This window comes from Micromonospora rosaria (genome assembly GCF_001567585.1).
GTDB lineage: Bacteria > Actinomycetota > Actinomycetes > Mycobacteriales > Micromonosporaceae > Micromonospora > Micromonospora rosaria.
On the sequence record NZ_LRQV01000020.1, the window covers coordinates 1 to 56,625 of the forward strand.

Genomic DNA, 56,625 nt, shown 5'->3' on the forward strand with positions numbered 1-56,625 from the left:
GGGCGAGCGCAACGAGCGCGGTGACCGGGGCGAGCGGGCCGAGCGCGGCGACCGCAACGAGCGTGGCGACCGCGGCGAGCGGGCCGAGCGGGCCGAGCGCGGCGACCGCAACGAGCGGGGCGACCGTAACGACCGGGACCGGGACCGTAACGACCGGGACCGCAACGACCGCGACCGCAACGACCGTGGGCAGCGCGCCGAGCGCGCCGAGCGGGACAACGACGGCGACGACGACGGCGAGGGCGGCGGCCGGCGGGGCCGGCGCAGCCGTTTCCGCGACCGTCGGCGCGGCCGTGGCGACCGTGCCGAGGGCGTCGAGGGCGGCGGCGGCCGGGAGCCGCAGGTCAGCGAGGACGACGTGCTCGTCCCGGTGGCCGGCATCATCGACGTGCTGGACAACTACGCCTTCGTCCGGACCACCGGTTACCTGGCCGGCCCGAACGACGTGTACGTCTCGATGTCCCAGATCAAGAAGTACGGCCTGCGCCGGGGCGACGCGATCACCGGTGCGGTGCGCGCGGCCCGCGAGGGCGAGCAGCGGCGGGACAAGTACAACCCGCTGGTGCGGCTGGACACGGTCAACGGCATGGAGCCCGAGGAGGCCCGCCGCCGTCCCGAGTTCTACAAGCTCACCCCGCTGTACCCGCAGGAGCGGCTGCGGCTGGAGACCGAGCCGCACATCCTCACCACCCGGGTCATCGACCTGGTCACGCCGATCGGCAAGGGCCAGCGGGCGCTGATCATGTCGCCGCCCAAGGCCGGTAAGACCATGGTGTTGCAGGCGATCGCCAACGCGATCACCCACAACAACCCGGAGTGCCACCTGATGGTGGTCCTGATCGACGAGCGGCCCGAAGAGGTCACCGACATGCAGCGGTCGGTGAAGGGCGAGGTCGTGGCGGCCACGTTCGACCGCCCGCCGCAGGACCACACCACCGTCGCCGAGCTGGCGATCGAGCGGGCCAAGCGCCTGGTCGAGCTGGGCCACGACGTGGTCGTGCTGCTCGACTCGGTGACGCGGCTCGGTCGGTCGTACAACCTGGCGGCGCCGGCCAGCGGCCGGATCATGTCCGGTGGTATCGACTCGACGGCGCTCTACCCGCCGAAGCGGTTCCTCGGCGCGGCCCGCAACATCGAGAACGGCGGGTCGCTGACCATCCTCGCCACCGCCCTGGTGGAGACCGGTTCGGTGATGGACACGGTCATCTTCGAGGAGTTCAAGGGCACCGGTAACGCGGAGCTGAAGCTGGACCGGAAGATCGCCGACAAGCGGACCTTCCCGGCCATCGACATCCACACCTCCGGCACCCGTAAGGAGGAGATCCTGCTCGCGCCGGAGGAGTTGGCCATCACGCACAAGCTCCGCAAGGTCCTGCACTCGCTGGACTCGCAGGCGGCGCTGGATCTCCTGCTGGACCGGCTCAAGCAGACCCGGACCAACATCGAGTTCCTGATGCAGATCGCCAAGTCGGCGCCGGGCGAGTAGCCCGTCGCAGCACCCGAGAAAGGGGCACGGCCGTTCGCGGTCGGGCCCCTTTCCGGTGCTCAGGCCCGCAAGACCGGCAACCGGATTCGTCCCGTTCCGCCTGCATCCGGTCGATGCGGTCCCGGTGTCCGGGTCGGCTCCCTGGCCGGGACCTGCCCCCGGTGTCCCGTCCGGCCGCCGTCGGTTCCGGGCCGGCGTGGCGATGAGACGGGTCACCCCGGTCACGGTCATGGTCCGGGCCGGGCCGGGAATGCGGGTGGTCCGGAGCGTGTTGGGGGAGCTGTGCGGCCCGGTTGCCGGGTCGGCGCAAGCCCGTGGCACACTGGTCAATCGGCCACCGGTTCCGGTTCACGCCCGTCCCGACCACACCGTCGGGGGCACCTCACCCGGGCGACCCGGCGACCATCCACGAAAGGACCGAGGCGACATGAAGGCAAACATCCACCCGGAGTACGTGACGACCCAGGTCACCTGCTCCTGCGGCAACTCGTTCACGACCCGCAGCACCGCCAAGGGCGGCTCGATCCACGCCGAGACCTGCAGCGCGTGCCACCCGTTCTACACGGGCAAGCAGCGCGTGCTCGACACCGCGGGCCGGGTCGCGAAGTTCCAGCAGAAGTACGCCAAGGTTCAGGCCAAGAAGGCCAAGTAACACGCGCGTCAGGCGCCCGCGTCCGGTTTCCGCCGGGCGCGGGCGCTACTTTCATGTCTGCCGGTTCCACCCCGATTTCCATGTCTGCCCGGTTCCATCCTGATCGTGGTCGAAGGAGCATCCCCGCATGAGCAGCGAGCGCCTGGCCGCCCTCCTCGACGAGTACGCCGAGCTGGAGAAGCGGCTGGCCGACCCGGAGCTGCACACCGACCAGGGCACCGCCCGTCGGGTCGGCCGCCGGTACGCCGAACTGGTCCCGCTGCACAAGGCGGCCGGTGAGCTGGAGCAGGCGCGCGCCGACCTGGTCGCGGCGAGGGAACTGGCCGCCGAGGACCCCTCCTTCGCCGCCGAGGCCGAGTCCATCGCGGCGACCCTGCCGGCGCTGGAGGAGCGCCTCGCGGAGTTGCTGATCCCGCGCGACCCGCACGACGCCAAGGACGTGATCGTCGAAATCAAGGCCGGCGAGGGCGGCGAGGAGTCCGCCCTGTTCGCCGGGGACCTGCTGCGGATGTACACCCGGTACGCCGAGCGGCGCGGCTGGGTCACCGAGGTCATCGACGCGCAGGACTCCGACCTCGGCGGGGTCAAGGACGTCTCGCTGGCGATCAAGTCCAAGGGGGTGCCGGACGGCGGCAACGGCGTCTGGTCCCGGCTCAAGTGGGAGGGCGGGGTGCACCGGGTGCAGCGCGTCCCGGTCACCGAGTCGCAGGGCCGCATCCACACCAGCGCGGCCGGCGTCCTGGTGCTGCCCGAGGCCGAGGACGTGGACGTCACCATCGACCCGAACGACCTGCGGATCGACGTCTTCCGCTCGTCCGGGCCCGGCGGCCAGTCGGTGAACACCACCGACTCGGCGGTGCGGATCACCCACGTGCCCACCGGCATCGTCGTCTCCTGCCAGAACGAGAAGTCCCAGCTCCAGAACCGGGAGCAGGCGATGCGGATCCTGCGGGCCCGGCTGCTGGCCGTCGCCCAGGAGCAGGCCGACGCCGCCGCCTCCGACGCCCGCAAGGCCCAGGTCCGGACCGTGGACCGCTCGGAGCGCATCCGCACCTACAACTTCCCGCAGAACCGGATCACCGACCACCGGATCGGCTACACCGCGTACAACCTCGACCTGTCCCTCGGCGGTGACCTGGACGGCGTCCTGGACGCCCTCGCCGAGGCCGACCGCGCGGCCCGCCTCGCCGGCTCCCCCGACCTCGCCCGCCGCTAGGTGTAAGGAGGGGCCCCCTGTTAACACTTTCGGTAGAGGAAGGGCCCCTTGTTAACCACGCCGCCGGGGGCGCGGTGGCGAGCGGGCGCGGTGTGCCCGCTGCCCGGATCGGCGGCCGGCGGGCCGGCCCGCTACCCGGTCGGTCGGGCCCAGGCCACGAAGCGACGGTCGAGCAGCGCGGGCGGGACCGGCTGGCCCAGCCCGGTGAGGTGGCCGGCGGCTTCGTCGCGCAGCGCCGCCAGGTGGTCCAGCAGCCCGGCCCGGTCCTCGCGGTACTCGCCGAGGAGCCGGAGCTTCGCCGCCGAGCAGGGCCAGGCGATGCCGCAGCCCCGGCAGCGCCAGGTCGGACGGGTCGGCAGGTGACCCCGGCGGCGGCTGCCGTACCGGCGTTGGTTCACGTGGCGACTCACGGCTCGGCCCGCGCGGCGCGACGGCGGGTCGGCGTGTTCCCACCGGCGCGGCGGGGCACCTGCTGCGCGGTCGCGCGCCGGACGGCGACCCGGCCGGACGCCGCCGGCGGGTCGGTCTGCCGGACCATCCCGGCGGGCATGACGTACAGCTCGCGGCGGGCGACCGCGTCGCCCCGGGCGTCGAGCTGGTAGCAGTCGATCCAGGTCCAGCCGTGGTACGTGGGTCGGTCGGCGTGGTGGTGGATCACCCGGACGGTGATCGGGCGGGCGAACTGCACGCTCGCCGCCCTGGTCAGCAGGAACACGTCGCCGGGCCGGATGGACATCGTCGGGCTCCCTGATCCGGTGGTGGAGTGGAAGGGGGTGCCCGCCAACCCGGTGGGAAGCTGTCAGGGCTGGACAGAAGCCCTCTGCCGGTCGCGCCGCACGTACGGAACGTTGCCAGCGCGTCGCGGACGGTTGAACCGCCGGGATGGGATCATCGGGGGACGTTTTCGGGAGGTCCCCACGATGCCGAGAAACGAAGCCCTCCGGCAGGCGCTCGCCGTGGCCGGTATGACCGTCGGCGACCTGGCCGCGCGCTGCGACGTCGACCCGAAGACCGTCGAGCGGTGGGTCAGCCGGGGCCGGGTTCCGCACCCGCGCTCCCGGGTGCGGGCTGCCACCGTCCTGAGGAAAGATGTGGATGTGTTGTGGCCCGATGTCGTCCGGCGCGCGGTCAAGCTGGGAGCCGACCGCGAGATCGTCGGTGTCTATCCCCGTCGTTCCGACCTGCCGCGCTCGCTCTTCGGCGACCTGATCGGGCGGGCCGGGACGCGGCTGTGGTTCGGTGGGTACACGAGCTACTTCGTCTGGCTGGAAGTGGCCGGAGCTCCGGCCAGCCTGGGGGCCAAGGCCGGTGCCGGGGCGGACGTCCGGTTCCTGCTGGGTGATCCGGCCAGCGCCGTCACGGCCGAGCGCGAGCGGGTCGAGGCGACGCCGTTGACCCTCTCGACGCGCATCGCGATGAGCCGGGCCGAGATCGCGAAATCACCGTCGACCCTGCCGGTCCGGCTCTCCGACCGGCACATCGCCATGTCCGTCTGGATCTTCGACGACGAGGCGGTGGTGGCCACCCACATCGGTGCCGGGCTGGGCCAGGACTCGGTGACCCTGCACCTGCGCCGACGCGGCGAGGGCGGCCTCTTCGACCGGTACGCCGAGCACTTCGAGGCGCTGTGGGCGGACGCCGCACCCGCCGACCGGGGCGACCTCGTCACGTAGTCACGGCCGCCGCCGACGGCGGTGGGCCGGGTCAGGGGGTACGGGACTGGGTTTTGGTGCCCAGCATGGCGCGGTCGGCCTCCTCGAAGGCGGTGTGCAGGGCGCTGCGCAGTGACGGCCCGGAGCCGCTGACCTCGGCGAAGCCGACGCTGACCCCGACCGGGGTGCCGGGGACCAGGGACTCCCAGTCCTCGGTGCGCACCGCCGCGCCGATCCGGCGGCCCACCTCGGCGGCCTCGGTCATCCCCGCCCCGGCCAGCACCACCACGAACTCGTCCCCGCCGTAGCGGGCGACGAAGTCGCCGCGTCGCATCACCCGGTTGATCACCCCGGCGACCCGCTGGAGGACCAGGTCACCGGAGTGGTGGCCGTGTCGGGTGTTCACCGCCTTGAAGCCGTCGAGGTCGCAGACGCCGATCACCACCCGCTCGCCCCGGCTCACCGTCGCCGCGATGTACCGCTCCAGCCGACGCCGGTTGGGCAGCCCGGTCAGCGGGTCGGTGAGCGCCTCGCCCTCGTACCGGGCGGCCTCGCGGCGCATCTCCTCGTGGTCGATCCGGGCGGCGACGCCGTCGATGTAGACGTCGCGGAGCCGGTCGTTGCGGTGCGCGGCGAGCCGGAACGCCAACCGATCGGCCTGGTGGGCGGCGGCGTGGTCCCCGGCCCGGCCGAGCGCGATGCTGCGCAGCCGGGCCGGCTCGGCCGCGCCCAGCGTCTCGTTGGAGACCCGGGCCCGGTCCAGCCGGGTGACCGCCTCGATCGGGCGGCCGTCCGCGACCGCCAGGCAGGCCTGCCCGAGTTGGCGCATGTCCCGGGCGCGGGCGCTGTCCCCGCCGTACCCGAGGAGCCGGATCGGGTCGGCGTCCCCCCGGGTGGCCGGGTCGCCGAGGGCGGCCCGGCGGGCGGCGGCGTATCCGTACGCGGCCAGGCTGCTGGGCCGCAGCGAGTCGGCGCGGCCGGCGCCCAGGTACCGCTCCAGGTCGACGGCGATGTCGCGGAGCACCCGCAGGCAGCCGTCGCTGTCGCCGTTGTGGTCGAGGGCGAGCGCGTTGCGCAGCCGGATGCCGGGGGCGGCGAAGGTCTCCTCCGGGATGCCCACGCTCACCCCGAGTTGCCGGGCCCGCTCGATCGCGCCCAGCGCGTACCCGTGGAAGCCGAGGTACGAGTAGGCCATGGCGAGGTCGTGCCAGGCCCAGGCGGTGTCCCGGTCGACGTCCCCCACCGCGCCGAGCGCGCGGGCGGCCCGGACCAGGTGGGTGACGCAGCGGTCCAGCGCGCCCTGGTGCTGTGCGGCGAGCGCGGCCAGCGCGTCGAGGTGCCCGTGCAGGTAGGGCTCGGGGAGGTCCCGGACGGTGCCGGAGGCCTCCTCGATGGCTCGGGTGAATTCTGCCGTACGACCGAGATTGATCAGTGCCGACAGGCGTTGCACCAGCGCGTCCGCCCGCGCGTACGGGTCGGTGGTGGTGCGGATCACCTGGTCCAGGATCGTGTACGCCTCGGCCGAGCAACTTGCTTCCTGCAAAGACCGGGCCTGCGTGAGCGCATCAACCTGGTCGGTGACCCGGTCGAGCCAGCCCACCCGCACCCCTCTCGTCGGTGTGTGCCCGCGCCCGCCGATTCGCCGCGGACGCTCCGGACCCATCATGATTATCCCGTGACGGCCGGTCTAGGACACCCCCCGAGGGGTACGGAACCGCAGCGACCCTCGGCGGCGGTGGCCGCGGCGGCCCGGGAGTTGGCCGCGGCCGGCGTCGAACCGGCCCGGGTCGAGGCGGAGTTGCTCGTCGCCCACGTGCTCGACGTGCCCCGAGGGCGGTTGGCGCTGGCCGACCCGCTCGGTCCCGACCAGCTCGCCCGGCTGCGCGCGCTGGTCCACCGCCGGGCGGCCCGGGAGCCGTTGCAGCATCTCACCGGCCGGGCCGCGTTCCGACATCTGGAACTCGCGGTCGGTCCGGGGGTGTTCGTGCCCCGACCCGAGACGGAGCTGCTGGCCGGCTGGGGGATCGGCCGGGCCCGCGCCGCGACCGCCACCCGCCCGCCCGCCGGGACCGTCGGGGCTGGCGGGACAGTGACCGGCCCCCTGGTGGTGGACCTGTGCAGTGGTTCGGGGGCGATCGCCCTCGCGGTCGCCCAGGAGGTGCCGGCCGCCCGGGTGGTGGCGGTCGAGCGCTCGCCGGAGGCGCTGGTGTGGCTGCGGCGCAACGTGGCGGAGCGGGCCGCCGCCGGGGACCGGCCGGTGGAGGTGGTGGTCGGCGACGTCACCGACCCGGACCTGCTCGCCGGGCTCGCCGGCACCGTCGACGTGCTGCTCTGCAACCCGCCGTACGTGCCCCGGGCGGTGGCCGTACCCCCGGAGGTGGCCGGCCACGACCCGGACGAGGCGGTCTTCGCCGGCGCCGACGGCCTGGCGGTGATCCGGCCGCTGGTCGCGGTGGCGGCGCGGCTGCTGCGCCCCGGCGGAGGACTGGGGGTGGAGCACGACGACAGCCACGGTCGGGTCGTGCCGGACCTGTTCGCCGCCGACGGGCGGTTCACCGACGTCGGGGACCACGCGGACCTCGCCGGGCGGCCCCGGTACGCCACCGCGTCCCGCCGGTCGGACGCCAGCCACGGTGCCGGGGGCACGACGTGGCAGACTTTCTCCTCGTGATGCTCTACGACTGCCGGTCGCCCGCCGATCGGGACCGCGGCGTCGCCGCGGCCATCGAGGCGGTCAAGAACGGCGAGCTGGTCGTCCTGCCGACCGACACCGTCTACGGGATCGGCGCCGACGCCTTCGCCCCGTACGCGGTGAAGGCCCTGCTCGACGCCAAGGGGCGGGGCCGGCAGATGCCACCGCCGGTGCTGATCGGATCCCGGCACACCCTCGACGGGCTGGTCTTCACCCTGCCCCAGGCGGCCCGGGACCTGGTCGAGGCGTTCTGGCCGGGGCCGCTGACCATCGTGATCGAGCACTCGCCCAGCCTCCAGTGGGACCTCGGCGACAAGACCGGCACGGTGGCGGTCCGCATGCCGTTGCACCCGGTCGCGCTGGAGGTGCTGCGGGAGACCGGGCCGATGGCGGTCTCCTCGGCCAACAAGACGGGGCAGCCGGCCGCGACCACCGCCGAACAGGCGCGTGACCAGCTCAGCTACTCCGTGCGGGCGTACCTGGAGGCCGGGCCGTGCCCGGACCCGGTGCCCAGCTCGATCGTGGATCTCACCACCGAGGAGCCGCAGCTCCTGCGGGCCGGGGCGATCCCGCTGGAGAAGCTGCGGGACGTGGTGCCGGACATCGTCGAGAGCCGGGTGGGGTAGTGCCCCCGTTCACCGTCCTGCACGTCTGCATGGGCAACATCTGCCGTTCCCCGATGGCCGAGCGGTTGCTGGCCCGTGAGGTGCAGGAACGGCTGGGCCGGCAGGGGCCGACCGACCCGGGCCGCGCCGACGAGCTGGTGCACAGCCACAGCGCGGGTACCGGCGGGTGGCACGCCGGCGAGGAGATGAACCCGCCGGCGGCCCGGCAGGTCACCGCGCGCGGCGGTGACGTCGCCGGGTTCGCCGCCCGCAAGCTGCGCTCCGACCAGATCGACGCGGCGGACCTGGTCCTCACCGCCACCGCCGACCAGCAGGAGTACGTCGTGGCGCTGCGGCCGGACGCCGCCGGGCGCACCTTCGTGCTCGGTGAGTTCGGCCGCCTCCTGGCGGCGGTGGACGCCGACGCGCTGCCACCGGCGGCGGCGACCCCCGACGCGGTGTACGCCCGGGGGGTGGCCCTGGTCGACGCCGCGCACGCGGCCCGCGAGGGGGCCGCCTCGCTGCCCGCCGACGACCTGGACGACCCGTGGGGACGGGGCGACCAGTGCTTCCACCGGGTCGCCGACGAGATCGAGGAGACGGTACGGCCGCTCGCGGCCGTCCTGCTGCCCTGATCCGGGGGGTGCCGTCCCCCGAAAGCGTCCTTTGTGCGAGCTTTCTCCGGATTCGTGGCCGTTTGGTCGTGGATGCGGCTCATCTCTGGTCATGCTGAACGGGTCCCAGCGACCGGCTCCTGCGGGGGAAGCTGATGATCCGGACCCGACTCCACACACTGTTCACCGTGCTGATCGCCGGCCTGTTGGCCGGTCTGGCGCTGGCCGTGGCGGCCCTGCCGGCGGCCCTGCTGCTCGGCATCGGGGTGCGCTCCGTCATCGGCCCGTACGCCGAACTGCCCAACTCACTGCGGACGCCACCCACCGCCCAGCGCTCCAACCTCTACGCCAACGACGGGGTGACCCTGATCACCTCGTTCTACGCCGAGAACCGCACCGACGTGCGGCTGGCCGAGGTCGCGCCGGTGCTGCGGCAGGCCGTGGTGGCCGCCGAGGACCTGCGCTTCTACCAGCACCGGGGCGTCGACGTGCGGGCGGTGATCCGGGCGTTCGCCGCCAACCAGCGCGGCGGGCCCCGGCAGGGCGCCTCCACGCTGACCATGCAGTACGTCCGGAACGTGCTGCGCAGCGACCCGCGCCTGAGCGAGGAGGAGCGGCGGGCGGCCACCGAGATCAGCAACGCCCGCAAGATCCAGGAGATGCGGTACGCCCTGGCGCTGGAGCGGGAGCTGACCAAGGACGAGATCCTGACCCGGTACCTGAACATCGCGTACTTCGGCTCCGGCGCGTACGGGGTCTCCGCCGCCAGCCACCGCTACTTCTCCAAGTCGCCCCGGCACCTGACGCTCGCTGAGGCGGCGCTGCTGGCCGGGCTGCTGCGGTCGCCCGACAACGACGACCCGATCGACGGCGACGCCGACGCGGCGCTGGCCCGCCGGGGGTACGTGCTCGACCAGTTGGTCGCCGCCGGGCAGGTCGCCGCCGCCGACGCCGAGCGGGCCCGGATCGCGCCGCTGGGGCTGCGCCCCAGCCACACCCCGAACGACTGCACGGCGGTGCCCGACGCGCGCAACGACTGGGGCTTCTTCTGCGACTGGTTCACCCGTTGGTGGAACACCCAGCCCACCTTCGGCGCCTCGGCGGAGGAACGGCAGCGCACCCTGCGGCGGGGCGGTTTCCGCATCGTCACCTCGCTCGACCCGGCCGTGCAGGCGACCGCCCAGCGCGAGGTGCTGCGGGTGTACGGCATCGGCGACCGCCGGGCCGCGCCGACGGCGGTGGTCGAGCCGACCACCGGCCGGGTGCTCGCCATGGCGGTCAACCGCCGCTACGGCGTCGCGGCGAACCCGCCCGGCCAGCGCAACCACCCGAACACGGTCAACCAGTTGGTGGCGGGCGGTGGTGACATCGTCGGCTACCAGGCCGGGTCGACGTTCAAGCTCTTCACCATGCTCGCCGCGCTGGAGGCCGGGCTCCCGCTGCGGACCACCTTCACCGCCCCGTCCCGCCTGGTCACCGAGTGGCCCGTCAGCGGGCCGAACGGGTGCGACGGCTTCTGGTGCCCGAGCAACTCCACCCCCGAGACGCAGAACGGCCCCCGGACCATGTGGGACGCCTTCGAGCGCTCGGTCAACACGTACTTCGCCTGGCTGGCCGGGCAGGTCGGGGCCGACCGGGTGGTGGAGATGGCCGAGCGGCTCGGCATCGTGCTGCGGGCCGAGGAGGACGCCCGGCTGGCCCGGTACGGGGCGAAGGACTGGGGGCCGTTCACCCTCGGGGTGGCCGCCACCACCCCGCTGGACCTGGCCGGGGCGTACGCCACCGTGGCCGCCGAGGGCAGGTACTGCAAGCCGCTGCCGGTGCTGACGATCACCGACGCCGCCGGCCGCCCGGTCCCCGCCGCCCGCCCGGACTGCCGGCAGGTGCTCGACACCGACGTGGCCCGCGCCGCCACCGACGCCGCCCGCTGCCCGGTCGGCGACCAGTCGATGTACGGCGGCTGCACCGGCGCCGGCACCGCCGCCGGCCTGCGGCCCCGGCTGGGCCGCCCGGTGGCGGGCAAGACCGGCAGCTCCGAGGGGTACGGCACGGAGACGGTGGTCGCCTTCACCCCGCAGCTCGCGGTCGCCTCGATAGCGACGAACCCCGACGACCCGGGGGACGCGGTCGGCAGGGCGGTGCAGGCGCACCTGGTCGACGTGGTCGGTGAGGTGCTCGCCACCGGTCTGGCCGGTCAGCCGGTCCGGGACTTCGTTCCGCCCAGCGAGGTGATCGCCAACCAGGTCACCGGCGCCCGCGCCGGCAACTGACCGCCGCCCGCGTGCCCGCCGCCCGCTGCCCGCCGCCCGCCGGGTACCGGGTGGCGGGCGGCGGTGTTAAGAAGGGGCCCCTGCTCTACCGGAAGCGTTAACAGGGGGCCCTTCCTTACCGGGGGGTTTCGGCGTGGTGGGCGATGTTGCGGGCCATGCCGCCGAAGACGACCGTGTGGAACGGGGCCACCGCCGCCCAGTACGCGTGCCCGGCCAGGCCGCGCGGGAGGAAGACGGCCCGCTGCACGTACCGGCTCTGGCCGTCTCCGGCCGGTTCGGCGCGCATCTCCAGCCAGGCCCGGCCGGGCAGGCGCATCTCGGCGCGCAGCCGTAGCAGTTCGCCGGGGACGATCTCCTCGACCCGCCAGAAGTCCAGCGCCTCGCCGACCCGGAGCCGGTGCGGGTCGCGCCGCCCCCGGCGCAGCCCCACCCCGCCGACCAGCCGGTCCAGCCAGCCCCGGACCGCCCAGGCCAGCGGGAAGGAGTACCAGCCGTTTTCGCCGCCGACCCCCTCGATCACTCGCCACAACTCGGGCACGGTGGCGGTTACCAGCCGCTCCTGCACGTTGGTGTAGAACGAGCCGCCGGACCACTGCGGGTCGGTGGGCAGGGGCTCGGCCGCCGCGTCCGGCCCGCACGCGGTCGACCAGCGCGTCTCCACGTCGGCGTCGCGGACCTTCGTCAGGGCCAGCCGGACCGCCGCGTCGAATCCGGTCAGCCCGCCGGGCGGGTCGGGGACGTACCGGGCGATGTCGTGCTCGTGCGCCACCGCCTCGTGGACCAGGCTCTCCACCAGGGGACGGGCGATCCGGTTGGGGACCGGGGTGACCAGACCGACCCAGTACGAGGAGAGCGTCGGGGTCAGTGGGCGCACCGGCACCACGATCCGGCGGCGCAGCCCGGCCACCGCCGCGTACCGCTGCATCATGTCGGTGAAGGTGAGCACGTCCGGGCCGCCGATGTCGAAGGCCCGGTTCACCCCGGCCGGCAGGTCCAGGCAGCCGATCAGGTAGTGCAGCACGTCGCGGACCGCGATCGGCTGGATGCGGTTGCGCACCCAGCGCGGGGTGACCATGACGGGCAGCCGCTCGGTCAGGTACCGCAGCATCTCGAACGACGCCGACCCGGAGCCGATGATCACCGCCGCCCGGAGCACGGCGGTGGGCACCCCGCTGGCCAGCAGGATCCGCGCCACCTCGGCGCGCGAGCGCAGGTGCGCCGAGACCTCCGCCTCGGTCGGCTCCGGCCCGCCCAGGTAGACGATCCGGCGTACGCCGGCCTCCCGGGCCGCCGCCGCGACGTTGGTGGCGGCCTCGCGGTCGGCGGCCTCGAACCCGGCCTGTCCGAGCGAGTGCACCAGGTAGTAGACGACGTCCACCCCGCGCATCGCGGCCGGCAGGGTCTCCGCGCGGCGCAGGTCGCCCTCGACGATCTCGACCTGCGTGGCCCACGGCACGTCCCGGAGTCGACCGGGGGTGCGGGCCAGGCACCGGACGGTCCGCCCCTCGGCCAGCAGCCGGGGCGCCAACCGTCCGCCGATGTATCCGGTGGCACCGGTGACCAGGCATCTCACGGTCTCCAGTGTGCGGCCCCATAGACTCGGTCGCTGTGGACATCGCAACGCCCACCTTCTGGGGGCCGGACTTCGACCAGCTCAGCGCCGTCGACCCGGAGATCGCGCAGGTGGTTCTCGGCGAGTTGGACCGGCTCCGGGGCGGCCTGCAACTGATCGCCAGCGAGAACCTGACCTCGCCGGCCGTGCTGGCCGCGCTCGGCTCGACGCTGACCAACAAGTACGCCGAGGGGTACCCGGGACGGCGCTACTACGGCGGCTGCGCCGAGGTGGACCGGGCCGAGGAGATCGGCATTGCCCGGGCCCGGGAGCTGTTCGGGGCGGAGCACGCCAACCTCCAGCCGCACTCCGGGGCGAGCGCCAACCTGGCCGCGTACGCGGCGCTGGTGCAGCCGGGGGACACCGTGCTGGCGATGGAGCTGCCGCACGGCGGCCACCTCACCCACGGCAGCCGGGTGAACTTCTCCGGCCGCTGGTTCGGCACGGTCGGGTACCCGGTCCGCCCCGACACCGAGCTGATCGACTACGACGAGGTCCGGGACCTGGCCCGCGCCCACCGACCCAAGATGATCATCTGCGGCGCGACCGCGTACCCGCGCCTGATCGACTTCCGCCGGTTCCGGGAGATCGCCGACGAGGTCTCGGCGTACCTGGTGGTGGACGCGGCGCACTTCATCGGGCTGGTCGCCGGCGGGGCGATCCCCTCCCCGGTGCCGTACGCCGACGTGGTCTGCGCGACCACGCACAAGGTGCTGCGCGGTCCCCGGGGCGGGATGATCCTCTGCCGGGAGTCGCTGGCCCAGCGGATCGACAAGGCGGTCTTCCCGTTCACCCAGGGCGGGCCACTGATGCACGCGGTCGCGGCGAAGGCGGTGGCGCTGCGCGAGGCCGCCCAGCCGGAGTTCCGCACGTACGCCGCCCGGGTGGTCGACAACGCGCGGGCGCTCGCCGCCGGGCTGGCCGACGAGGGGATGCGCCCGGTCTCCGGGGGCACCGACACCCACCTGGCCCTGATCGACCTGCGCGGGCTGGGGGTGACCGGGGCCGAGGCCGAGGCCCGCTGCGACGCCGCCGGGATCACCCTGAACAAGAACGCCATCCCGTACGACCCGCAGCGGCCGATGGTCGCCTCCGGCATCCGGGTGGGCACCCCCAGCGTCACCACCCAGGGCATGCGGGAGGGCGAGATGCGCCGGATCGCCGGCCTGATCGGGCGGGCGGTGCGGACCGACCCGGCGGACCCCGGCGGGGCCGACGCGACGGCCCGGATCGCGGCCGAGGTGGCCGAGCTGGTCGCCGAGTTCCCGGCGTACCCCCGATGAGCGCGCCGGAGGCGGGGCGGCCGTCGACGGACGACTCCCGGGCGGCCCGGTTCACCACCGACGCGCCCCCGGCGGGCCAGCCGGGGGCGATCCGGGCCCGGTTGCCGTTCCTGCGGTACACGCTGGTCGCCTGCGCGGTGCTGGCCCTGCTCATGGTGCCGGTGGCGGCGCTCTGGCGCGGCTCGACCAGCGCGGCCGGGGTGGCCGCCGGGATCGGCCTGGTGGTGGCCAGCTACCTGGTCTCCGGGCTCTCGGTGGCCTGGGCCGACGCGGTCAACCCGAAACTGATCATGCCGTTCGGTCTGGTCACCTACGGGATCAAGATCGTGATGCTCGGCGTGGCGATGTCGGCGGTGGCGGCCACCGGGTGGGCCGGGCTGCCCGACCTGGGGGTGGGCGTCATCGTCGCCGTGATCGTCTGGACCGGCGCCCACCTGACCTGGGCGTTACGCACCCCGCTGCCGTACGTGCAGCCGAGCGGCGACTGAGCCCGGCGCGCGTACCCGCAGGTGACGGCCGGTGCCGCGCGGCGGGCCGGTGTCGTGGTGACCGATCGTCGCGGCGTACCCGGAACCGGTCGGTCACTGGCCGTTCATGTCGGATTTTCGTCCGGCCGGTCGGGCTGCCCTGTCGTGGGGTACAGGAGTAGTCTGAGCCGCGGTTGACGCGCCCGCAGTACGCCCGCACGCTGTTCGCAGTGTGGGGGGTGCCGCACACTCCCGCGCGTCCCTGCTGATATCGTTCGCCTCGTCATGGGCGATGACCTTCACTCCAGCAAATCCGATGAGCACTCGTCGGAGGGTGTGGCCGGTGCCGTGGCGGGCTACCTGCTCGCCGGGATTGTGGCGTGGGGGTTCCTCGGATGGTTGGCGGAACGCTTCCTCGCTCTGCCGACCGGTCTCGGGGTCGCCGCCGGCATGATCCTCGGCGCAGCCGGAGCGATCTACCTGATCATGAAGAGGCTCAGTGCTTGAAGTGCCGGCACGTGCGGGTCTGTCGAGTGCGGAGGAAGACACGGTGAGCAGAGAGCTGGTCGCGGCCGAGGGCCTGCCATGGCCCCCCAGCGTCGGGGACTTCTATCCGCCGGAGCTGGCCGGCCCCTGGGTGACCAAGTTCGGCATCATGGTCTGGCTGGCCGTCGCCCTGATCATCATCTTCTTCATGGCGACCTACCGGAACCCGAAGCTGGTGCCGACCAAGGGCCAGTGGATGGCCGAGTCGGTCTACGGGCTGGTGCGGGACAACATCGCCCGGGAGCAGATGGGCAAGGAAGGCATCCGCTTCGCCCCCTACTTCACGGTGCTCTTCTGCTACATCGCGGTGACGAACCTCTTCGGTATCACGCCGTTCCTGCAGATCTCGCCGAACTCGCACATCGCCTTCCCCATCGTGCTCGCGGCGATCACCTACATCATGTACATCTACATCGGTGTCCGTAAGCACGGTCTGGGTCGCTACCTGAAGCAGAGCCTGATCCTGCCCGGTATCCCGTGGCCGATGCACTTCCTGCTGATTCCGATCGAGTTTCTGCAGACGTTCATCAACCGGCCGGTCACCCTGGCGGTGCGACTCTTCGCCAACATGTTCGCCGGGCACCTGATCCTGCTGGTCTTCACCGTCGGTGGCTTCGTGCTGCTGGCCTCGGACAACATCCTCATCCAGGCGACCTCGGTGTTCGCCTTCCTGATGGCGATCCTGATGGCCTTCTTCGAGGTCCTGGTCGCCCTCCTGCAGGCGTACGTCTTCGTGACCCTGAGCGCCAACTACATCGGGTCGTCGCTGGCCGACGAGCACTGATCCCCGCTCGGTGGGCCGCCCGGCCGACCAAGCTTCTGGTACCGACCGCGACGCGTGAAACCTCACGCGCCAAACAGGAGGAATACCCGCAATGGACGTTCTCGCCGCTATCAACGGTAACGTCAACACCATCGGCTACGGTCTCGCCGCCGTCGGCCCGGCGATCGGTGTTGCCCTGATCTTCGTGGCGTACATCAACTCCAGCGCCCGTCAGCCGGAGTCCGCCGGTTACAACCGGACCTGGCTGGTGCTGGGCTTCGCCCTGGTCGAGGCGCTCGCCCTGTTCGGCCTGGTGCTCGCCTTCGCCGTTAGCTGACCGTCCGCTCTTCGACCCGGAGGTCCGACATGATTCTCGCCGCCGAGGGCCACCACCCGCTCGTGCCGATCTGGCAAGAGGTCGTCATCGGGACGATCGCCTTCGCCCTGCTCTGCTTCGTCCTGATGAAGTTCGTCCTGCCGCGCATGGAGGAGATGTACCAGGCGCGGGTCGACGCGATCGAGGGCGGCATCAAGCGCGCTGAGGCGGCTCAGGCCGAGGCGAACCAGTTGCTGGAGCAGTACCGCGTCCAGCTCGCCGAGGTGCGGACCGAAGCGGCCAAGATCCGGGACGACGCCCGGGCCGACGCCGAGGCGATCCGTACCGAGATCCTCACCAAGGCCCGTGAGGAGTCCGACCGGGTCATCGCGGCCGGCCGGGAGGCGTTGGCCGTCGAGCGGGAGACCCTGGTGCGCGAGCTGCGTGCCGAGGTCGGCGGGCTCGCGGTCGACCTGGCCAGCAAGATCGTCGGTGAGTCCCTCGCCGACGAGGCCCGCCGCAAGGGCACGGTCGAGCGGTTCCTGACCGGTCTCGAGAGCGCGGGGGCCCGCTGATGCAGGCCGCCAGCCGGGAGTCGTACCGGGTAGCGGTCGAGCGACTGGAGGCGTACGTCCGGGGCGCGCAGTCGCAGGCGGTCGTCACCACCGCCGAGGAGCTGCTCGCCGTGGCCGGTCTGCTGCGTCGGGAGCCCCGGCTGCGCCGGGCGCTGTCCGACCCGGCCCGACCCGGGGCGGACCGGTCCGCGCTGCTGGCCGGAATGCTCACCGGCAAGATCGGCGCCGACGCGCTCGACCTGGTCGGCGCGCTGGTCGCCGGTCGCTGGTCGGCACCGTCGGAGTTGCTCGACGGGGCCGAGCGGCTCGGGGTGGAGGCGCTGATGGCCGGCGCCGAGGCAGCCGGCGACCTCGGTGAGGTGGAGGACGAGCTGTTCCGCTTCGGTCAGCTCGTCGACGGGCAGCCGCAGCTGTCCAACCTGCTGACCGATCCGATCGCGCCGGTGACCCAGCGCGCCGGGCTGGTCCGGGACCTGCTGACCGGTAAGGCGCGTCCGGCCACCGTGACCCTGGTCGAGGTGGCGCTCTCCGGGTTCGGTGGGCGCTCCTTCCACGGGGCGCTCACCCGGCTGGTCGAGCTGGCCGCCGAACGGCGGGACCGGCAGGTCGCGTACGTGACCGTGGCCGCCCCACTGGGTGACGACGAGGAACGCCGACTGGGCGACCGCCTGTCGCAGATATACGGTCGGCAGGTCGACGTCAAGCAGAACGTCGACCCCGCCGTGCTCGGTGGGGTCAGCGTTCAGGTCGGTGCGGACCTCTACGACGGCACCGTCCTGCGCCGCCTCACAGAGACCCGCAACGCGCTCGCGAAGCGCTGACCGGCACAGCCACACAGCGCACCTGTTTGACAGACGCCATTCGGACCGGTCGGTACTAGGTATCCCGGGCCCCTGATACTTAAGGAAGCAGAGGATGGCCGAGCTGACCATCTCGACGGAGGAGATCCGTGGCGCCCTGGAGCGCTACGTCTCCGCCTACTCGCCCGACGTCTCCCGTGAGGAGGTCGGCACCGTCGCCGACACCGGTGACGGCATCGCCCACGTCGAGGGGCTGCCCTCGACCATGACCAACGAGCTGCTGGAGTTCGAGGACGGCACCCTCGGTCTGGCGCTGAACCTCGACGTCCGGGAGATCGGTGTCGTCGTCCTCGGCGACTACGCCGGGCTCGAGGAGGGGCAGCGCGTCAAGCGCACCGGCCGGGTGCTCTCGGTGCCGGTCGGCGACGGCTTCCTGGGCCGCGTGGTCGACGCGCTCGGCCAGCCGATCGACGGCCTCGGTGAGATCGCCAACGAGGGCTACCGCGAGCTGGAGCTGCAGGCTCCGAACGTGATGGCCCGCAAGTCGGTCGAGGAGCCCCTCCAGACCGGTATCAAGGCGATCGACGCGATGACCCCGATCGGTCGGGGCCAGCGGCAGCTCATCATCGGGGACCGGAAGACCGGCAAGACCACGGTCGCCCTGGACACGATCCTCAACCAGCGGGAGAACTGGGCCTCCGGGGACCCGACCAAGCAGGTCCGCTGCATCTACGTCGCCATCGGCCAGAAGGCCTCCACGATCGCCTCGATCAAGGGCATCCTGGAGGAGGCGGGGGCGATGGAGTACACCACCATCGTCGCCTCCCCGGCGTCGGACCCGGCCGGCTTCAAGTACCTGGCCCCGTACACCGGCTCGTCCATCGGGCAGCACTGGATGTACGGCGGCAAGCACGTCCTGATCGTCTTCGACGACCTGAGCAAGCAGGCCGAGGCGTACCGGGCCGTGTCGCTGCTGCTGCGTCGCCCGCCGGGCCGTGAGGCGTACCCGGGTGACGTCTTCTACCTGCACTCCCGGCTGCTGGAGCGCTGCGCGAAGCTCTCCGACGAGCTGGGTGGCGGCTCGATGACCGGTCTGCCGATCATCGAGACGAAGGCCAACGACATCTCGGCCTTCATCCCGACCAACGTCATCTCGATCACCGACGGCCAGATCTTCCTGGAGACCGACCTGTTCAACCAGGGCGTCCGGCCGGCGATCAACGTCGGTACCTCGGTCTCCCGGGTCGGTGGCGCCGCGCAGGTCAAGCCGATGAAGAAGGTCGCCGGCTCGCTGCGGCTGAACCTGGCCCAGTACCGGGAGCTGGAGGCGTTCGCCGCCTTCGCCTCGGACCTGGACAAGGCCTCCCGCGCCCAGCTGGAGCGGGGTGCCCGCCTGGTCGAGCTGCTCAAGCAGCCGAACTACTCGCCGTACCCGGTGCAGGAGCAGGTCGTCTCCGTCTGGGCCGGCACCGAGGGCAAGCTGGACGACATCCCGGTCGGCGAGGTCCGCCGCTTCGAGTCGGAGTTCCTCCAGTACCTGCGGCACAAGCACGAGGGTGTGCTGGCGGCCCTGGCCGACCACAAGTGGGGCGACGACGTGATCGCCGCGCTGGACACCGCGATCGGCGAGTTCAAGCAGCTCTTCCTCGGCAAGGAGGACGAGCGCCGGATCAACGAGGCGCCGGCCGAGCCGCTGGAGGGTGAGCAGGACCGCGAGACGGTCACCCGGTACAGCGGTGGCGCCCCGGCGCAGAAGCAGTAGGGCCGGGAGATGGCCGCGCAGGTACGCGTTCTTCGTCAACGGATCCGTTCGGCGAAGGGGATGAAGAAGATCACCAAGGCGATGGAGCTCGTGGCGACGAGCCGCATCGCCAAGGCCCAGGCGCGGGTGGAGGCGTCCCTGCCGTACTCCCGGGCCATCACCGGCGTGCTCTCCGCGCTGGCGTCCAACGCGCAGCTCGACCACCCGCTGCTCACCCCCCGTCCGCAGGTGCGGCGGGCCGGCGTCCTGCTGGTCACCGCCGACCGGGGACTGGCCGGTGGCTACAGCTCCAACGCGATCAAGACGGCCGAGTCGCTGATGGCCCGGCTCCGGGACGAGGGCAAGGAGCCGTTGCTCTACGTCATCGGGCGTAAGGGTGTCGGGTTCTTCCGGTTCCGGGACCGGCCGATCGAGGCGAACTGGACCGGCTTCTCCGAGCAGCCGACCTTCGCCGACGCCCGGACCGTGGGGGAGACGCTGATCAAGGCGTTCACCGCCGGTGCGGACGACGCGGACGGCGGTCCCGGGCCGGACGGGGTGCGCGGGGTGGACGAACTGCACATCGTCTACACCGAGTTCCACTCGCTGATGACCCAGAACCCGGTGACCCGGATCCTCGGTCCGATGCAGGTCGAGAGCCGGCCCCGGTCGGAGGCGAAGCCGGGGCAGCTCCCCGATTACGACTTCGAGCCGGACGCCGAGGAGCTGCTGGACGCCCTGCTGCCGAAGTACATCAACACGCGGATCTACGCGGCGTTGCTGGAGTCGGCGGCGAGCGAGTCGGCGGCCCGGCGGCGGGCGATGAAGAGCGCCACCGACAACGCCGAAGAGATGATCGAGAAGTACACGCGTGAGATGAACTCGGCCCGCCAGGCCGGGATCACCCAGGAGATCAGTGAGATCGTCGGCGGCGCGAACGCGCTGGCCGCGTCGGGAAGTGAAGTGTGATGACTGTTTCCGCAGTGGCTGGGGGACCAGCCCCGACCAACACGGCCACCGGTCGCGTGGTCCGGGTCATCGGCCCGGTCGTCGACGCCGAGTTCCCGCGCGACGCCATGCCGGACCTGTTCAACGCCCTGCACGTGGGCGTGACCCTCTCCGGCGGCGAGAAGACGCTGACCCTGGAGGTCGCCCAGCACCTGGGTGACAACCTGGTCCGCGCCATCTCGATGCAGCCGACCGACGGTCTGGTCCGGGGTGCCGAGGTCCGGGACACCGGCGCCCCGATCCGGGTGCCGGTGGGCGACACGGTCAAGGGCCACGTGTTCAACGCGATCGGCGAGTGCCTCAACCTCACCGAGGGCGAGACGCTCAGCCCGGACGACCACTGGGGCATCCACCGCAAGGCCCCGGCCTTCGCGGACCTGGAGCCGAAGACCGAGATGCTGGAGACCGGCATCAAGGTCATCGACCTGCTCGCCCCGTACGTCAAGGGCGGCAAGATCGGTCTGTTCGGCGGTGCCGGCGTGGGCAAGACGGTGCTCATCCAGGAGATGATCACCCGGGTGGCCCGGAACTTCGGTGGTACCTCGGTCTTCGCCGGCGTGGGTGAGCGCACCCGCGAGGGCAACGACCTGATCGCCGAGATGACCGAGTCCGGCGTCATCGACAAGACCGCGCTGGTCTACGGCCAGATGGACGAGCCGCCGGGCACCCGGCTGCGGGTCGCGCTCTCCGCGCTCACCATGGCGGAGTACTTCCGCGACGTGAAGAAGCAGGAGGTGCTGCTCTTCATCGACAACATCTTCCGCTTCACCCAGGCGGGCTCGGAGGTCTCCACCCTGCTCGGCCGGATGCCGAGCGCGGTGGGGTACCAGCCGACCCTGGCCGACGAGATGGGCGAGCTCCAGGAGCGGATCACCTCCGTCCGGGGCCAGGCCATCACCTCGCTCCAGGCGATCTACGTGCCGGCCGACGACTACACCGACCCGGCCCCGGCGACCACCTTCGCCCACCTGGACGCGACCACCAACCTGGAGCGGTCGATCTCCGACAAGGGCATCTACCCGGCGGTGGACCCGCTGGCGTCCTCGTCGCGGATCCTCGCCCCGGAGTTCGTCGGCGCCGAGCACTTCGCGGTCGCCACCGAGGTGAAGCGGATCCTGCAGAAGTACAAGGACCTGCAGGACATCATCGCCATCCTCGGTATCGAGGAGCTCTCCGAGGAAGACAAGATCGTCGTCGGCCGGGCCCGGCGGATCGAGCGCTTCCTGTCGCAGAACACCTACGCGGCCGAGCAGTTCACCGGCCAGCCGGGCTCGACGGTCCCGATCAGCGAGACCATCGAGGCGTTCAAGAAGATCAGCGAGGGCGAGTACGACCACTTCCCCGAGCAGGCCTTCTTCATGTGCGGTGGCCTGGAGGACCTGGAGGCCAAGGCCGCGGAGCTGATGAAGAGCTGACCTGCGGGCCGTTCCGACGGCAGCAGCGTCACCAACGACGAGGGACCGCCCCGGTTGCACCGGGGCGGTCCTCGTTCATCTCGGGGGCCTATGATCCCCCGGGTCCGGTTCCTTGACGGGACGTTTCCCGTTTCGCGAGGTACCGTCGATCCGCAGCGCCCGTCGGTGGACGGGCGTTGATCCGTGCAACGAACCGGCTGCGTACGCCCCTTCCCTCCCCGTGGGCGTGACGAAGGAGATGCTCGTGGGTAAGGGCGGCAAGCGCGGTGGCAAACGCTCGATGTGGGCGGGGGTGCCCCGGTGGGCACGGCTGTGCACGGTCTTCGGCGTCGCCCTGATGATGCTCAGCGGCACCACGCTGGTCGGCGCGGAGGCGCTGATGGCGCGCTACGAGGGTGCCGTCGGCAAGGGTGACCTCTTCGGCGACCAGGCGGCCGGGGCGGCGGAGCGCAAGGTCGACATCAAGGGGCCGGTGAACATCCTGCTGGTCGGCATCGACCCGCGCGACGACAAGACGCCACCCCTGTCGGACTCGATCATGGTGTTGCACGTGCCGGCCGAGATGGACCGGGCCTACCTCTTCTCCATGCCCCGGGACCTGTACGTGGAGATCCCGCCGTTCGAGAAGGCCAACTGGAACGGTGGGCGGGGCAAGCTCAACGGCGCGATGTCGCACGGCAGCATCGTCCCCGGCGGGAACCCGGACCCGGCGCGCGGCTTCGAACTGCTCGCCATGACGGTGCAGCAGATCACCGGGATCGAGCGCTTCGACGCGGGCGCGATCATCAACTTCACCGGCTTCCGGAAGATCGTGGACGCGATGGGCGGCGTCACGATGAACATCGAGCGCGAGGTGCGCTCCGAGCACCGGGAGCCGGACGGCACGCACCGCAAGGGCAACCCGAACGGTTCGGGCTACATCGGCCCGCAGGCGGTCTACCCGAAGGGCGAGCAGCACCTGGAGGGCTGGCAGGCGCTGGACTACGTCCGGCAGCGGTACCCCAAGAACGGCGTGCCGGACGGCGACTACGGCCGCCAGCGGCACCAGCAGCAGTTCGTCAAGGCGATGGCCAACCAGGCGCTCAGCTCCGACGTGGTGACCAACCCGATCAAGCTGGACCGGGTGCTCCGTGCCGCCGGTGAGTCGTTGATCTTCAGCGGCCGGGGCAACACCATCGCGGACTTCGGCTTCGCGCTGAAGGACATCCGCCCCGACTCGATCACCATGGTCAAGCTGCCCGGCGAGAACATCGGCACCGGCAGCGCGTACCAGGGGGAACGACTCGTGCCGGAGGCGCAGGACTTCTTCCGGTCGTTGCAGAGCGGGACGGTCGACGCGTTCCTGCTCGAACACCCCGACTTCCGCAACAAGGAACAGTGACCCCCGGCGTGGCTCCCACCACCCGCGTTGGGAGCCCGCCGGTGGCGCGACTAGACTTTCGGCAATCCGTCGCCGCAGCAAGGAGACAGCGTGGCAAAGCAGCTTCACGTCGAGCTCGTCGCCGTCGAGGAGAAGGTCTGGTCCGGCGAGGCCGAGATGGTCATGGCCCGGACGACCGAGGGTGAGCTCGGCGTGCTGCCGGGGCACGCCCCCCTGCTCGGCCAGCTCGCCGAGCCCGGCCAGGTGCGCATCAAGCTGGCCGGCGGCGAGCAGATCACGTACGAGGTGGCCGGCGGCTTCCTCTCGGTCGCCCCGGACGGGGTCACCGTGCTGGCGGAGAGCGCCACTCCGGCTTCCGCCCCGCAGAGCCGCTGAGCCGCGCCGCCGATGGAGATCGTGGAGGGGATCGGCATCGGCGTCGCCGTGCTGGTCGGCGCGGTCCTGATCCTCTTCATCCGGCGGGCCCTGGTCACCCGTAGCGGTGGCATCATCCGGCTCAGCGTCCGGGTCTCCACCATGCTCGACGGCCGGGGCTGGTCACCCGGTTTCGGCCGCTTCGTCGGCGACGAACTCCGCTGGTACCGGATGTTCAGCTTCGCCCTCCGGCCCAAGCGGGTGCTCTCCCGCAAGGAACTGGTCGTGGAGCGGCGACGGCTCCCGGAGGGTCAGGAACGGCTCTCCATGCCCGCCGACTGGGTGATCCTGCGATGTGCCAGTCGGCATGCCCCGGTCGAGATCGCCATGGCGAGTTCCACGGTGACCGGATTCCTCTCCTGGCTCGAGGCCGTCCCCCCGGGGCCGGTCTCGTCCCGTTTCGCCTCCGAGAACTGGCCCGCCGCCTAAGCGGTCGCCCCCTCTCCGCCCCTGCCACCCCCGCGCTCCCTGCCCCTGCTGCGCGCCACCGTCCCCCGCGCGGTGCCCCGCCGGGCGGCGGAGCGGGGTGCGGGAACCGGCACCTGTGTCGGCGTGTCGGGTCGGAGAACCGCCACCACCCGGGGCTGAAGGGGACTGGACCAGGCGTCAGCGGGCCCCGCCCCTCGCTCCGGCCCGCGAGGCTCGGGCGGGGCCGGAGCGTCAGCCGACGTAGGTCAGCGCGTGCCGCCGGGGACCCATAGCACGTCGCCCGCCGGATTTGCCGTTCTTGCCAGGATAAAGAGCAGATCCGACAGCCGGTTGAGATACTTTGCCGGGAGGGTGGCGGTCCGGTCCGGATCGTGCGCGACCAGGGCCCAGGCCGCCCGCTCGGCGCGTCGGGCGATCGTCCGTGCCACGTGCAGCAGCGCCGCGCCCGCGGTGCCGCCGGGGAGGATGAAGGAGTCGAGCTTGCTCAGGCGTGCGTTGTACTCGTCGCACCAGCCTTCCAGACGCTCCACGTACGCCTCGGTGACCCGCAGCGGGGGGTACTTCGGGTCGGGCTCGACCGGGGTGGAGAGGTCGGCGCCGACGTCGAACAGGTCGTTCTGGATCGACCCGAGCACCGCCCGCAGCTCCTCGTCAAGTTGCCCGAGGGCGAGCGCCATGCCGATCGCGGCGTTGCACTCGTCGACGTCCGCGTACGCGACGAGGCGCGGATCGGTCTTCGTGACCTGCTCGTTGTTGCTCAACCTGGTCGTGCCGGCGTCGCCGGCCCTGGTGTAGATGCGCGTGAGGTGGACGGCCATGTCGCACAGCCTACGGATTCCCGACCTGTCGATCCCGACCCGACCCGATTCCGCTGCCGGCCAGTCGACCGGCGTGGGGCCCGGCGACGCCGGCGACCCGGCGGTCAACGCCGTCGATGTGATCCGGGTCGAGGGGGGTGCCCGGCTCGCCGGTACGGTGCACGTCGTCGGCGCGAAGAACTCGGCGCTGAAGCTGATGGCCGCCGCGCTGCTGGCCCCCGGGCAGAGCATGATCACCAACGTGCCCCGGATCACCGACATCGCGATCATGGGTGAGGTGCTGCGCCGGCTCGGCTGCGACGTCCGCTTCGACACCGACGATCCGGTCGACCCGATGGTGGCCGGCGGCGGGGTGGCCCGGTCCCGCTCGGTCGTCATCGACGTGCCCGAGGAGCCGGGCGTGGAGGCCGACTACGACCTGGTCCGCCGGCTGCGCGCGTCGATCTGCGTGCTCGGGCCGCTGCTGGCCCGGCGCGGCCACGTCCGGGTGGCCCACCCCGGCGGGGACGCGATCGGCTCCCGGGGGCTGGACATGCACATCGCCGGGCTGACCCGGATGGGCGCGGAGATCTCCGGCGAGCACGGTTTCGTCATCGCCGCCGCCCCGGCCGGGCTGCACGGCGCGGAGATCATGCTGGACTTCCCGAGCGTCGGGGCCACCGAGAACCTGGTGATGGCGGCGGTGCTGGCCCGGGGCGAGACGGTGATCGACAACGCCGCCCGGGAGCCGGAGATCGTGGACATCTGCTCGATGCTGATCCGGATGGGCGCCCGGATCTCCGGGGAGGGCACCTCGACCCTGCACATCGAGGGCGTACCGGCGTTGACGCCGGTGCGGCACGCCACGGTGGGGGACCGGATCGTCGCCGGCACGTGGGCCTTCGGCGCCGCGATGACCCGGGGGGACGTCACCGTCACCGGTGCGGACCCGGCCTTCCTGGAGGTCGCGCTGGACAAGCTGGTCACCGGTGGCGCGCTGGTGGAGACCCGCCCGGACGCCTTCCGGGTACGGGTGGACGAGCGCCCCACGGCGGTGGACGTGGTCACCCTGCCGTACCCCGGGTTCGCCACCGACCTGCTGCCGATGGCGATCGGGCTGGCCGCGGTGAGCGACGGCGCGTCGCTGATCACCGAGAACATCTTCGACGGGCGCTTCATGTTCGCCAACGAGATGATGCGGCTCGGCGCCGACATCAAGACCGACGGGCACCACGCCGTGGTACGCGGCCGGGAACGGCTCTCCGGCGCGCCGGTACGGGCCACCGACATCCGGGCCGGGGCCGGCCTGATCATCGCGGGGCTCTGCGCCGACGGGGTCACCGAGGTCTCCCACGTGCACCACGTCGACCGGGGGTACCCGGACTTCGTGGCCGACCTGCGGGCGCTCGGGGTGGAGGTGGAACGGGGCCGGACCGCCGAGGAACCCGCGCTGGAGATCTGACCGCGCCCGCCCGCCCCGCCCGTCGTGCCCGCCCGCCCCGCCCATCGAGCGCGGCACGCCCATCGTGCCCGGCCTGCCCGCCCCGCCTGTCGTGCGCGGGCGTGGGCTTAGCGGTCGTTCAGCTCGCCGACTAGGGTGCTGACAGACATCCGTATCAGGCGAGGGAGAAGCAGATGGCGGGTCGACTCGCGGTCGTCGGTGCCGGGCTGATGGGCTCGGGTATCGCCCAGGTGGCGGCGCAGGCGGGCTGGCAGGTGACACTGCGCGACCTGGACGACGCGGCCACCGGGCGCGGACTGGCCGGCATCCGGAAGTCGCTGGAGAAGTTCGCCGAGAAGGGCAGGATCGACGCCTCCGAGGTCGACGCGACGCTGGGCCGGATCACCCCGACCACGGAGCTGGAGGCGGTCGCCGACGCGGACATCGTCGTCGAGGCGGTCTTCGAACGCCTGGAGATCAAGCACGAGGTCTTCCGCGCGCTGGACAAGCTCTGCAAGGCCGACGCGGTGCTGGCCACCAACACCTCGGCCATCCCGGTCACCCAGATCGCGGCGGTCACCGAGCGGCCGGAGGCGGTCGTCGGGACGCACTTCTTCTCCCCGGTGCCGATGATGAAGCTCTGCGAGCTGGTCCGGGGCTACAAGACCAGCGACGCCACGCTGGCCACGGTACGGGCCTTCGCCGAGGAGATCGGCAAGACGGTCGTGGTGGTGAACCGGGACATCGCCGGCTTCGTCACCACCCGGCTGATCTCGGCGCTGGTGGTGGAGGCGGTGAAGCTGGTCGAGTCCGGCGTGGTGTCGGCGGAGGACCTGGACACCGCCTGCCGGCTCGGTTTCGGGCACGCCATGGGCCCGCTGGCCACCACCGACCTGACCGGCGTGGACGTGCTGCTGCACGCCTCGAAGAACATCTACGCCGACACCGCCGACGAGAAGTTCTTCCCGCCGGAGCTGCTCCAGCGGATGGCCGCCGCCGGTGACCTCGGCCGCAAGACCGGCAAGGGCTTCTACACGTACTGACCGGGGTGTAAGGAGGGGCCCCTTCTTAACACCCGGCGCTGTTGGCGGTGTTAAGAAGGGGCCCCTCCTCTACCGAAAGCGTTAAGAGGGGGCCCTTCCTTACACCTCAGCCTTACCCCTCAGCCGTCGCGCTTGCTGGTCCAGCGGAAGGTGGTGAGGCAGAGGACCAGACCGATCACGCACCAGGCGGCCAGCACGAGGGCGACCCGGCCCAGCTCGAACGAGCCGCCCGGCTCCTGCGCGCCGAAGCTGTCCGGCAGGAAGACCGAGCGCAGGCCCTGGCACATCCACTTGAGCGGGAAGATGGCCGCCACCTGCTGCATCCAGTCGGGCAGGTTGGTGAAGACGAAGAAAACCCCGGAGATGAACTGGAGCACCAGGGCGACCGGGGTGACCACGGCCGAGCCGCTGCGGGCGGTCCGGGCCAGCGACGAGATGGCGATGCCGAGCAGGGTGCAGGCGGTGACCCCGAGGACCGAGACCCAGCCGAAGGTCAGCCACTTGGCGGCGGTGGCCGGCAGTGTCAGGTCGAACAGGGCGACCGAGAAGGCGAGCAGCAGCGCGGTCTCCGCCACCCCGATCGCCACCACCATGATCACCTTGCCGGCGAAGTACACCCACTTCGGCATCGGGGTGCCCCGGTAGCGCTTGAGCACGCCCCGGTCCCGCTCGATCGGGATCCAGATGCCGAGGTTCTGGAAGCTCACCGTCATCAGGCCGGTCGCGATCATGCCGGTGATGAAGTACTGGGTGTAGCTGACCCCGGGGGCGATCTGGTCGCTGAAGATCGACGCGAAGATCAGGATCATGATGATCGGGAAGCCCATCGTGAAGACGACGGACTCCCGGCTGCGCAGGAACTGGGTGATCTCCAGCCGGCCCTGCCGCACCGCCAGCGTGGCCGGGCTGAGCGCCCGTGCGCGGGTGACGGCGACCGGGGCGGCCGGCTTCGTGGTGGCGGTCATGCGTGTCCGATCATCCGCAGGTAGATGTCCTCCAGGGTGGGCCGGGTGACGGTCAGGCCGGGCACCTCGCCGCCGAAGCGCGCGGCCAGTTCGGCGACCAGCGCCGTCGGCGTCGCGGTCTGCGTGCTCTGCGCCGACCCGTCCGGGGTACGCCAGGAGACGGTGGCCTTCGCCTGGTGCCGGTTGCCCAGCTCGTTCGGCGGGGCCACCTCGATCACCCGGCCGGCGGCGATCACCCCGACCCGGTCGGCCAGGGACTCGGCTTCGTCCAGGTAGTGGGTGGTGAGCAGGATGGTGGTACCGGCGGCGGCCAGGTCCCGGATCAGCTCCCAGAACTCCCGCCGCGCCTCCGGGTCGAAACCGGTGGTGGGCTCGTCGAGGAAGAGCAGGTCGGGGCGGCCGATGATGCCCAGCGCCACGTCCAGGCGGCGCTTCTGCCCGCCGGAGAGGGTGTGCGTCCGGGCCCGCTTCTTCGCGCCCAGCCCCACCCGTTCGACGACCTTGTCCGGGTCGTCGGCGTCGGCGTAGAACCCGGCGAAGTGGCGGACCACCTCGCCGACGGTCAGCTCGTCGAACTCGCCGGTGCCCTGAAGCACGATGCCGACCCGGGAGCGCCAGTCCGGGCCGGGTCGGGCCGGGTCGGCGCCGAGCACCGTCACCTCACCGGCGTCGCGCTGCCGGTACCCCTCCAGGATCTCCACCGTGGTGGTCTTGCCCGCGCCGTTCGGGCCGAGCAGGGCGAACACCTCGCCGCGCCGGACCGCGAGGTCCACGCCGGCCACCGCGACGGTGTCGCCGTACGCCTTGCGCAGCCCACGTACGGAGATCGCCAGCTCGTCGTCCATGCGGTCAAGTGTGCGTCCTGGATTCCGCCCGACGGGCCCCGGGGTGCCGCCCGTCACCCGGCCCGGGTGAAAGGAAGGGCCCCCTGTCAACGCCCCACGGTGGAGAAGGGCCCCTTCCTCACACCTCAACCCGGGGGAGCCGGCGCGGGCGGGGGCGCGGGCGGGTGGTCAGCGGCTGCGGTACGTCATGCAGTCGGCGCGGTCGTTGTCCGGGCCGACCCGGATCGTCGGCGCGTGGCACTCCAGGTTCGAGTTGTGGACGCAGTCCGCCCGCTGGCACGCGCCGACCTGGGCGACCAGCGTCTCGGTTCCGCCCCGGACCGGCATCTCGACGAAGGTGTGACAGTGGGCGTGGTCGGCGCTGCCGATGGTGATGGCGAAGGCGTGGCAGTCGTTGGTGTGGTTGTAGGCGCAGGAGGCGACGACGCACTCCTGGACCCGGGGCATCTCGATCGACGCGGTCATCTCGGGCTCCTCCGGTCTGCGAAACCCGACTGTAGGCTTTTGTCTCGTTCAGGCGTGCCGCGATCGGCCGGCCGTCCCCCGACCGGGGCGACGGTCACCCTCGCCGGGCGAGGGCCGGCTCGGGCGACGGTCACCTCCGGCCGGGGTGGCGGCCGTCGTCAGGCGGGGGCGTCGGTCGCGTCGGTGGCGAGCACCTCGGAGAGGGTGGCCGGGGTCAGCCCCCGCTCGGCCAGCCCGGCGAGGATGTGCGGCAGCGCCTCGTCGGTCATCGGCGCGTTCGCCTCGGTCACGTGCAGCACGATCACCGAGCCGGGCTGGACCGTGCTCAGCACCGCCCGCACGATCGGCCGCCACGCCTTCGCGAACGGGTCGCCGCTGATCACGTCCCCGTCGACCACGGTCACCCCGAGCGGGGCCAGCGCGTCCAACGCCGCCCGGTCGTGGCAGAGGCCGGGAAACCGGAAGTACCGGGTCTGCCGGCCGCCGTACGGCGCGATGACGTCGAAGGTACGGGCCGCGTCGGCGGTCAGCTCCCGCGCCGGCAGGTGCGGAAGCCCGTAGCAGTCCGGCACGAAGGCGTGGTGGGCGTACGTGTGGTTCGCCAGCTCGAAGCGGGGGTTGCCGGCCAGCCGGCGGGTCACCTCCGGGTACTCCTCGACCCACTTGCCGGTGAGGAAGAAGGTCGCCGGCACCTGCTCCCGTTCCAGCAGGTCGACGATGGTGAGGTTGGCGTACGACCGGACCGCGCCACTGCGGAGCTGGTACCGCATCGCGTCGGTCATGTCCGCGTCGAAGGTGAGCGCCACCAGGTTGCCCCGGCGGGGCCCGTGGTCGACCACCGGGGGCCGGCTGCCCGTACGGGTCGCGCCCGGCACCGTGCCGTCCGGTCCCGTACCGTCCGGTGTCGCCGGGCCGGAGCCGGTGGGTCCGGGCTGCGGCGACCCCGTCCGCGCGGGGTCGGCCGGGGTGCCCGAGCGGGTGGGCGGCGCGACGAACTCGGCCTGCGCGGGTTCCTGGGTCGGCGCCGTTGCGACGGCCAGCAGGGTGATCCCGGCCACGAGCGCGATGACCGCGCCGACGGAAAGGTGGGACTTCTTCACGGACACGGGGGAGATGATGGCAGCGCCCCCGGGCCCGCCGCTGCCCCCGGTCGGCCCGGAATCCCGGCCGGCAGGGCCTGCCGCCCGGTCGTCCGGTCAGCCGGGCAGGTCGGGGGTGTCGGCGGTGCGGCGGTCGGTCAGCCGGGCAGGTCGGCGGTGCGGGCGGCACGGCGGTCGCGGCGGCGGTGCGTCCGGCGGCGCACCAGCCAGAACGCGGCGAGCACCAGAGCGAGCAGGAAGACCAGGACCAGCACGGGCAGCAGGATCGCCACCAGGGACATCAGCACGCTGGTGGCGTCCTCGGCGGTGCTGGCCACCGGCGCGCCCACCCCGGCCGTGGCCGCGTTGATCACCGGACGGACGGCGGACTTGAGCAGGTGCACCCCGAGGGCGAGCACCACCCCGACGACCACCGGCACCCACTCGTTGGACGCGAAGAAGCTGCCGGGATCGCTGACGGTCACCGTCTCGGAGCCGGCCCCGGCACCGAACGCGAGCCCTCCGGCCGTCGGCCGTACCACCGTCTGCACCACGTCGTTGACGTGGTCGACGACGGGCACCTTGTCGGCGACGAGTTCGACCGCGAGCAGCACCACCAGGATCGCGATGACCCAGCCGTCGCCGAGCCACTGCCAGCCGGCCGGAAGCTGGATCACCTCGGTGTACCGGGCGAGCAGCCCCATCGAGAGCAGGGGAATGTAGGCGTTGAGCCCCGCCGAGGCGGCGAGGCCGGAGCCGGTCAGCACTTCGAGCACCATCTCAGGATCGCACCGGCACGCCAGTGCCGCTGATGGGCGGCGGGCCGGGGCTGGGCTACCCTCCTCGGGTGCGGTTGGTGATTGCGAAGTGCTCGGTGGACTATGTCGGACGGCTCTCGGCCCACCTGCCGCTGGCCACCCGCCTGTTGATGGTCAAGGCGGACGGGTCGGTGTCGATCCACGCCGACGACCGGGCGTACAAGCCGTTGAACTGGATGAGCCCGCCCTGTCGGCTGGAGGAGGCCCCCGGCGTCTGGCGGGTGGTGAACAAGGCCGGCGAGGAGCTGCGGATCACCCTGGACGAGATCTTCCAGGACACCTCGTACGACCTGGGGGTGGACCCGGGGCTGCGCAAGGACGGGGTCGAGGCGCACCTGCAGGAGCTGCTCGCCGCCAACCCGGAGACCCTGGGCGAGGGGTACACCCTGGTCCGGCGGGAGTACATGACCGCGATCGGCCCGGTCGACCTGCTCTGCCGGGACGCCAACCAGGGCGCGGTCGCGGTCGAGGTGAAGCGGCGCGGCGAGATCGACGGCGTGGAGCAGCTCACCCGCTACCTCGAACTGATGAACCGCGACCCGCTGCTCGCCCCGGTCAGCGGCGTCTTCGCCGCTCAGGAGATCAAGCCGCAGGCCCGGGTGCTCGCCACCGACCGGGGCATCCGCTGTGTGGTGGTCGACTACGACAAGCTGCGCGGCATCGAGCGCAACGAGCTGACCCTGTTCTGACCGACGGGCCGTCTCCCCGGCCTGCGGTGTTAAGAAGGGGCCCCTGCTCTACCGGAAGCGTTAAGAGGGGGCCCTTCCTTACACCTCAGCGGCCGTACATGGCCTTGGCGACCTTGACCAGGCGGGCCACGTCGGCGTCGGAGCGTTCGAAGGTCATCGCGGGCAGCAGGGAGCGGGCCCGGCGGCGGGTGATCGACTTGGCCCGGCCGAACTCGCGGAGCCCGTCCTCGCCGTGGATCCGCCCGAACCCCGACTCGCCGGTACCGCCGAAGGGCAGGGTGGCCATCCCGGCGAAGGAGAGCACCGAGTTCACCGAGGCCATCCCCGAGCGCAGCCGCCGGGCGATGGCGACCGCCCGCCGCCGCCCGAACACCGCGCCGCCCAGGCCGTACGGCAGGGCGTTGGCCCGCGCGAGCGCCTCGTCGGCGTCGCGGACCCGGTTGATGGTCAGCGTCGGGCCGAAGGTCTCCTCCCGGATGGCCGCCGCGTCCTCCGGTACGTCGACCAGCACGGTGGGCCGGACGTACGGCGGCTGCACCGCGTCCGCCCCGCCGAGCACCGCCCGGCCGCCCCGGGCCAGCGCGTCGTCGATGTGCCGCCGGATCACGTCGAGCTGGGACGGCATGGTGATCGGGCCGAGGTCGGCGGCGTCCGCCCCGACGGTCAGCCGGGCGGCCCGCTCGACGACCCGGTCGACGAAGGCGTCGAAGACCGGCTCGACCACGTACACCCGCTCGATGCCGATGCAGGTCTGGCCGGCGTTGGTCAGCCCGCCCCAGACGCACGCCTCGGCCGCCGCGTCCAGGTCGGCGTCGGCGTCGACGATCAGCGCGTCCTTGCCGCCGGCCTCCAGCAGGACCGGGGTGAGCGACTCGGCGCAGGCCGCCATCACCGTCCGGGCGGTCGCCGGGGAGCCGGTGAAGGCCAGCTTGTCGATGCCGGAGCGGCAGAGCGCGGCCCCGACGTCGCCGAGCCCGTGCACGGCGGTGAGGACCGGGTGCTCCGGCACCACCTCGGCGAAGCAGTCGACCAGCCACTGGCCGGCCACCGGGGTGTACTCGCTCGGCTTGAGCACCACCGCGTTCCCGGCGGCCAGCGCGTACGCGGCGGAGCCGACCGGGGTGAAGACGGGATAGTTCCACGGTCCGATCACCCCGACCACCCCGTACGGCTGGTACTCCAGGTGGCCGGCGAACTCGGCGAGGATCAGCCGGGACCGTACCCGGCGGGGGCCCAGCACCCGGCGGGCGTTGCGGGCCGCCCAGTCGATGTGCTCGATGGCGCTGACGACCTCCACGACCGCGTCGGCGACCGGCTTGCCGCCCTCGGTGTGGATAAGGTCCGCGAGCTGCTCGATCCGCCGGGCCAGCAGCCCTCGCCAGCGCAGCAGCCGTTCCCGGCGTCCGGTGAAGCCGAGCCCGGCCCACCACTGCCCGGCGGCGCGGGCGGTCGCCACGGCCCGCTCGACGTCGGCGGGGCCGGCGACCGGCAGGCGTCCCGCCTCGACGCCGGTGGCCGGGTTGGTCGAGACGAGGTGGCCATCCTCTACCCTCGGAGCGCCCGGGACATGCACAGCCGTCATGGCGGAAGTCTAGACCCGCTGATTACCCGCCGGTAGGCACGTGACCTCCCGGGCGTCCGGCCGAAGCGGCGAACGGGAGATGACCGGCCGGCGTCGCCGAGATGACCACTCAGTGGTGGATATCGATACTCTCGGGTGGCAGGGTGATGCGGAGAGTGACCGGTGTGGGGAGGGCAGCCGTCCATGGAGGACTATCCGGAGTTGTTGCCGCTGTTGACCGTGACCAGTGGACCGATGCGCGGTGCGAGCTTCCGGGTCCGCATCGGCCCGTTGGTGATCGGCCGGGCCCCGACCGCCGACGTGGTGGTCGACGATCCACATCTGAGCCGGCGACACGCCGCGGTCCGGCAGGCCGACGGCGGGGTGGCCCTGGTGGACCTCGGCTCCACCAACGGGACCTGGCTCAACGGCCGGCGGGTCAGCGGCGTGGAGCACCTCGCCGACGGGGACGTCATCCGGGCCGGCCGCACCGAGCTGCGGTACTTCGATCCCGGGCTGGCCCGGACCGACCCGGTCGGCCTGCGTATCGACGCGCTGCCGCGCGGCAAGCGGACGACGACCGTGCCGCTGCCGGCCGCCGTGCCCCGCTCCCGCCGCCCGCTCGACGGCGAGCTGGTCGAGGGTCGCTAGCACCCGCCGGGCCACCCCCGCCTCCTCGCCTCCCGCCTCCTGGTCCGCCGCCGGGCCGCCGGGCCGCCCGACCTCCCGGCGTCCCGGCCTGCGGTCCGGGCGTGGCAGACTCGCGCGCAGAACCTGAGGGACCGTTAATCTCGACGGTACGAGCGACAGGGAGGCCGTCGTGGCGCGCGACTTCGCCAGCGTGGGCGTGGTGGGACTGGGCACCATGGGTGCCGGCATCGTCGAGGTCTTCGCCCGCAACGGCGTGGACGTCGTCGCGGTGGAGATCACCGAGGCCGCGCTGGAGCGGGGCCGGGCCAACCTGACCCGCTCCACCGACCGGGCGGTGGCCAAGGGCAAGCTCGCCGCCGCCGACCGGGACGCCCTGCACGGGCGGGTGCGCTTCGCCGTCGGGCTGGCCGCGCTGCACGCCGTCGACCTGGTGATCGAGGCCGTCCCCGAGCAGTTGGACCTCAAGCAGCGGCTCTTCGCCGAGCTGGACCGGGTCTGCAAGCCCGAGGCGATCCTCGCCACCAACACCTCCTCGCTGAGCGTCACCGAGATCTCCGTCGCCACCGGCCGGCCCAACCAGGTCGTCGGCATCCACTTCTTCAACCCCGCGCCGGTGATGAAGCTGGTCGAGGTGATCCGCACCGTGGTCACCTCGGCCGACGTGGTGGCCGACGTGGAGGCGCTCTGCGGCCGGCTGGGCAAGGTCGACGTGACGATCAACGACCGGGCCGGGTTCATCGCCAACGCGCTGCTCTTCGGGTACCTCAACCACGCGGTCGGTATGTACGAGGCGAACTACGCCACCCGCGAGGACATCGACGCCGCCATGAAGCTCGGCTGCCGGCTGCCGATGGGTCCGCTCGCCCTGATGGACCTGATCGGCCTGGACACCGCGTACGAGATCCTGGACACCATGTACCGGCGCGGCGGGCGGGACCGTCGGCACGCCCCGGCGCCGCTGCTCAAGCAGATGGTTACCGCGGGGCTGCTGGGCCGCAAGTCCGGCCGGGGCTTCTACACCTACGAGCGGCCGGGCTCCCCGGTGGTGACACCCGACGAGCGGGCCGCGCCCCCGGCGCCGGACGCCCCCGTCGAGGTCGCCCGGCCGGTCGCCACCATCGGCGTGGTCGGCTCCGGCACGATGGCCACCGGCATCGTCGAGGTCTGCGCCCGGGGCGGGTACGAGGTCGTCGCGGTGACCCGGGGCGCGGAGAAGTCCGCCCAGCTCCGCGAGGCGATCACGACCTCGCTGAACAAGGGCGTGGTCCGGGGCCGGCTGGGCGAGGACGAGCGGGACGCGGCGCTGGGCCGGATCACCTGGTCGGCAACCCTGGACCACCTCGCCGACGTGGACCTGGTGATCGAGGCCGTGGTCGAGGAGCTGAGCGTGAAGAAGGCGCTCTTCGCCAGCCTCGACGAGGTCTGCAAGCCCGGCGTCGTGCTGGCCACCACCACCTCCTCGCTGCCCGTGATCGACCTGGCGATGGCCACCGGCCGTCCGGCGGACGTGGTCGGGCTGCACTTCTTCAACCCCGCGCCGGCGATGGCGCTGGTCGAGGTGGTGCGGACCATCCGTACCTCGGGGGAGACCGTCGCCACCGCACGGGCGCTCTGCGCCGCGCTGGGCAAGACCGGGGTGGTCTGCGCGGACCGGTCCGGGTTCATCGTCAACGCGCTGCTCTTCCCGTACCTGAACGACGCGGTACGGATGCTGGAGACGAACTACTCCACCACCGACGACATCGACCACGCGATGAAGCTCGGCTGCGGGTACCCGATGGGGCCGTTCGAGCTGCTCGACGTGGTCGGCCTGGACGTGGCGCTGGCCATCCAGCGGGAGCTGTACCGGGAGCTGCGGGAGCCGGGTTTCGCCCCGGCGCCCCTGCTGGAGCACCTGGTCACCGCCGGCTATTTGGGCCGCAAGACCGGTCGTGGGTTCCGCGACCACACCGGCCGCTGAGCGGGTCGGCTGGACCGTCACCGGACCGCCCGTACGCTGGACAAGGTGAGCCCCCGTCGCAACCGTCCCCGCCGGGACGACGCCGCGCACCTGGACCCCGAGCGGGTACGCCAGGGTGTGCCCTCGGTCCAGCAGTGGCGCGACGGCGACTGGCAGGTACGCGGCGTCAGCGGCGGGGCGTCGGCCAAGACGTACCGCTGCCCCGGCTGTGACCAGGAGATCCGCCCCGGGGTGGCGCACGTGGTGGCCTGGCCCGCCGACGACCGGGGCGACCTGACCGACCGCCGCCACTGGCACAGCGGCTGCTGGCAGGCCCGGGACCGGCGCGGCCCGGCGCTGCACCGGGGCCGGGGCGCCCCCCGGCACGGCTGAGGGGATCTCCGCGCCGGGCGGCGTGTCCGGCACGGGCTGAGGGGATCTCCGCGCCGGGCGGCGCGTCCGGCACGGGCTGAGGGATCTTCGTCACGCGGATCCGGCCCGGGCGCGCGGAACGGTCGGGACAGCGCCACACTGGAGCGGTGAGCACCCCGATCCGTGCGTCCTCCGTCCTGCCCGGCCGCCGGGAGGACATCGAGCTGCACACCGCCGACGGTCTGCGCCTGGTCGGGGAGTTGGCCCTGCCGGCGGAGCGGGCGCCGGTGGCCACGCTGCTCTGTCTGCACCCGCTGCCCACCCACGGCGGCATGATGGACAGCCACGTGCTGCGCAAGGCGGCGTGGCGGCTGCCCGCGCTGGCCGACCTGGCCGTGCTGCGCTTCAACACCCGGGGCACCAGCAGCCTGCGCGGCACCAGCGAGGGCGCCTTCGACAACGCCGACGGCGAGCGCTACGACGTCGCCGCCGCGATCGAGTACGCCGAGTTCGCCGAGCTGCCGGAGATCTGGCTGCTCGGCTGGTCCTTCGGCACCGACCTGGCGCTGCGGCACGGCTGCGACCCGGCGGTGACCGGCGCGATCCTGCTCTCGCCGCCGCTGCGCTACTCCGCCGAGGAGGACCTGGCGACCTGGGCCCGCTCCGGCAAGCCGCTCACCGCGCTCGTCCCCGAGCTCGACGACAACCTGCGCCCCGCCGAGGCCCGGCAGCGCTTCGCGGCGGTGCCGCAGGCCGAGGTGGTCGGGGTGCCCGGTGCCAAGCACCTCTGGGTCGGCGACGCGGAGACCGTGCTGAACGAGGTGGTACGCCGGGTCAACCCGCAGGTGGCGGTGCCGCTGCCGACCGAGTGGGACGGGCCGATGGAGACCGGTGACGTCAGCGGGTACGCCGACCGCACGGTGGCCGCCTTCGCGGACACTCCGGTGCCCGGCCCGCGCCCCGACGAGCGCGCCTGAGCGGTCTGCGCTCCGGCGCGCCCGGGAGGTGACCTCCACGAGCGATATACCTGAGCGGAATAATTATTCCCGACAGGTATGTCGGCTCAACGTAGTACCTCCGGCAGTGGGGAGCCGGGGCGTGCCGCGCAGCGTCAGTCGGACTCGACGGTGACCTTGCTCGGGTTGGCGCTGCGCTCGTCGGTGGTCGGCTTGGTCGGCCGCTTCGCCTTCTCCCCGGTGCTGGTGATCTTCGTCGGGGTGGCGCCCCGGCCACCCTCGCCCGGCACCGCTGCCACCGTCGGCTCGCCGTCGACCCCCGTGCTGGGGGTGCCGGCGTCCACCGTGCTGACCGGCTCGGCGACCGGACGGGCCACCGTGGGCGCCGCGCCGTTGGCGGACGCACCGGCCCCGGCGGGCGTCGCAGCCGCGGGCGTCGCAGCCGCGGGCGTCGCGACCGCGGGCTTCGTGCCGTTGTCGGACGGGCCGGCCCCGGTGGGCGCGGCACCGGCGGCGACCACCTCCTGCCGGAGGTTCAACAGGGTCCGCTGGAGGTCGTCGGACTCCTGGCGGGACTTCCAGGTCTCCTGCCGCAGGTCGGCGAGCTGCTGCTGGGCCTGGGCGATCTCCAGCATCACCTGGGCGAGCTGCTGACGGCTGGCGGCGGCCTCCTGCTGGGTGGCGGCGAGGTGCTGTTGGGTCGTCGCCAGGTGCTGCTGGGTGGTGGCGGCGTACTCCTCGAACTGCCGCCGGGACGCCGCCACGTGCTCGTCGGCTGTGCGGCGCTTCTCGCTGGCCTCGGTCTCGGCGCGACCCACCAGGTCGGCGGCCTTCTCCTCGGCCTGCCGGCGCATCGTCGCGGCGTCCCGCTCGGCGGCCTCGCGGATCTGCGCCGCGCCCTGCTCGATCTCGTCGTGGCGGGCGCGGTACCGCTCCTCCAGCTCGTCGTGCCGGGACTTGTGCGCCCGGGTCAGCTCCTCCTGCCGGGCCTTGTACTGCTGCTCCAGCTCGGCGCGGCGCGTGGTGAACTCGGCCTCGGCCTCGGTGCGGCGGGTGGTCAGCTCCCGGTCGGCCGTCTCGCGCCGGCTGTTGACCTCCTTCTCCACGCCGGCCCGCCAGGCGCCCAGCTCCTGCTGCGTCTGGGCCCGCGCGTGCTTGACGTACGCCTCGGTCTCGGCGCGCATCCGCTGCACGTACGCCTCGGTCTCGGCGCGGTTGCGCTTGGCCGCCTCGGTGGCCTGGGTGGTGATCCGGTCGGCCTCCTGCTGGGCCTTCTCCCGGGTCGTGCGACCCGCCTCGGTGGCCTGGTCGAGGGTCTTCTTGGCCTCCTGCTGGGCCTTGGCGTGGGTGGCCCGGCCGGCCTCGGTCGCCGAGTCGATCAGGCGCTTGGCCTCCTGCTGGGCCTTGGCGTGCACCTCCTTGGCGGTGTCCCGGAGCTGGGTGGCCTCCTGTTGGGCCTTCGCCAGCGCCTCCCTCGCCGCGTCGCGGAGCTTGGTCGCCTCCTGCTGTGCCCGGTTGTGGATCTCCTTGGCGGCGTCGCGGAGCTGGGTGGCCTCCTGCTGCGCCTTCGTCAACGCCTCCTGGGCGGAGCGGCGCAGGCCGGCCGCCTCCTGCTTGGCGGCCCGCATCGTCGCCTCGGCCTCGGCCCGCCGGGCGACGCTCTGCCGCTCCTCCTCGGCCCGCCGCGCCGACAGCGCGATCTCGAAGTCCTGGAGGACCTTGTTGGCCTGCTCCCGAGCCTCGTCGATGATGCCCTCGGCGGTGGCCCGCCGGGCCTCGATCTCCTCGCTCGCGGCGATCAGGATCGCCTCCGCCTGCTCCTCGGCGAGGGTGAGGATCTGCTCCACCCGGGGGCCGAGGTGCCGGAACGAGGCCTGGTCCACCACGCCCACCTGCTTGCGTACCTGGGCGAGGTCCCGCTGGAGCACCTCGACCTGGCCGGCCAGCTTGTGGATCTGCGTGTACGCCTGTTCCCGTTCGGCCGCGAGTGTCGCGATCTCGTGCTCCGCACGAGCAACGTACCGGTCGACCTGTCGTTTCTCGTACCCCCGCAGGGCGGACTCGAAGCTGGGCTCCGTGGTCACGTCCCCGCCGAGAGCGAACAGTTCCTCGCCGTGCGACATGTACCCATCCTCACACGCGCCCGGCCTCAGGGGGGCGATACGGACGGCCCCGATGGGACCTACTTCACTGATGCGACCCGACCGGATATCACGGTACGGGACGCACAATACGGCGCGAGGCCCCACCGGTCACCCGATGTCACCCCGCGCCGTACCGAATGCCCCGGCAGGTGTGCCGGCCCTAGCTGTTCTTCTCCGCCGCGACGGGCTCCTGGGCGGCCTCCGCCGGAGCCTTCTCCGGGGCCGGGGCGCCACCCGCCGACGCGGCCGGCGGCACGCCCGGGACGATCCCGGCGAGGCCGGAGAGCATCTGGCCGAGCTGCGAGGTGACCGCGTCCTTCTGCCGGGTCAGGTCCTCGACCTCGCGGCGGGCCGCCTGGGTGGTCAGCTCGGCCTCGGTCCGGGCCTCGGTGAGCAGCCGCTTCGCCTCGGTCTTGGCCTCGTTCAGGGTCTTCTCCGACAGGGCCTTGGCCTTCTCGACCGTGTCCGCGGCGGTCCGCTCCGACTCGACCCGGCGGGCCTCGGCGCGCTGCTCGATCTCCTTGGCCCGGTCCTGCGCGGCGCGGGCCCGCTGCTCGGCCTCGCTGACCAGCTTCTGGGTCTGCGCGACCTGCGCGGCGTGCCGCTCCGACTCCTCGCGCTCGGCCTTCTCCCGCCGCTCGGCGAGTTGCAGCTCCAGGGCCTGGAGGTCCTTGTCCCGCTTGTCCCGGGCGTCGGTGAGCAGCTTGGTCGCCTCGGCGCGCTTCTCCTCGGCCTCGCGGGCGGCCTTGGCCCGCTGCTGGGTGATCTCCCGCTCGGCGGTGGCCCGCAGGGTGGCCACCTCGCGCTCGACGGTCGACTTGAGCTCGGCCACCTCGTGCGCGGTCACCGTGCGCAGCTGCTTGGTCTCGCGCTCGGCGTCGGCGCGCAGCGTGTCGGCCTCGCGGCGGGCCTGCACCCGGACCTCGGCGGCCTCCCGCTCGGCGGCGGTGCGGACGCTGCCCGCCTCCCGCTCGGCGGTGGCCTTCATCGCGGCGGCCTCGGCGCGGGCCTTGTCGGTGATCTCGCGCGCCTCCAGGCGGGCCGCCGAGAGGATGCCCTCCGACTCGCGCTTGGCCTCGTTGCGGTGGTCGTTGGCCTGCTCCTCGGCCAGCCGCAGGATCTGCTCGACCCGGGTGCCGAGCCCGGAGAGGGTCGGCCGGCTGTTCTCCTCGAGCTGCTTGTTGGTCTCGGTCAGCTTTTGCTCGAGGGCGGCCTGCCGCTGCTCGGCCTGGCGGAGCCGGCGCTGCGCGTCGTTCATCCGCTGCTCGGCCTCGGCGCGGGCCTGCTCGGACTGGGTCAGCGCCGCGGTGAGCCGACCGATGAAGTCGTCGACCTGTCCGACGTTGTATCCGCGCAGGCCAACCGTGAAATCGGGCTGCGAGTTCGCGTTATCGAAGAACGCCAGAGGGGAGGACTGCTGCTGGGGCATTGGGACATACTCGCAGACGCCCCAGGGTGCTTCGCAAGAGTGGCCGCCAGCTTTCGTGTCCTCTTTACATGGTCACGTCGGCCCGGCGATCTTGGCAGCTCCCGGGCCGGCCGGTCGAGGTCGCGGGTGACCGGGAAAAGGCCCGGGGGAGGGGCCCCCGGAGCCCTTTGTGAGCCGCGCCGCTATCGCGCGAATGGGTGCCGTGCCTCCGGTGTGGAAAGGCAATCGTGGATCGCCGCAATGGGCGACGGCACCTCCCCCCGGACGGCCCGTCGCCCGACCCGTCGCCTGCGCCCCCGGCCCGGTCAGGGCCGGGTCCGGGGGCGGGCCGTGCCGGGGCGGTCAGTGGCCGGGGGCCGGCTCGACCAGTTCGACCAGGACCCCACCGGCGTCCTTCGGGTGGACGAAGTTGATCCGGGCGCCGGCGGTGCCCCGGCGCGGGGTGTCGTAGAGCAGGCGCAGCCCCCGGGCGCGCAGCGCCGCGCTGGCCGCGTCGACGTCCGCCACCGTGTACGCCACCTGCTGCACGCCCGGCCCGTTGCGGTCCAGGAACTTCGCGATCGTCGACTCCGGGGTCGCCGGGGCGAGCAGCTGCACGCACCCGCCCTCGGCGGTCGGCCCGACCGTCAGCATCGCCTCGCGGACGCCCTGCTCGACGTTGGTCTCGGTGTGCACGCAGCGCATCCCGAAGGTGCGTTGATAGAAGTCGATCGCCGCGTCCAGGTCGGCGACGGCGATACCGACGTGGTCGATGCGGAGCAGCCCGACGTCTGTGAGATGTTCCGCAGCGGGCTCGACGGGGGAGTTCTCAGCCATGGCGTTAGTCTGACCGAACAATCGTTAAGGCGTACGGTCGGCACCCCCTCGGAGGCAGACATGGCTTCGGTGATCGTCAGCGGCGCGCGGACCCCGATGGGGCGCCTGCTCGGCAACCTCAAGGACCTCTCCGCGACCGAGCTGGGCGGCATCGCGATCCGGGCCGCCCTGGAACGTGCCGGTGTCACCCCCGACCAGGTGCAGTACGTCGTGATGGGGCAGGTGCTCCAGGCCGGCGCCGGCCAGATCCCGGCCCGGCAGGCCGCGGTGGCCGCGGGCATCCCGATGTCGGTGCCCGCCCTGACGGTGAACAAGGTCTGCCTCTCCGGCCTGGACGCGATCGCGCTCGCCGACCAGCTCATCCGGGCCGGTGAGTTCGACGTGGTGGTGGCCGGCGGCATGGAGTCGATGACCAACGCCCCGCACCTGCTGCTCGGCCAGCGCACCGGCTACAAGTACGGCGACGTGACGATCAAGGACCACATGGCGCTGGACGGGCTGACCGACCCCTGGGACCGCTGCTCGATGGGGGAGTCCACCGAGCGGCACGGGGCCCGGCACGGCATCACCCGCGCCGAGCAGGACGAGTTCGCCGCCGCCAGCCACCAGCGGGCTGCCGCCGCGCAGAAGAACGGCCACTTCGCCGACGAGATCACCCCGGTGATCATCCCGCAGCGCAAGGGCGACCCGCTGGTGGTCAGCGAGGACGAGGGGATCCGGCCGGAGACCACCGGCGAGTCGCTGGGCAAGCTGCGGCCCGCCTTCGCCGCGGACGGCACCATCACCGCCGCCAGTGCCTCGCCGATCTCCGACGGCGCCGCCGCCGTGGTGGTGATGAGCAAGGCCAAGGCCAGGGAGCTGGGGCTGACCTGGCTGGCCGAGGTCGGCGCGCACGGCAACGTCGCCGGCCCGGACAACTCCCTGCACTCCCAGCCGGCGAACGCGATCCAGCATGCCCTGCGCAAGGCCGGCCTGACCGTCTCCGACCTCGACCTGATCGAGATCAACGAGGCGTTCGCCCAGGTCGGCATCCAGAGCACCCGGGACCTCGGGGTCAGCCCCGACAAGGTCAACGTCAACGGCGGGGCGATCGCCCTGGGCCACCCGATCGGCATGTCCGGCGCCCGGCTGGTGCTCACCCTGGCCCTGGAGCTCAAGCGGCGCGGCGGCGGTACCGGGGCGGCGGCGCTCTGCGGTGGCGGCGGCCAGGGCGACGCGCTGATCATCCACGTGCCGACGGGTGCCGAGGGCTGACCGTGGGCACCGGCGTCGAGCACGTCCCGGCGGACCGTCCCGGCCCCGCCGGGGGTGCCGGCCCGGCCGGGGGCGCCCCGGCCACCGGGTCGATCCGGCGCAGTCGGGACGTACCCCTGCTGGTGGAGCGGGCCCGCGCGGGTGACCCCCGCGCGGTGGCCCGGCTGATCACCCTGGTCGAGTCCGGCGACGACCTGCTGCCGCAGGTGGCGGCGGCGCTCGCGCCCTACGCGGGGCAGGCGCAGGTGGTGGGGCTGACCGGGTCGCCCGGGGTGGGCAAGTCGACCACCACCAACGAGCTGGTCCGGGCGCTGCGCTCGCGGGGGCACCGGGTCGGCGTGCTGGCGATCGACCCGTCCAGCCCGTTCACCGGCGGGGCGATCCTCGGTGACCGGGTCCGGATGCAGGACCACGCCACCGACCCGGGGGTCTACATCCGGTCGATGTCCAGCCGGGGACACCTGGGCGGGCTCTCCGCCGCGACGCCCCAGGCGGTGCGGGTGCTGGAGGGGGCCGGCTGCGACGTGGTGCTGGTGGAGACCGTCGGGGTCGGGCAGGCCGAGGTGGAGGTCGCCTCGCTGGCCGACACCACGCTGGTGCTGCTCGCGCCGGGCATGGGCGACGCGATCCAGGCGGTCAAGGCCGGCATCCTGGAGATCGCCGACGTCTTCGTGGTCAACAAGGCCGACCGGGACGGCGCGGACGCCACCGTCCGGGACATCCAGGGCAACATCGCCCTGAGTGAGCGGGGGCCGGGCGAGTGGCGTCCGCAGGTGGTGCGGACGGTCGCCGCCCGGGGCGAGGGGATCGACGACCTCGCCGCCGCGCTCGACAAGCACCGTGGCTGGCTGGTCGAGCACGACGAGCTGCGCCGCCGCCGCGAGGCGCGGGCCGCCGCCGAGGTCGAGGCGATCGCGCTCGGCGCGCTCCGCGCCCGGATCGGCTCCCTGCGCGACGGTACGGAGCTGCCGGCGCTCGCCGCGCGGGTGGCCGGGGGCAGCCTCGACCCGTACGCCGCCGCCGCCGAACTCCTCGCCCAGCTCGGCGCCTGACGGTCCACTGCGGATCCACCGGTCGGTACGCTCGTCGTCGGGTCGGCGCGGCGGCCGACCGGTGGCGGGACGACAGGGGAGTGGGCCGTGAACGTCGAGGAGACCCAGGAACTGGCCCTGAGCCCGGACGCGGTGGCGGGTGGGCGGACGCGGATCTCCACCGAGGTGGTGGAGAAGATCGCGGTGGCCGCCACCCGGTCCGTGCCGGGCGTGGCCGAGCTCGGTGGCGACTTCGCCCGAATGGTCAACGCCGTGCTGGACCGGGTCGGCCTCGACCAGGTCGGGGACGCCCGCCGGGGCTGCTCGGCGCACATCTCGAACGGGACAGCGCTGATCAACCTGGTGCTGGTGACCGTCGCCGGGCACCCGGTCCCGCAGGTGGTCGACGAGGTCCGGACGAAGGTGACGCAGGCCGTCGAGGCGTACGGGCTGCGGGTCGAGGAGATCAACATCCGGGTCGACGACGTGGTCCTGGACGAACCGGCCCCGCCGACGCCGTGAGCCCCGGCCGCCCCCGCCGGTACCCGGGCGGGCCCGGCGGCGGCCGGCGCCCGTCGCGCCCCGTGTCCGCTCCGGTTACCGACGGGTACCAACCTCCTTAGCGATCGTTCAGTGCGCGATCTACACTCGACGTGCAGTCGAGGACTCAGGAGGAGCCCTGCGCATGAACGCCGACGAGATCGCCGCCGGACGGGCCCGCTGGCAGGCCCGGTACGACGCCGCGCGCAAGCGGGACGCCGACTTCACCACGCTCTCCGGGATGACCGTCGACCCGGTCTACGGCCCGCCCGAGGGGACCGGGTACCCGGGCTTCGAGCGGATCGGCTGGCCGGGGGAGTACCCGTACACCCGGGGGCTGCACCCGACCGGGTACCGGGGGCGGACCTGGACGATCCGGCAGTTCGCCGGGTTCGGCAACGCCCACCAGACCAACGAGCGGTACAAGATGATCCTCGGCGCGGGTGGCGGCGGGCTCTCCGTCGCCTTCGACATGCCGACCCTGATGGGGCGCGACTCCGACGACCCGCAGGCGCTCGGCGAGGTCGGGCACTGCGGGGTCGCGGTGGACTCGGCCGCCGACATGGAGGTGCTCTTCGACGGCATCGACCTGGCCGCCGTGACCACCTCGATGACCATCTCCGGCCCGGCCGTGCCGGTGTTCTGCATGTACCTGGTCGCCGCCGAGCGGCAGGGCGCCGACCTGTCCCGGCTGGACGGCACCCTCCAGACCGACATCTTCAAGGAGTACATCGCGCAGAAGGAGTGGCTCTTCGAGCCCGAGCCGCACCTGCGCCTGATCGGCGACCTGATGGAGTACTGCGCGCGGGAGATCCCCCGGTACAAGCCGCTGTCGGTCTCCGGGTACCACATCCGCGAGGCCGGCTCGACCGCCGCGCAGGAACTGGCGTACACCCTGGCCGACGGGTTCGGGTACGTCGAACTGGGGCTGTCGCGGGGGCTGGACGTGAACGTCTTCGCCCCCGGCCTGAGCTTCTTCTTCGACTCGCACCTCGACTTCTTCGAGGAGATCGCCAAGTTCCGCGCCGCCCGCCGGATCTGGGCCCGCTGGCTGCGCGAGGTGTACGGCGCGACCAGCGAGAAGGCGCTCTGGCTGCGGTTCCACACGCAGACCGCCGGGGTGTCGCTGACCGCCCAGCAGCCGGTCAACAACGTGGTCCGGACCGCCGTGGAGGCGCTGGCGGCGGTGCTCGGCGGCACCAACTCGCTGCACACCAACGCCCTGGACGAGACCCTGGCCCTGCCCACCGACGAGTCCGCCGAGATCGCCCTGCGCACCCAGCAGGTGCTGATGGAGGAGACCGGGGTGACCAACGTGGCCGACCCGCTCGGTGGCTCCTGGTACGTCGAGGCGCTCACCGACAGGATCGAGGCGGAGGCGGAGGAGATCTTCGCCCGGATCCGTCAGCTCGGTGGGGAGGGCCCGCACCAGATCGGCCCGATGACCTCGGGCATCCTGCGCGGCATCGAGGACGGCTGGTTCACCGGCCAGATCGCCGAGTCGGCCTTCGTGTACCAGCAGGCGCTGGAGAAGGGCGAGAAGAAGATCGTCGGGGTCAACTGCCACACCGGTACGGTCGCCAAGGAGCTGGAGATCCTGCGCATCTCGCACGAGGTGGAGCTGGAGCAGCGCCGGATGCTGGCGCAGCGCAAGGCCGGCCGGGACGAGGCGGCGGTCCGTGCCGCCGTCGGGCGCATGGTCGAGGTGAGCCGGACCGGGGAGAACATGATCCCGGCCATGCTCGACGCGGTCCGCGTCGAGGCCACCCTCGGCGAGATCTGCGACGCGCTGCGCGCCGAGTGGGGCGTCTACCGCGAGCCCGCCCGCTTCTGACCCGACCCCCGTGCCCGCCCCGTCTCCACGGTCCGCCGGGGGACGGCGGCGGGCCCGGTGGTGAGCAGGGTGAGGGCGGCAACTGTGGCGTCGCGGCTGAGCTGAGTTCCGTGGCCCGCGTGCGAGACTAGATAACCATGAGCGACCCACGGATCACCTCGTCGATCTTCACCCGCGGCGCGGTCGACCTCAGCGCGCTGCGCACCCCCGCACCGGCTCCTGCCCGTCCCGCCGCCCCGGCCCCGACCGGCCCGTCGCCGACCGGCGTTCCGGGCGGCCCCGCCGCCGGTGGCGGCGTCACCGTGATCGATGTGACCGAGGCGACCTTCCAGTCCGAGGTCCTCGAACGCTCGCTGACGACACCGGTGGTCGTCGACTTCTGGGCCGAGTGGTGCCAGCCCTGCAAGCAGCTCTCCCCGGTGCTGGAGAAGCTGGCGGTCGAGGGCGGCGGCGCCTGGGTGCTCGCCAAGATCGACGTCGACGCCAACCCCCGGATCGCCCAGATGTTCCGGGTGCAGGGCATCCCGATGGTCTACGCGGTGGTCGGCGGGCAGCCGGTCGACGCGTTCTCCGGCGTGGTCCCCGAGGCGCAGCTGCGGCAGTGGATCCAGGCCGTGCTCGCCGCCGGTGGGGTCACCGTCGAGACGCCGGGCGACCCCCGGCTCGACGAGGCCGACGACGCGCTGATGAGCGGTGACCTGGACGCCGCCGAGGCCGCGTACCGCAAGATCCTGGCCGAGACCCCGGCGGACGCCGTGGCCGAGGCGGGGCTGGCCCAGGTCGGGCTGGCCCGGCGGGTCGCCGGCGCGAACCCGGCCACGGCGCTGGCCGCCGCCGAGGCGGCCCCGGACGACGTGGACGCGCAGCTGCTCGCCGCCGACGTGGAGGTGCTCTCCGGCCTGGCCGAGTCGGCGTACGCCCGGCTGGTCGCCGTGGTGCGGCGGACCAGCGGCGAGGACCGCGAGAAGGTACGCCAGCACCTGGTGTCGCTGTTCAGCGTCGCCGGGCCGGACGACCCCGCCGTCGCCTCCGCCCGTCGGGCCCTGGCCAGCGCCCTGTTCTAGCCCCGCCCCGGGCCGCCTCCCGCGCCCGGTACGGATGTCCGCAGCGCGGGCCGGCACCGGCCGGCCCGCCCGAGCACACCGGGACCGCGTACACCAGCGACCGAGCAGGCAGGGACGGAGGACGGGTGCCCATGAAGCGTCGGATCGCCGTCCTCGACGCGCCGACCAACCTCGGCCTGCGTCCACCCACGCTGACCTCGGTGCCCGGCTGCGGGAAGGCACCCGGGGCGCTGCGCGACCACGACCTGGTCACCCGACTGGGGGCCCGGGACGCCGGCTGCCTGACCCCACCCCGGTACGACCCCGGTGACTGGCGCCCCGGGGACGGGGTCTGCCACGCGCGGGAGATCGCCGCGTACTCGACGGCGTTGGCCGGCCGGCTCGGCGCGATCATCGACCGGGGGGAGTTCCCGCTGGTCCTGGGCGGTGACTGCTCGGTGCTGATCGGGTCGGCGCTGGCCATGCACCGGCTCGGCGAGGCGGTCGGCGGCCGGATCGGGTTGGTCTTCGTCGACGGCCACTCCGACTTCCGGCACCCCGGCAACGCCTCCTACGTCGGCGCGGCGGCCGGCGAGGACCTCGCCCTGGTCACCGGGCGCGGGCAGGCCGACCTGGCCGCCATCGAGGGACGCCGGCCGTACTTCCGGGACATCGACGTGGTGGTCCTCGGCATCCGCGCCCAGGACGAGTACCGTCTCGACCTCCAGGCCGCCGGGATCGTCAACCGGCCGGTGCCGGCGCTGCGCGCCGAGGGCGCGGCCCGGACCGCGCAGTGGGCGCACGAGCAGCTCGCCGACTGCGCCGGGTACTGGGTGCACATCGACGTGGACGTCCTGGACCCGGCGGTGATGCCGGCGGTCGACGCCCCCGACCCCGGCGGGATCGCCTTCGCCGAGCTGGAGATCCTGCTGGCCGGCCTGGTGGACACCCCGCACTGCCTCGGCGTCGAGCTGACCGTCTTCGACCCCGACTACGACCCGGACGGCGCGTACGCCGCCGAGATCGTCAACACCCTGGTCGCCGGGCTGGCCCCGGTCTCCGCCCCGGACCCGGCGCCGCCGTCCCTCTCCCTGCCCTCGCCCAGGTCGTTCCGACCGCTGGCCCCGGAGCCGCGCCGCCGGCTCGCCGACGGGTCCGCCGACGGGACTCCTGAGGGGTCGTCGGACGGGTTCCCCCGCGACGCCACGGCCGGGGACCCGGTCGAGGCCGCCCCGACGGGCGGAACCGCGCCCGACGACGCGGACGCCCCGGGGGCCGTGGACGTGCCCGGGGCTGCGGAGCGTCCGGTCAGCGGTGGAGGGCGCGCAGGAAGCGTTCGGTGATCGGGACGGCCGACTCGGTGCTGGAGCCGCCCTTCTCGACGAAGACCGCGAACGCCACGTCACCCTGCCACCCCACGAACCAGGCGTGCGTGTTCGCGGGGTTGTCGTCGTACTCGGCGGTGCCGGTCTTGCCGTGCACCGGGTCGCCGGGGACGTCGGCCAGGGCCTTGCCGGTGCCGGTGGTGACCACCGCGCGCATCATCGTCCGCAGTGGCTCGACCGACTCGGCCCGGAGCTGCGGGCCGGGTTCGGCGCGCTGCTGCGGCGCCGGGTCCAGCAGCAGGGTCGGCTGCTCCCAGCGGCCCCGGGCGACCGCGGCGGTGGCCGCCGCCATGGCCAGCGGGCTGACCTGGGTGGTGCCCTGCCCGAAGGACGCGGCGGCCTGCTCGGTCGCCGACCCGCCGGTGGAGACCTTGCCGGTGAAGGCCTCGACGCCGAGGTCCCAGGTGCCCTCCAGGCCGAGCGTACGGCCGGTCTCGGCGAGGCCGTCCGGGCCGAGCTCCGGGGCCAGCGCGGCGAAGGCGGTGTTGCAGGAACGGGCGAAGACCGTCCGGAACGGTACCGAGCCCAGCTCGAAGTCGTTCGAGTTCTTGAAGGAGCGGCCCTCGACGGTGAACGTCTTCGGGCAGTCGACCCGACCGTCGAGGGTGATCGCCTGCCGGTCCAGCAGGCCCAGCGTGCTGACCATCTTGAAGGTGGAGCCGGGCGGCACCTGCGCGGTGAAGGCGAGGTTCGTGCCGGCCGCCCCGGGACCGTTGGCGACGGCGAGCACCGCCCCGTCGCTGATCCGGACCGCCACCAGCGCGGAGGTGCGCTTCTCGGCGCGCAGCGCCGCGTCGGCGGCGTTCTGCGTCCGCACGTCCAGGGTGGTCTTCAGCGACTCGCCCGGCTGCGGCTCGCGGCGGAACAGCTCCGTGTCGGTGGGGACCAGGGTGCCGTCCGGCCCCGGCCGCTTGGTGATCACGGAGACGCCGGGGACGCCCCGGAGCCGGACGTCGTACCGGCCCTGGAGCCCGCCGTGGCCGACCAGGTCGCCCGCGACGTACCGGTCGGGGTGGGCCTTGAGGTCGTCGGCCTGGGCCGGGTCCACCGAGCCGAGCAGCGCGCGGGCGAACTCCCGGGTCGGGGCCAGGTCGAGCTCGTCGGCCTGGTACTTCGTGCCCGGCAGGTCGTAGATCCGCGACCGGATCTGGTCGTACGCGGCGCGGCGCAGGGTGACCACCTCGACGAAGGCGTCCGGCTTGGCCTCGGCGAGTCGTTTCGGCAGGTCGGAGAGGTCGACCGGGGGAGTGATCGGCGGCTTGACCGCCCGGAACGCGGCGGTCAGGTCGGCGGAGAGCTTCCGCACGTCGGTGACCTCGCTGGGCTGCACCCCCACCCGTACCACCGGCCGGGGCGTGACGATCGGCTCGCCGGCGGCGTCCAGGACCGCCGACCGGGTGCCCACGGTGCGCCGCAGCCCCAGCCGGTCCCCCTTGGTGAGCTGCTCGTGCACCACCTCGGGGGACCAGATCACCTGCCAGTCGTCACCGGAGCGGCGCAGCCGCAGCTCCCGGTCGTACTCCCAGCGGGTGTCGCCGGGCAGCGTCCAGGTCACCCGGAACCGGCTGGTCGCGGTGTCCTGGGTGACCTCGGCGTCACCCGACCGGCGCAGCTCGGGCGGGGTGTCGACCAGCTCGCCGGCGAGCGTGCGCAACTCGTCGGTGACCTGCTCGGCGCTGATCCGGGCCCCGGTGGGGTCGATGAACCCGACCGGGGTCAGGTCACCGGAGCGCCAACCGGCCAGGAAGGCGTCCACGCTCCCCTCCGGCCCGTCACTGTCCGAACATCCGGTCAGCAACCCGGCGGCCATCGTGACGGCGGCCACGACGGCGAGGTACCGGCGGGCGGGACGGTGGTACGGGCGTGCGGGTGGCATCGGGCTCCCCTCGGCTCGGCTTGCCCCGCACGCTAGTACGAGATCGCCACCGGCACTGCCCCGGCCAGGGCGGATCCGGTAAAGAGGGTGGGCCGAGAGTGTGATGAAAATCCCGAGCCGGGGTATCCAGCAGCCGTTCGCCCACGTACCCACAACGGGTGAAAGGACTTCAACCCCGATCCGGACGTCCGGCCGGTGGTCCGCCGAGCAGCGTGGAGATCGGCAGGCCTAGGCTGGGCGGAGAGTGACCCACAACGCCGTGGGTTGAGGGGAGTGCACCAATGGACCGGCGTCCGGCGATCAAACCGGGTCCCGACCTCCGGCAGGTTGACACCGGCCGGGACGACAGCTTCGATACGGCGACCGACGGGGACGGCCACGGCCGACTCGACACCGGAGTGACCGGTTTGACCGGTTCGAGTGTCGACACCCTCTACGATCTCGGCCTACCCCCCGAGGCGCTGGCCGACGACGTGGAGGACGCCGAGCTCGACGAGCCGGTGCCGAACGCGGAGCGGCTGGTGGCCCAGGCGGTGGCCCTGGCCGGGGACGACCACGACGCGGCCACCCTGGTCGGCCGGTTCTGGCGGTTCGCGCCGGACGAGGAGCTGATCGGCTTCACCCCGGAGGAGATGCTCGACGCTGCCCGCGCGCACCGGGACCTCGCCGAGCAGCGGGTGCCGGGCGAGCTGAAGCTGCGGATCCACGCCCCCGGCGCCGACCAGCACCACACGGTCATCGAGATCGTCACCGACGACATGCCGTTCCTGGTCGACTCGATGACGGCGCTGCTCAACGCGCACCACCTCGACGTGCACATGCTGGTCCACCCGCTGGTGGTGGTCCGGCGGGAGCCGCTGGGTCGGCTGACCGAGGTCTCCGCCGACGTCGAGCCCGACGACGCGATCGCCGGGGACCTGGTCGAGAGCTGGATGCGGATCGAGATCGACCCGATCCGGGACGCCGAGCAGCGTGACCGGTTGCGGCGGGAACTCCAGCGGGTCCTCACCGACGTGCGGGAGGCGGTGGAGGACTGGCCGAAGATGCGCCAGTGCGCCCTGACGCTCGCCGACGACCTCGCCGCCGCGCGGACCTCCGAGAGCCGCCCACCGGTGCCGGAGAAGGACATCACCGACTCGGTGGAGCTGCTGCGCTGGCTCGCCCACGACCACTTCACCTTCCTCGGCTACCGGGAGTACCGGCTGGTCGACGCGCCGTCGGACGACCCGGCCGGTGGCGCCGGCGGCAAGGCGCTGGAGGCGGTCCTCGGCACCGGGCTGGGCATCCTGCGGCAGGACGCGCCGGAGGCGCGGGCGTTGGCCTCGATGACCCCGGAGGCGCACGAGAAGGTGCTGGAGAAGCGCCTGTTGATCATCACCAAGGCGAACTCCCGGGCCACCGTGCACCGGTCGGCGTACCTGGACTACATCGGCTTCAAGATCTTCGACGAGCACGGCGAGGTGGTCGGGGAGCGGCGGTTCCTCGGCCTCTTCTCCACCGCCGCGTACCGGACCAGCGTGCGGGAGTTGCCGGTGGTCCGCCGCAAGGTCGCCGAGGTGCTGGAGCGCTCCGGCCTGAGCCAGCGCAGCCACTCCGGCAAGGACCTGCTCCAGATCCTGGAGACCTACCCGCGCGACGAGCTGTTCCAGATCAAGACCGACGACCTGTACCACGCGGTGATCGGCGTGCTGCGGATGGCCGGTCGCCGGCAGCTGCGGGTCTTCCTGCGCCGGGACGCGTACGGGCGGTTCATCTCCTGCCTGATCTACCTGCCCCGGGACCGGTTCACCACGCAGAACCGGCTGCGGATGCAGGACATCCTGCTGCGCGAGCTGAACGGTGTCGGGGTGGACTACACCACCCGGGTCACCGAGTCGATGCTGGCCCGGGTGCACTTCATCGTCCGGACCGACCCGGGCAACCCGCCGGGGGAGATCGACGCCGACCTGCTCGCCGAGGAACTGGCCGACGCCACCCGGCTCTGGGACGACGACTACCGGCTGGTGCTGGAGCGCAAGCTCGGCGACGAGCAGGCCAAGCACCTGTTCACCCGGTACGCCGACGCGTTCCCGGAGGGGTACAAGGACGGGCACACGCCGTACGAGGCGATGAAGGACCTGGCCAAGCTGGAACTGCTGGAGGAGCCCGGCCAGCTGGAGATGCACCTGTTCCGCAAGCAGCTCGCCCCGCGTCCGGGGCAGCGGGGGGCGGAGCTGGACGAGGCGATGAACGTCCGGTTCAAGGTGTACCGGTACGGCGAGCCGATGATGCTCTCGGCGGTGCTGCCGGTGCTGCACTCGCTCGGTGTGAAGGTGGTCGACGAGCACCCGTACGAGGTGGACCGGATCGACGGCCGGATCTGGCTGTACGACTTCGGTCTGCACCTGCCCGAGGGGCACCAGGAGCTGTCCGAGGTCCGCCCGCACGTGGAGAACGCCTTCGCCGCCGCCTGGCGGGGCGAGGCCGAGGTGGACGGCTTCAACGAGCTGGTGCTGCGGGCCGGGCTGACCTGGCGGCAGGTGGTGGTGCTGCGCGCGTACGCGAAGTACCTGCGCCAGGCCGGCACGGTCTTCTCCCAGGACTACGTGGAGTCGACCTTCACCGCGAACCCGGGCATCGCCGCGCTGCTGGTGGAGCTCTTCGAGGTCCGGTTCGCCCCGGAGTCGGGGCTGGACGCGGCGGGCCGTGAGGCGCGCGGCAAGGAGCTGGTGACGGCGGTCACCGAGGCGCTGGACGAGGTGGCCAGCCTCGACCAGGACCGGATCCTGCGCTCGTACCTGACCCTGATCCAGGCCACCCTGCGGACCAGCTTCTACCAGAAGCGGCCCGACGGCCGGCCCAAGTCGTACGTGGCGTTCAAGCTGGACCCGCAGGCCATCCCGGACCTGCCGGCGCCCCGGCCGAAGTTCGAGATCTTCGTGTACTCGCCCCGGTTCGAGGGGGTGCACCTGCGGTTCGGCCCGGTGGCCCGGGGCGGGCTGCGCTGGTCCGACCGGCGGGAGGACTTCCGGACCGAGGTGCTCGGCCTGGTCAAGGCGCAGATGGTGAAGAACGCCGTGATCGTGCCGGTGGGCGCCAAGGGCGGCTTCGTGCTCAAGCAGAAGCCGGGCGACCGGGACGAGGCGGTGATCTGCTACAAGGAGTTCATCTCCGCCCTGCTCGACGTCACCGACAACATCGTCAGCGGCGAGATCGTGCCCCCGGCGGACGTGGTGCGGCACGACGCCGACGACCCGTACCTGGTGGTGGCGGCGGACAAGGGCACCGCGACCTTCTCCGACATCGCCAACGAGATCTCGGCGGCGCACACCTTCTGGCTGGGCGACGCGTTCGCCTCCGGCGGCTCGGCCGGGTACGACCACAAGAAGATGGGCATCACCGCCCGGGGCGCCTGGGAGTCGGTGAAGCGGCACTTCCGGGAGCTGGGGCACGACACCCAGAGGCAGGACTTCACCGTGGTCGGCGTCGGCGACATGTCCGGTGACGTGTTCGGCAACGGGATGCTGCTCTCGGAGCACATCCGGTTGGTGGCCGCCTTCGACCACCGGCACATCTTCATCGACCCGGACCCGGACGCGGCCAGCTCGTACGCCGAGCGCAAGCGGCTGTTCGAGCTGCCCCGCTCGTCGTGGGAGGAGTACGACCGGTCGCTGATCTCGGCCGGCGGCGGGGTGCACTCGCGGACCGCCAAGTCGATCCCGATCACGCCGCAGGTGCGCGGGGTGCTCGGCCTGGCCGGGGACGTCACCCAGCTCTCCCCGCAGGAGCTGATGAAGGCGATCCTCACCGCTCCGGTGGACCTGTTCTGGAACGGCGGCATCGGCACCTACGTCAAGTCGGCCGGCGAGACCAACGCCGAGGTGGGGGACAAGTCCAACGACGCCATCCGGGTCGACGGCCGCAGCCTGCGCTGCCGGGTGGTCGGCGAGGGCGGCAACCTCGGCTTCACCCAGCACGGCCGGATCGAGTACGCGCTGGCCGGCGGGCGGATCTACACCGACTTCATCGACAACGCGGCCGGGGTGGACTGCTCCGACCACGAGGTGAACATCAAGATCCTGCTGAACACGGCGGTCGCCGACGGCGAACTGGACCGGCCGGAACGGGACGAACTGCTCGCCGCGATGACCGACGAGGTCGGCGAGCTGGTGCTGCGGGACAACTACGACCAGGCGCGGGCGATCAACAACTCGCAGGCGCAGGCCGGCTCGCTGCTCCCGGTGCACCGCCGCATGATCAGCGAACTGGAGCGCTCCGGGGTGCTGGACCGGGCGCTGGAGGGCCTGCCGTCCGACGACGAGCTGGCCGTCCGGGCCGAGTCCGGGCTGACCGCGCCGGAGTTCGCGGTGCTGCTCGCGTACGTGAAGATCGCGCTGGAGCGGGAGATCCTCACCGAGGGGATCGCGGACGAGGAGTGGACGACCGAGGTCCTGGTCAACTACTTCCCGACACCGATGCGGCAGCGGTTCGCCGACCGGATGGGCCGGCACCGGCTGCGCCGGGACATCGTGACCACGGTGCTGGTCAACGAGGCGATCAACCGGGGCGGCATCTCGTTCGTCTTCCGGGTGGTCGAGGAGACGGCGGCCTCGGCGGCGGACGTGATCCGGGCGTACGTGGTGGTCCGCGAGGTGTTCGGGCTGCGCGAGCTGTGGGACGCGATCGAGTCGCTGGACAACCGGGTCGACCCGGAGGTGCAGACCGGCATCTACCTGGACAGCCGGCGGCTGCTGGACCGGGCGGTCCGGTGGCTGGTGACCAACCGGCGCTCCCCGCTGGACGTGCCGGCGGAGATCGCCCGGCTGCGCGACGGGGTGACCCGGCTGCTGCCGAAGCTGGACGACCTCTTCTACGGCAGCGAGCGGGAGGCCATCGCCGAGCACATCGACTCCTCGACCCGCAAGGGGCTTCCCCGGGAGCTGGCCGAGCGGGCCACCCGGCTGATGTACAGCTTCGGCCTGCTCGACGTGGTGGAGACCGCCGCGCAGACCGGCCGGGACGTGGACGAGGTGGCCTCGATCTACTTCGTCCTCTCCGACCGGTTCCGGGTGGACACCCTGCTGTCGAAGATCTCCCTGCTGCCCCGGGAGGACCGGTGGCAGACGCTGGCCCGGATGGCGCTGCGCTACGACCTGTACGCCGCGCTGGCCGCGCTCACCGCGGAGGTGCTGGACTCCACCCCGGACAGCCAGCCGCCGCACGAGCGGGTGTCGCAGTGGGAGCAGTCGAACGCCACCTCGATCCACCGGGCGCAGCGGGCGATGGGGGAGTTCGACGAGTCCCGCGCGGACCTCGCCGCCCTGTCGGTGCTGCTGCGCCAGATCCGTACCCTGGTCCGGACCTCCGCCGCCGCCTGACCGCCCGGCCGGCACGGTCACCCGACCGCGCCGGCCGGCTCACTCGGCGAGGGTGGCGAAGACCACCGTGTTGTTCAGGTACGTCCGCGCGGAGCGGTCGAACTGCCCGCCGCAGGTGACCAGCCGCAGGCCCGGCCGGTCGTTCGGGCCGTACACCAGGGTGCTGGGGAAATCGGTCTTCGGGTACGACCGGACCGCCTCGACGGTGAAGGTGAGCGTCCGGCCGTCGGCCCGGCTGACCCGGATGCTGCTCCCGGGCTGGAGCGCGCCGAGTTCCCAGAAGACGGCGGGACCGTTGCGGTTGTCGACGTGCCCGACGATCACCGCGTTGCCGGTCTCGCCCGGACTGGCCCCCGGC

The 56,625-nt window shown here is 72.6% G+C and carries 51 protein-coding genes (1 of these 51 only partly in view); 35 read left to right on the forward strand and 16 right to left on the reverse strand.

Annotated elements, in window-relative coordinates:
- The 3 genes from rho to prfA all read left to right on the forward strand — a co-directional run.
- The coding region (rho, locus tag AWW66_RS08460; RefSeq protein WP_067362288.1) for a transcription termination factor Rho at nucleotides 1–1,486 on the forward strand (1,486 nt) is incomplete at its 5' end.
- Nucleotides 1,487–1,913: 427 nt separating this feature from the next.
- Nucleotides 1,914–2,138, forward strand: a complete 225-nt coding sequence (rpmE, locus tag AWW66_RS08465; protein ID WP_067362291.1) for a 50S ribosomal protein L31 — start codon at nucleotides 1,914–1,916, stop codon at nucleotides 2,136–2,138.
- Between the two features lie 127 nt (nucleotides 2,139–2,265).
- A complete protein-coding gene (prfA, locus tag AWW66_RS08470; protein ID WP_067362294.1) occupies nucleotides 2,266–3,354 on the forward strand; it encodes a peptide chain release factor 1 in 1,089 nt (362 codons plus the stop codon).
- 131 nt (nucleotides 3,355–3,485) lie between these two features.
- Here the strand turns inward: prfA and AWW66_RS08475 are convergent, their stop codons facing one another.
- Together AWW66_RS08475 and AWW66_RS08480 are read right to left on the reverse strand one after the other, a co-directional pair.
- The gene (locus tag AWW66_RS08475) at nucleotides 3,486–3,752 is read right to left on the reverse strand and encodes a flavin reductase (protein ID WP_067362298.1); all 267 of its coding nucleotides are present in this window, start codon (nucleotides 3,750–3,752) and stop codon (nucleotides 3,486–3,488) included.
- A gap of 8 nt (nucleotides 3,753–3,760) precedes the next feature.
- The gene (locus AWW66_RS08480) at nucleotides 3,761–4,090 is read right to left on the reverse strand and encodes a hypothetical protein (protein ID WP_067362301.1); all 330 of its coding nucleotides are present in this window, start codon (nucleotides 4,088–4,090) and stop codon (nucleotides 3,761–3,763) included.
- 184 nt (nucleotides 4,091–4,274) lie between these two features.
- On the opposite strand from AWW66_RS08480, the gene AWW66_RS08485 reads away from it, so the two are divergent.
- On the forward strand, nucleotides 4,275–5,027 hold the full coding sequence (locus tag AWW66_RS08485) for a helix-turn-helix domain-containing protein (protein ID WP_245648047.1): 753 nt from the start codon (nucleotides 4,275–4,277) through the stop codon (nucleotides 5,025–5,027).
- A gap of 31 nt (nucleotides 5,028–5,058) precedes the next feature.
- Here AWW66_RS08485 and AWW66_RS08490 read toward each other — a convergent pair whose 3' ends face one another.
- Nucleotides 5,059–6,606, reverse strand: a complete 1,548-nt coding sequence (locus AWW66_RS08490; protein ID WP_067362437.1) for a GGDEF domain-containing protein — start codon at nucleotides 6,604–6,606, stop codon at nucleotides 5,059–5,061.
- Between the two features lie 135 nt (nucleotides 6,607–6,741).
- On the opposite strand from AWW66_RS08490, the gene prmC reads away from it, so the two are divergent.
- The 4 genes from prmC to AWW66_RS08510 all read left to right on the forward strand — a co-directional run bounded on the left by prmC (nucleotide 6,742) and on the right by AWW66_RS08510 (nucleotide 11,187).
- Entirely contained in the window at nucleotides 6,742–7,677 is a 936-nt protein-coding gene (prmC, locus tag AWW66_RS08495) for a peptide chain release factor N(5)-glutamine methyltransferase (protein WP_067362304.1), read from the forward strand.
- Entirely contained in the window at nucleotides 7,677–8,324 is a 648-nt protein-coding gene (locus AWW66_RS08500; RefSeq protein WP_067362440.1) for an L-threonylcarbamoyladenylate synthase, read from the forward strand. Before prmC ends, AWW66_RS08500 begins: the two co-directional genes overlap by 1 nt.
- Nucleotides 8,324–8,938 carry an arsenate reductase/protein-tyrosine-phosphatase family protein gene (locus AWW66_RS08505; protein ID WP_067362307.1) on the forward strand — a complete coding sequence of 205 codons (615 nt, stop codon included), beginning with the start codon at nucleotides 8,324–8,326 and terminating at the stop codon, nucleotides 8,936–8,938. Before AWW66_RS08500 ends, AWW66_RS08505 begins: the two co-directional genes overlap by 1 nt.
- Before the next feature lie 134 nt (nucleotides 8,939–9,072).
- Nucleotides 9,073–11,187: a transglycosylase domain-containing protein gene (locus tag AWW66_RS08510; RefSeq protein WP_067362310.1), complete on the forward strand. Its 2,115-nt coding sequence runs from the start codon at nucleotides 9,073–9,075 to the stop codon at nucleotides 11,185–11,187.
- 115 nt (nucleotides 11,188–11,302) lie between these two features.
- Here the strand turns inward: AWW66_RS08510 and AWW66_RS08515 are convergent, their stop codons facing one another.
- Nucleotides 11,303–12,760, reverse strand: a complete 1,458-nt coding sequence (locus tag AWW66_RS08515) for an SDR family oxidoreductase (RefSeq protein ID WP_067362313.1) — start codon at nucleotides 12,758–12,760, stop codon at nucleotides 11,303–11,305.
- Between the two features lie 35 nt (nucleotides 12,761–12,795).
- Between AWW66_RS08515 and AWW66_RS08520 the strand changes: the two genes are divergently transcribed.
- The 13 genes from AWW66_RS08520 to AWW66_RS08580 all read left to right on the forward strand — a co-directional run bounded on the left by AWW66_RS08520 (nucleotide 12,796) and on the right by AWW66_RS08580 (nucleotide 23,937).
- Nucleotides 12,796–14,082: a serine hydroxymethyltransferase gene (locus tag AWW66_RS08520; RefSeq protein ID WP_211271875.1), complete on the forward strand. Its 1,287-nt coding sequence runs from the start codon at nucleotides 12,796–12,798 to the stop codon at nucleotides 14,080–14,082.
- Nucleotides 14,079–14,570 (forward strand): hypothetical protein, encoded by a 492-nt coding sequence (locus AWW66_RS08525; protein WP_067362316.1) that lies wholly within the window; start codon nucleotides 14,079–14,081, stop codon nucleotides 14,568–14,570. Before AWW66_RS08520 ends, AWW66_RS08525 begins: the two co-directional genes overlap by 4 nt.
- Nucleotides 14,571–14,834: 264 nt before the next feature.
- Complete coding sequence (locus AWW66_RS08530) at nucleotides 14,835–15,056, forward strand: hypothetical protein (protein WP_067362319.1); 222 nt, start codon at nucleotides 14,835–14,837, stop codon at nucleotides 15,054–15,056.
- Nucleotide 15,057: 1 nt separating this feature from the next.
- Nucleotides 15,058–15,879 (forward strand): F0F1 ATP synthase subunit A, encoded by an 822-nt coding sequence (atpB, locus tag AWW66_RS08535; protein ID WP_067362322.1) that lies wholly within the window; start codon nucleotides 15,058–15,060, stop codon nucleotides 15,877–15,879.
- A 91-nt stretch (nucleotides 15,880–15,970) separates the two neighbouring features.
- Nucleotides 15,971–16,195 carry an ATP synthase F0 subunit C gene (gene atpE, locus AWW66_RS08540; RefSeq protein WP_067362325.1) on the forward strand — a complete coding sequence of 75 codons (225 nt, stop codon included), beginning with the start codon at nucleotides 15,971–15,973 and terminating at the stop codon, nucleotides 16,193–16,195.
- Between the two features lie 29 nt (nucleotides 16,196–16,224).
- Nucleotides 16,225–16,749 carry a F0F1 ATP synthase subunit B gene (locus AWW66_RS08545; protein ID WP_067362328.1) on the forward strand — a complete coding sequence of 175 codons (525 nt, stop codon included), beginning with the start codon at nucleotides 16,225–16,227 and terminating at the stop codon, nucleotides 16,747–16,749.
- Entirely contained in the window at nucleotides 16,749–17,570 is an 822-nt protein-coding gene (locus AWW66_RS08550; RefSeq protein WP_067362331.1) for a F0F1 ATP synthase subunit delta, read from the forward strand. The genes AWW66_RS08545 and AWW66_RS08550 overlap by 1 nt, the downstream gene beginning before the upstream one ends.
- A gap of 94 nt (nucleotides 17,571–17,664) precedes the next feature.
- Nucleotides 17,665–19,311, forward strand: a complete 1,647-nt coding sequence (atpA, locus tag AWW66_RS08555; RefSeq protein WP_067362335.1) for a F0F1 ATP synthase subunit alpha — start codon at nucleotides 17,665–17,667, stop codon at nucleotides 19,309–19,311.
- 9 nt (nucleotides 19,312–19,320) lie between these two features.
- On the forward strand, nucleotides 19,321–20,259 hold the full coding sequence (locus tag AWW66_RS08560) for a F0F1 ATP synthase subunit gamma (RefSeq protein ID WP_067362338.1): 939 nt from the start codon (nucleotides 19,321–19,323) through the stop codon (nucleotides 20,257–20,259).
- Nucleotides 20,259–21,713: a F0F1 ATP synthase subunit beta gene (atpD, locus tag AWW66_RS08565; RefSeq protein ID WP_067362341.1), complete on the forward strand. Its 1,455-nt coding sequence runs from the start codon at nucleotides 20,259–20,261 to the stop codon at nucleotides 21,711–21,713. Before AWW66_RS08560 ends, atpD begins: the two co-directional genes overlap by 1 nt.
- Before the next feature lie 238 nt (nucleotides 21,714–21,951).
- Nucleotides 21,952–23,094, forward strand: a complete 1,143-nt coding sequence (locus tag AWW66_RS08570) for an LCP family protein (protein WP_067362447.1) — start codon at nucleotides 21,952–21,954, stop codon at nucleotides 23,092–23,094.
- A 90-nt stretch (nucleotides 23,095–23,184) separates the two neighbouring features.
- Nucleotides 23,185–23,469, forward strand: coding sequence for a F0F1 ATP synthase subunit epsilon (locus AWW66_RS08575; RefSeq protein ID WP_067362343.1), 285 nt, complete (start codon nucleotides 23,185–23,187; stop codon nucleotides 23,467–23,469).
- Nucleotides 23,470–23,481: 12 nt separating this feature from the next.
- Complete coding sequence (locus tag AWW66_RS08580) at nucleotides 23,482–23,937, forward strand: DUF2550 domain-containing protein (protein ID WP_067362346.1); 456 nt, start codon at nucleotides 23,482–23,484, stop codon at nucleotides 23,935–23,937.
- 245 nt (nucleotides 23,938–24,182) lie between these two features.
- Here AWW66_RS08580 and AWW66_RS08585 read toward each other — a convergent pair whose 3' ends face one another.
- On the reverse strand, nucleotides 24,183–24,755 hold the full coding sequence (locus tag AWW66_RS08585) for a cob(I)yrinic acid a,c-diamide adenosyltransferase (protein ID WP_067362349.1): 573 nt from the start codon (nucleotides 24,753–24,755) through the stop codon (nucleotides 24,183–24,185).
- On the opposite strand from AWW66_RS08585, the gene murA reads away from it, so the two are divergent.
- Both murA and AWW66_RS08595 read left to right on the forward strand, forming a co-directional pair.
- Complete coding sequence (gene murA / locus AWW66_RS08590; RefSeq protein WP_067362352.1) at nucleotides 24,754–26,196, forward strand: UDP-N-acetylglucosamine 1-carboxyvinyltransferase; 1,443 nt, start codon at nucleotides 24,754–24,756, stop codon at nucleotides 26,194–26,196. The two genes, AWW66_RS08585 and murA, sit on opposite strands and share 2 nt — an antisense overlap.
- 173 nt (nucleotides 26,197–26,369) lie before the next feature.
- Nucleotides 26,370–27,218 (forward strand): 3-hydroxyacyl-CoA dehydrogenase family protein, encoded by an 849-nt coding sequence (locus tag AWW66_RS08595; RefSeq protein ID WP_067362355.1) that lies wholly within the window; start codon nucleotides 26,370–26,372, stop codon nucleotides 27,216–27,218.
- Between the two features lie 119 nt (nucleotides 27,219–27,337).
- On the opposite strand, the gene AWW66_RS08600 is transcribed toward AWW66_RS08595, so the two are convergent.
- From AWW66_RS08600 to AWW66_RS08620, 5 genes are all read right to left on the reverse strand, one after another.
- On the reverse strand, nucleotides 27,338–28,183 hold the full coding sequence (locus tag AWW66_RS08600) for an ABC transporter permease (RefSeq protein WP_067362356.1): 846 nt from the start codon (nucleotides 28,181–28,183) through the stop codon (nucleotides 27,338–27,340).
- Complete coding sequence (locus tag AWW66_RS08605; protein ID WP_067362359.1) at nucleotides 28,180–29,028, reverse strand: ABC transporter ATP-binding protein; 849 nt, start codon at nucleotides 29,026–29,028, stop codon at nucleotides 28,180–28,182. The genes AWW66_RS08600 and AWW66_RS08605 overlap by 4 nt, the downstream gene beginning before the upstream one ends.
- A gap of 168 nt (nucleotides 29,029–29,196) precedes the next feature.
- Complete coding sequence (locus tag AWW66_RS08610; RefSeq protein ID WP_067362363.1) at nucleotides 29,197–29,493, reverse strand: DUF1540 domain-containing protein; 297 nt, start codon at nucleotides 29,491–29,493, stop codon at nucleotides 29,197–29,199.
- Between the two features lie 158 nt (nucleotides 29,494–29,651).
- Nucleotides 29,652–30,599 (reverse strand): polysaccharide deacetylase family protein, encoded by a 948-nt coding sequence (locus tag AWW66_RS08615; RefSeq protein ID WP_245648049.1) that lies wholly within the window; start codon nucleotides 30,597–30,599, stop codon nucleotides 29,652–29,654.
- Nucleotides 30,600–30,730: 131 nt separating this feature from the next.
- Nucleotides 30,731–31,348 carry a DUF4126 domain-containing protein gene (locus tag AWW66_RS08620; protein ID WP_067362454.1) on the reverse strand — a complete coding sequence of 206 codons (618 nt, stop codon included), beginning with the start codon at nucleotides 31,346–31,348 and terminating at the stop codon, nucleotides 30,731–30,733.
- Nucleotides 31,349–31,419: 71 nt separating this feature from the next.
- Between AWW66_RS08620 and nucS the strand changes: the two genes are divergently transcribed.
- Nucleotides 31,420–32,079, forward strand: coding sequence for an endonuclease NucS (nucS, locus tag AWW66_RS08625; RefSeq protein WP_067362457.1), 660 nt, complete (start codon nucleotides 31,420–31,422; stop codon nucleotides 32,077–32,079).
- Between the two features lie 85 nt (nucleotides 32,080–32,164).
- Here nucS and AWW66_RS08630 read toward each other — a convergent pair whose 3' ends face one another.
- Nucleotides 32,165–33,661, reverse strand: coding sequence for an aldehyde dehydrogenase family protein (locus AWW66_RS08630; protein ID WP_067362366.1), 1,497 nt, complete (start codon nucleotides 33,659–33,661; stop codon nucleotides 32,165–32,167).
- Nucleotides 33,662–33,844: 183 nt separating this feature from the next.
- Here AWW66_RS08630 and AWW66_RS08635 point away from each other — a divergent pair, with 183 nt between their 5' ends.
- From AWW66_RS08635 to AWW66_RS08650, 4 genes are all read left to right on the forward strand, one after another.
- On the forward strand, nucleotides 33,845–34,291 hold the full coding sequence (locus tag AWW66_RS08635; RefSeq protein ID WP_067362369.1) for an FHA domain-containing protein: 447 nt from the start codon (nucleotides 33,845–33,847) through the stop codon (nucleotides 34,289–34,291).
- A 169-nt stretch (nucleotides 34,292–34,460) separates the two neighbouring features.
- A complete protein-coding gene (locus AWW66_RS08640; RefSeq protein WP_067362373.1) occupies nucleotides 34,461–36,251 on the forward strand; it encodes a 3-hydroxyacyl-CoA dehydrogenase family protein in 1,791 nt (596 codons plus the stop codon).
- A gap of 45 nt (nucleotides 36,252–36,296) precedes the next feature.
- On the forward strand, nucleotides 36,297–36,623 hold the full coding sequence (locus AWW66_RS08645; RefSeq protein ID WP_067362376.1) for a hypothetical protein: 327 nt from the start codon (nucleotides 36,297–36,299) through the stop codon (nucleotides 36,621–36,623).
- Nucleotides 36,624–36,769: 146 nt separating this feature from the next.
- Entirely contained in the window at nucleotides 36,770–37,579 is an 810-nt protein-coding gene (locus AWW66_RS08650; protein ID WP_067362379.1) for an alpha/beta hydrolase, read from the forward strand.
- Nucleotides 37,580–37,713: 134 nt separating this feature from the next.
- On the opposite strand, the gene AWW66_RS08655 is transcribed toward AWW66_RS08650, so the two are convergent.
- The 3 genes from AWW66_RS08655 to mce all read right to left on the reverse strand — a co-directional run bounded on the left by AWW66_RS08655 (nucleotide 37,714) and on the right by mce (nucleotide 41,947).
- Complete coding sequence (locus tag AWW66_RS08655; RefSeq protein WP_067362381.1) at nucleotides 37,714–39,681, reverse strand: coiled-coil domain-containing protein; 1,968 nt, start codon at nucleotides 39,679–39,681, stop codon at nucleotides 37,714–37,716.
- 181 nt (nucleotides 39,682–39,862) lie between these two features.
- Nucleotides 39,863–41,131 carry a cell division protein DivIVA gene (locus AWW66_RS08660; RefSeq protein WP_067362384.1) on the reverse strand — a complete coding sequence of 423 codons (1,269 nt, stop codon included), beginning with the start codon at nucleotides 41,129–41,131 and terminating at the stop codon, nucleotides 39,863–39,865.
- A 342-nt stretch (nucleotides 41,132–41,473) separates the two neighbouring features.
- The gene (gene mce / locus AWW66_RS08665; RefSeq protein ID WP_067362387.1) at nucleotides 41,474–41,947 is read right to left on the reverse strand and encodes a methylmalonyl-CoA epimerase; all 474 of its coding nucleotides are present in this window, start codon (nucleotides 41,945–41,947) and stop codon (nucleotides 41,474–41,476) included.
- A gap of 60 nt (nucleotides 41,948–42,007) precedes the next feature.
- On the opposite strand from mce, the gene AWW66_RS08670 reads away from it, so the two are divergent.
- The 6 genes from AWW66_RS08670 (at nucleotide 42,008) to AWW66_RS08695 (ending at nucleotide 48,992) form a co-directional block, all read left to right on the forward strand.
- Nucleotides 42,008–43,201: an acetyl-CoA C-acetyltransferase gene (locus tag AWW66_RS08670; protein WP_067362390.1), complete on the forward strand. Its 1,194-nt coding sequence runs from the start codon at nucleotides 42,008–42,010 to the stop codon at nucleotides 43,199–43,201.
- 92 nt (nucleotides 43,202–43,293) lie between these two features.
- Complete coding sequence (meaB, locus tag AWW66_RS08675) at nucleotides 43,294–44,253, forward strand: methylmalonyl Co-A mutase-associated GTPase MeaB (protein WP_067362460.1); 960 nt, start codon at nucleotides 43,294–43,296, stop codon at nucleotides 44,251–44,253.
- Between the two features lie 87 nt (nucleotides 44,254–44,340).
- Nucleotides 44,341–44,754 carry an Asp23/Gls24 family envelope stress response protein gene (locus AWW66_RS08680; RefSeq protein WP_067362393.1) on the forward strand — a complete coding sequence of 138 codons (414 nt, stop codon included), beginning with the start codon at nucleotides 44,341–44,343 and terminating at the stop codon, nucleotides 44,752–44,754.
- Between the two features lie 163 nt (nucleotides 44,755–44,917).
- The gene (gene icmA, locus AWW66_RS08685; RefSeq protein ID WP_067362396.1) at nucleotides 44,918–46,606 is read left to right on the forward strand and encodes a coenzyme B12-dependent isobutyryl-CoA mutase large subunit; all 1,689 of its coding nucleotides are present in this window, start codon (nucleotides 44,918–44,920) and stop codon (nucleotides 46,604–46,606) included.
- Nucleotides 46,607–46,743: 137 nt separating this feature from the next.
- Nucleotides 46,744–47,670 carry a tetratricopeptide repeat protein gene (locus AWW66_RS08690; RefSeq protein WP_067362399.1) on the forward strand — a complete coding sequence of 309 codons (927 nt, stop codon included), beginning with the start codon at nucleotides 46,744–46,746 and terminating at the stop codon, nucleotides 47,668–47,670.
- A gap of 131 nt (nucleotides 47,671–47,801) precedes the next feature.
- Nucleotides 47,802–48,992, forward strand: a complete 1,191-nt coding sequence (locus AWW66_RS08695) for an arginase family protein (protein WP_067362403.1) — start codon at nucleotides 47,802–47,804, stop codon at nucleotides 48,990–48,992.
- On the opposite strand, the gene AWW66_RS08700 is transcribed toward AWW66_RS08695, so the two are convergent.
- Nucleotides 48,958–50,910, reverse strand: a complete 1,953-nt coding sequence (locus tag AWW66_RS08700) for a penicillin-binding transpeptidase domain-containing protein (protein ID WP_067362406.1) — start codon at nucleotides 50,908–50,910, stop codon at nucleotides 48,958–48,960. The two genes, AWW66_RS08695 and AWW66_RS08700, sit on opposite strands and share 35 nt — an antisense overlap.
- A gap of 281 nt (nucleotides 50,911–51,191) precedes the next feature.
- Here AWW66_RS08700 and AWW66_RS08705 point away from each other — a divergent pair, with 281 nt between their 5' ends.
- On the forward strand, nucleotides 51,192–56,267 hold the full coding sequence (locus AWW66_RS08705) for an NAD-glutamate dehydrogenase (protein WP_067362409.1): 5,076 nt from the start codon (nucleotides 51,192–51,194) through the stop codon (nucleotides 56,265–56,267).
- Between the two features lie 39 nt (nucleotides 56,268–56,306).
- Here AWW66_RS08705 and AWW66_RS08710 read toward each other — a convergent pair whose 3' ends face one another.
- Nucleotides 56,307–56,625, reverse strand: partial view of a class F sortase gene (locus AWW66_RS08710; RefSeq protein ID WP_067362412.1) — the 3' end only. Its footprint extends 371 nt past the window's final position; only the last 319 of its 690 coding nucleotides appear in the window; the start codon falls outside the window, past its right edge — the gene reads right to left on this strand; its stop codon occupies nucleotides 56,307–56,309.

Bases quoted from the DNA above. Each gene is read 5' to 3' on its own strand.
- rpmE (WP_067362291.1), top strand. From the start codon at position 1,914: ATGAAGGCAAACATCCACCCGGAGTACGTGACGACCCAGGTCACCTGC.
- prfA (WP_067362294.1), top strand. From the start codon at position 2,266: ATGAGCAGCGAGCGCCTGGCCGCCCTCCTCGACGAGTACGCCGAGCTG.
- AWW66_RS08480 (WP_067362301.1), bottom strand. From the start codon at position 4,090: ATGTCCATCCGGCCCGGCGACGTGTTCCTGCTGACCAGGGCGGCGAGC.
- AWW66_RS08485 (WP_245648047.1), top strand. From the start codon at position 4,275: ATGCCGAGAAACGAAGCCCTCCGGCAGGCGCTCGCCGTGGCCGGTATG.
- AWW66_RS08500 (WP_067362440.1), top strand. From the start codon at position 7,677: ATGCTCTACGACTGCCGGTCGCCCGCCGATCGGGACCGCGGCGTCGCC.
- AWW66_RS08510 (WP_067362310.1), top strand. From the start codon at position 9,073: ATGATCCGGACCCGACTCCACACACTGTTCACCGTGCTGATCGCCGGC.
- AWW66_RS08525 (WP_067362316.1), top strand. From the start codon at position 14,079: ATGAGCGCGCCGGAGGCGGGGCGGCCGTCGACGGACGACTCCCGGGCG.
- AWW66_RS08530 (WP_067362319.1), top strand. From the start codon at position 14,835: ATGGGCGATGACCTTCACTCCAGCAAATCCGATGAGCACTCGTCGGAG.
- atpE (WP_067362325.1), top strand. From the start codon at position 15,971: ATGGACGTTCTCGCCGCTATCAACGGTAACGTCAACACCATCGGCTAC.
- AWW66_RS08545 (WP_067362328.1), top strand. From the start codon at position 16,225: ATGATTCTCGCCGCCGAGGGCCACCACCCGCTCGTGCCGATCTGGCAA.
- AWW66_RS08550 (WP_067362331.1), top strand. From the start codon at position 16,749: ATGCAGGCCGCCAGCCGGGAGTCGTACCGGGTAGCGGTCGAGCGACTG.
- atpA (WP_067362335.1), top strand. From the start codon at position 17,665: ATGGCCGAGCTGACCATCTCGACGGAGGAGATCCGTGGCGCCCTGGAG.
- AWW66_RS08560 (WP_067362338.1), top strand. From the start codon at position 19,321: ATGGCCGCGCAGGTACGCGTTCTTCGTCAACGGATCCGTTCGGCGAAG.
- atpD (WP_067362341.1), top strand. From the start codon at position 20,259: ATGACTGTTTCCGCAGTGGCTGGGGGACCAGCCCCGACCAACACGGCC.
- AWW66_RS08570 (WP_067362447.1), top strand. From the start codon at position 21,952: ATGCTCGTGGGTAAGGGCGGCAAGCGCGGTGGCAAACGCTCGATGTGG.
- AWW66_RS08580 (WP_067362346.1), top strand. From the start codon at position 23,482: ATGGAGATCGTGGAGGGGATCGGCATCGGCGTCGCCGTGCTGGTCGGC.
- murA (WP_067362352.1), top strand. From the start codon at position 24,754: ATGTCGCACAGCCTACGGATTCCCGACCTGTCGATCCCGACCCGACCC.
- AWW66_RS08585 (WP_067362349.1), bottom strand. From the start codon at position 24,755: ATGGCCGTCCACCTCACGCGCATCTACACCAGGGCCGGCGACGCCGGC.
- AWW66_RS08595 (WP_067362355.1), top strand. From the start codon at position 26,370: ATGGCGGGTCGACTCGCGGTCGTCGGTGCCGGGCTGATGGGCTCGGGT.
- AWW66_RS08600 (WP_067362356.1), bottom strand. From the start codon at position 28,183: ATGACCGCCACCACGAAGCCGGCCGCCCCGGTCGCCGTCACCCGCGCA.
- AWW66_RS08605 (WP_067362359.1), bottom strand. From the start codon at position 29,028: ATGGACGACGAGCTGGCGATCTCCGTACGTGGGCTGCGCAAGGCGTAC.
- AWW66_RS08610 (WP_067362363.1), bottom strand. From the start codon at position 29,493: ATGACCGCGTCGATCGAGATGCCCCGGGTCCAGGAGTGCGTCGTCGCC.
- AWW66_RS08630 (WP_067362366.1), bottom strand. From the start codon at position 33,661: ATGACGGCTGTGCATGTCCCGGGCGCTCCGAGGGTAGAGGATGGCCAC.
- AWW66_RS08635 (WP_067362369.1), top strand. From the start codon at position 33,845: ATGGAGGACTATCCGGAGTTGTTGCCGCTGTTGACCGTGACCAGTGGA.
- AWW66_RS08655 (WP_067362381.1), bottom strand. From the start codon at position 39,681: ATGTCGCACGGCGAGGAACTGTTCGCTCTCGGCGGGGACGTGACCACG.
- AWW66_RS08660 (WP_067362384.1), bottom strand. From the start codon at position 41,131: ATGCCCCAGCAGCAGTCCTCCCCTCTGGCGTTCTTCGATAACGCGAAC.
- mce (WP_067362387.1), bottom strand. From the start codon at position 41,947: ATGGCTGAGAACTCCCCCGTCGAGCCCGCTGCGGAACATCTCACAGAC.
- AWW66_RS08670 (WP_067362390.1), top strand. From the start codon at position 42,008: ATGGCTTCGGTGATCGTCAGCGGCGCGCGGACCCCGATGGGGCGCCTG.
- icmA (WP_067362396.1), top strand. From the start codon at position 44,918: ATGAACGCCGACGAGATCGCCGCCGGACGGGCCCGCTGGCAGGCCCGG.
- AWW66_RS08690 (WP_067362399.1), top strand. From the start codon at position 46,744: ATGAGCGACCCACGGATCACCTCGTCGATCTTCACCCGCGGCGCGGTC.
- AWW66_RS08695 (WP_067362403.1), top strand. From the start codon at position 47,802: ATGAAGCGTCGGATCGCCGTCCTCGACGCGCCGACCAACCTCGGCCTG.
- AWW66_RS08700 (WP_067362406.1), bottom strand. From the start codon at position 50,910: ATGCCACCCGCACGCCCGTACCACCGTCCCGCCCGCCGGTACCTCGCC.
- AWW66_RS08705 (WP_067362409.1), top strand. From the start codon at position 51,192: ATGGACCGGCGTCCGGCGATCAAACCGGGTCCCGACCTCCGGCAGGTT.